At 52.3% G+C, this 56985-nt stretch carries 60 protein-coding genes (1 of these 60 only partly in view); 11 read left to right on the forward strand and 49 right to left on the reverse strand.

The features are described from left to right. Positions 1 to 1338, forward strand: a 1338-nt coding sequence (locus OGV85_RS06880; protein WP_286553333.1) for an ISNCY-like element ISKpn21 family transposase, incomplete at its 5' end; no start/stop codon positions are given. Between the two features lie 28 nt (positions 1339 to 1366). On the opposite strand, the gene OGV85_RS06885 is transcribed toward OGV85_RS06880, so the two are convergent. Next, positions 1367 to 1999, reverse strand: a complete 633-nt coding sequence (locus OGV85_RS06885; RefSeq protein ID WP_001567369.1) for a DUF6904 family protein — start codon at positions 1997 to 1999, stop codon at positions 1367 to 1369. A gap of 471 nt (positions 2000 to 2470) precedes the next feature. On the opposite strand from OGV85_RS06885, the gene acs reads away from it, so the two are divergent. From acs to actP, 3 genes are all read left to right on the forward strand, one after another. Then, positions 2471 to 4429: an acetate--CoA ligase gene (gene acs / locus OGV85_RS06890; RefSeq protein ID WP_061547504.1), complete on the forward strand. Its 1959-nt coding sequence runs from the start codon at positions 2471 to 2473 to the stop codon at positions 4427 to 4429. 237 nt (positions 4430 to 4666) lie between these two features. Further along, positions 4667 to 4981 carry a DUF485 domain-containing protein gene (locus tag OGV85_RS06895; protein WP_003031750.1) on the forward strand — a complete coding sequence of 105 codons (315 nt, stop codon included), beginning with the start codon at positions 4667 to 4669 and terminating at the stop codon, positions 4979 to 4981. Then, a complete protein-coding gene (gene actP, locus OGV85_RS06900; protein WP_003031747.1) occupies positions 4978 to 6627 on the forward strand; it encodes a cation/acetate symporter ActP in 1650 nt (549 codons plus the stop codon). Before OGV85_RS06895 ends, actP begins: the two co-directional genes overlap by 4 nt. A 45-nt stretch (positions 6628 to 6672) precedes the next feature. On the opposite strand, the gene OGV85_RS06905 is transcribed toward actP, so the two are convergent. Together OGV85_RS06905 and OGV85_RS06910 are read right to left on the reverse strand one after the other, a co-directional pair. Continuing rightward, positions 6673 to 7362, reverse strand: a complete 690-nt coding sequence (locus OGV85_RS06905; RefSeq protein ID WP_003031745.1) for an LrgB family protein — start codon at positions 7360 to 7362, stop codon at positions 6673 to 6675. After that, positions 7355 to 7765 (reverse strand): CidA/LrgA family protein, encoded by a 411-nt coding sequence (locus OGV85_RS06910; RefSeq protein WP_003031742.1) that lies wholly within the window; start codon positions 7763 to 7765, stop codon positions 7355 to 7357. Before OGV85_RS06910 ends, OGV85_RS06905 begins: the two co-directional genes overlap by 8 nt. Positions 7766 to 7866: 101 nt before the next feature. Here OGV85_RS06910 and OGV85_RS06915 point away from each other — a divergent pair, with 101 nt between their 5' ends. Beyond that, positions 7867 to 8757: a LysR family transcriptional regulator gene (locus OGV85_RS06915; protein ID WP_003844732.1), complete on the forward strand. Its 891-nt coding sequence runs from the start codon at positions 7867 to 7869 to the stop codon at positions 8755 to 8757. A gap of 70 nt (positions 8758 to 8827) precedes the next feature. Here the strand turns inward: OGV85_RS06915 and OGV85_RS06920 are convergent, their stop codons facing one another. From OGV85_RS06920 to soxR, 4 genes are all read right to left on the reverse strand, one after another. Next, a complete protein-coding gene (locus OGV85_RS06920; RefSeq protein ID WP_044715244.1) occupies positions 8828 to 9319 on the reverse strand; it encodes an REP-associated tyrosine transposase in 492 nt (163 codons plus the stop codon). Between the two features lie 224 nt (positions 9320 to 9543). Then, positions 9544 to 11190 (reverse strand): Na+/H+ antiporter, encoded by a 1647-nt coding sequence (locus OGV85_RS06925; RefSeq protein WP_003031737.1) that lies wholly within the window; start codon positions 11188 to 11190, stop codon positions 9544 to 9546. A gap of 157 nt (positions 11191 to 11347) precedes the next feature. Continuing rightward, the gene (gene ghxP, locus OGV85_RS06930; RefSeq protein WP_003031735.1) at positions 11348 to 12697 is read right to left on the reverse strand and encodes a guanine/hypoxanthine transporter GhxP; all 1350 of its coding nucleotides are present in this window, start codon (positions 12695 to 12697) and stop codon (positions 11348 to 11350) included. A gap of 599 nt (positions 12698 to 13296) precedes the next feature. Next, the gene (gene soxR, locus OGV85_RS06935; protein ID WP_003031733.1) at positions 13297 to 13755 is read right to left on the reverse strand and encodes a redox-sensitive transcriptional activator SoxR; all 459 of its coding nucleotides are present in this window, start codon (positions 13753 to 13755) and stop codon (positions 13297 to 13299) included. An 86-nt stretch (positions 13756 to 13841) separates the two neighbouring features. Here soxR and soxS point away from each other — a divergent pair, with 86 nt between their 5' ends. Continuing rightward, entirely contained in the window at positions 13842 to 14165 is a 324-nt protein-coding gene (gene soxS / locus OGV85_RS06940) for a superoxide response transcriptional regulator SoxS (RefSeq protein ID WP_003031731.1), read from the forward strand. Between the two features lie 2 nt (positions 14166 to 14167). On the opposite strand, the gene pdeC is transcribed toward soxS, so the two are convergent. After that, positions 14168 to 15754, reverse strand: coding sequence for a cyclic di-3',5'-guanosine monophosphate phosphodiesterase PdeC (gene pdeC / locus OGV85_RS06945; protein ID WP_061547503.1), 1587 nt, complete (start codon positions 15752 to 15754; stop codon positions 14168 to 14170). Between the two features lie 552 nt (positions 15755 to 16306). Between pdeC and OGV85_RS06950 the strand changes: the two genes are divergently transcribed. Next, on the forward strand, positions 16307 to 16588 hold the full coding sequence (locus tag OGV85_RS06950) for a YjcB family protein (RefSeq protein ID WP_044715249.1): 282 nt from the start codon (positions 16307 to 16309) through the stop codon (positions 16586 to 16588). 66 nt (positions 16589 to 16654) lie between these two features. Here the strand turns inward: OGV85_RS06950 and ssb1 are convergent, their stop codons facing one another. Then, positions 16655 to 17179, reverse strand: coding sequence for a single-stranded DNA-binding protein SSB1 (ssb1, locus tag OGV85_RS06955; protein WP_061547502.1), 525 nt, complete (start codon positions 17177 to 17179; stop codon positions 16655 to 16657). Between the two features lie 251 nt (positions 17180 to 17430). Here ssb1 and uvrA point away from each other — a divergent pair, with 251 nt between their 5' ends. Then, positions 17431 to 20253: an excinuclease ABC subunit UvrA gene (gene uvrA / locus OGV85_RS06960; protein ID WP_061547501.1), complete on the forward strand. Its 2823-nt coding sequence runs from the start codon at positions 17431 to 17433 to the stop codon at positions 20251 to 20253. 115 nt (positions 20254 to 20368) lie between these two features. On the opposite strand, the gene OGV85_RS06965 is transcribed toward uvrA, so the two are convergent. The 5 genes from OGV85_RS06965 to dnaB form a co-directional block, all read right to left on the reverse strand. Beyond that, positions 20369 to 20725 carry an MmcQ/YjbR family DNA-binding protein gene (locus OGV85_RS06965; RefSeq protein WP_003031719.1) on the reverse strand — a complete coding sequence of 119 codons (357 nt, stop codon included), beginning with the start codon at positions 20723 to 20725 and terminating at the stop codon, positions 20369 to 20371. A 127-nt stretch (positions 20726 to 20852) separates the two neighbouring features. Beyond that, on the reverse strand, positions 20853 to 21566 hold the full coding sequence (aphA, locus tag OGV85_RS06970; RefSeq protein WP_286553335.1) for an acid phosphatase AphA: 714 nt from the start codon (positions 21564 to 21566) through the stop codon (positions 20853 to 20855). Between the two features lie 248 nt (positions 21567 to 21814). Further along, positions 21815 to 23008, reverse strand: coding sequence for an aromatic amino acid transaminase (tyrB, locus tag OGV85_RS06975; protein WP_032938184.1), 1194 nt, complete (start codon positions 23006 to 23008; stop codon positions 21815 to 21817). Between the two features lie 128 nt (positions 23009 to 23136). Continuing rightward, positions 23137 to 24216 carry an alanine racemase gene (gene alr / locus OGV85_RS06980; RefSeq protein ID WP_003844721.1) on the reverse strand — a complete coding sequence of 360 codons (1080 nt, stop codon included), beginning with the start codon at positions 24214 to 24216 and terminating at the stop codon, positions 23137 to 23139. A 16-nt stretch (positions 24217 to 24232) separates the two neighbouring features. After that, positions 24233 to 25648, reverse strand: coding sequence for a replicative DNA helicase (dnaB, locus tag OGV85_RS06985; protein ID WP_003031715.1), 1416 nt, complete (start codon positions 25646 to 25648; stop codon positions 24233 to 24235). A gap of 64 nt (positions 25649 to 25712) precedes the next feature. On the opposite strand from dnaB, the gene OGV85_RS06990 reads away from it, so the two are divergent. Further along, positions 25713 to 26696, forward strand: a complete 984-nt coding sequence (locus OGV85_RS06990; protein WP_032950766.1) for a quinone oxidoreductase — start codon at positions 25713 to 25715, stop codon at positions 26694 to 26696. Positions 26697 to 26998: 302 nt separating this feature from the next. Here the strand turns inward: OGV85_RS06990 and pspG are convergent, their stop codons facing one another. Both pspG and dusA read right to left on the reverse strand, forming a co-directional pair. After that, on the reverse strand, positions 26999 to 27241 hold the full coding sequence (pspG, locus tag OGV85_RS06995; protein ID WP_003031713.1) for an envelope stress response protein PspG: 243 nt from the start codon (positions 27239 to 27241) through the stop codon (positions 26999 to 27001). Positions 27242 to 27374: 133 nt separating this feature from the next. After that, positions 27375 to 28412, reverse strand: a complete 1038-nt coding sequence (gene dusA / locus OGV85_RS07000; protein WP_286553337.1) for a tRNA dihydrouridine(20/20a) synthase DusA — start codon at positions 28410 to 28412, stop codon at positions 27375 to 27377. A gap of 87 nt (positions 28413 to 28499) precedes the next feature. On the opposite strand from dusA, the gene OGV85_RS07005 reads away from it, so the two are divergent. Further along, entirely contained in the window at positions 28500 to 29594 is a 1095-nt protein-coding gene (locus tag OGV85_RS07005) for a tyrosine-type recombinase/integrase (RefSeq protein WP_131445812.1), read from the forward strand. 32 nt (positions 29595 to 29626) lie between these two features. Here OGV85_RS07005 and OGV85_RS07010 read toward each other — a convergent pair whose 3' ends face one another. Continuing rightward, positions 29627 to 30016 carry a HumD family translesion DNA polymerase gene (locus OGV85_RS07010; protein ID WP_047357985.1) on the reverse strand — a complete coding sequence of 130 codons (390 nt, stop codon included), beginning with the start codon at positions 30014 to 30016 and terminating at the stop codon, positions 29627 to 29629. A gap of 78 nt (positions 30017 to 30094) precedes the next feature. Here OGV85_RS07010 and OGV85_RS07015 point away from each other — a divergent pair, with 78 nt between their 5' ends. Next, positions 30095 to 30337 carry a DinI family protein gene (locus OGV85_RS07015; RefSeq protein WP_286553340.1) on the forward strand — a complete coding sequence of 81 codons (243 nt, stop codon included), beginning with the start codon at positions 30095 to 30097 and terminating at the stop codon, positions 30335 to 30337. A gap of 144 nt (positions 30338 to 30481) precedes the next feature. Here the strand turns inward: OGV85_RS07015 and OGV85_RS07020 are convergent, their stop codons facing one another. The 32 genes from OGV85_RS07020 to OGV85_RS07175 all read right to left on the reverse strand — a co-directional run. Next, positions 30482 to 31672, reverse strand: a complete 1191-nt coding sequence (locus OGV85_RS07020; RefSeq protein ID WP_286553341.1) for a tail fiber domain-containing protein — start codon at positions 31670 to 31672, stop codon at positions 30482 to 30484. A gap of 61 nt (positions 31673 to 31733) precedes the next feature. Then, complete coding sequence (locus OGV85_RS07025) at positions 31734 to 35303, reverse strand: TipJ family phage tail tip protein (RefSeq protein ID WP_286553342.1); 3570 nt, start codon at positions 35301 to 35303, stop codon at positions 31734 to 31736. A 54-nt stretch (positions 35304 to 35357) separates the two neighbouring features. Next, on the reverse strand, positions 35358 to 35960 hold the full coding sequence (locus OGV85_RS07030; protein WP_032941793.1) for a tail assembly protein: 603 nt from the start codon (positions 35958 to 35960) through the stop codon (positions 35358 to 35360). Positions 35961 to 36011: 51 nt separating this feature from the next. Then, positions 36012 to 36347, reverse strand: coding sequence for a hypothetical protein (locus tag OGV85_RS07035; protein ID WP_008784485.1), 336 nt, complete (start codon positions 36345 to 36347; stop codon positions 36012 to 36014). A 30-nt stretch (positions 36348 to 36377) separates the two neighbouring features. Further along, the gene (locus tag OGV85_RS07040; RefSeq protein WP_127785563.1) at positions 36378 to 37088 is read right to left on the reverse strand and encodes a C40 family peptidase; all 711 of its coding nucleotides are present in this window, start codon (positions 37086 to 37088) and stop codon (positions 36378 to 36380) included. Position 37089: 1 nt separating this feature from the next. Then, positions 37090 to 37845, reverse strand: a complete 756-nt coding sequence (locus tag OGV85_RS07045; RefSeq protein ID WP_048216156.1) for a phage minor tail protein L — start codon at positions 37843 to 37845, stop codon at positions 37090 to 37092. Next, a complete protein-coding gene (locus tag OGV85_RS07050) occupies positions 37842 to 38189 on the reverse strand; it encodes a phage tail protein (RefSeq protein ID WP_048216155.1) in 348 nt (115 codons plus the stop codon). The genes OGV85_RS07045 and OGV85_RS07050 overlap by 4 nt, the downstream gene beginning before the upstream one ends. Positions 38190 to 38192: 3 nt before the next feature. Then, a complete protein-coding gene (locus OGV85_RS07055) occupies positions 38193 to 40709 on the reverse strand; it encodes a phage tail tape measure protein (RefSeq protein WP_127785561.1) in 2517 nt (838 codons plus the stop codon). Then, positions 40687 to 40965 (reverse strand): phage tail assembly protein T, encoded by a 279-nt coding sequence (locus tag OGV85_RS07060; RefSeq protein WP_003826206.1) that lies wholly within the window; start codon positions 40963 to 40965, stop codon positions 40687 to 40689. The genes OGV85_RS07055 and OGV85_RS07060 overlap by 23 nt, the downstream gene beginning before the upstream one ends. A 50-nt stretch (positions 40966 to 41015) precedes the next feature. Next, entirely contained in the window at positions 41016 to 41423 is a 408-nt protein-coding gene (gene gpG / locus OGV85_RS07065) for a phage tail assembly chaperone G (protein WP_131445818.1), read from the reverse strand. A gap of 36 nt (positions 41424 to 41459) precedes the next feature. Next, positions 41460 to 42197: a phage tail tube protein gene (locus OGV85_RS07070; protein ID WP_131445821.1), complete on the reverse strand. Its 738-nt coding sequence runs from the start codon at positions 42195 to 42197 to the stop codon at positions 41460 to 41462. A gap of 7 nt (positions 42198 to 42204) precedes the next feature. Next, positions 42205 to 42603 (reverse strand): phage minor tail U family protein, encoded by a 399-nt coding sequence (locus tag OGV85_RS07075; protein WP_032938647.1) that lies wholly within the window; start codon positions 42601 to 42603, stop codon positions 42205 to 42207. After that, positions 42600 to 43154, reverse strand: a complete 555-nt coding sequence (locus OGV85_RS07080) for a phage tail protein (protein WP_003826200.1) — start codon at positions 43152 to 43154, stop codon at positions 42600 to 42602. The genes OGV85_RS07075 and OGV85_RS07080 overlap by 4 nt, the downstream gene beginning before the upstream one ends. Positions 43155 to 43163: 9 nt before the next feature. Then, positions 43164 to 43517 (reverse strand): head-tail joining protein, encoded by a 354-nt coding sequence (locus OGV85_RS07085; RefSeq protein WP_048231663.1) that lies wholly within the window; start codon positions 43515 to 43517, stop codon positions 43164 to 43166. A gap of 11 nt (positions 43518 to 43528) precedes the next feature. Then, positions 43529 to 43933 carry a DNA-packaging protein FI gene (gene gpFI, locus OGV85_RS07090; RefSeq protein WP_048231661.1) on the reverse strand — a complete coding sequence of 135 codons (405 nt, stop codon included), beginning with the start codon at positions 43931 to 43933 and terminating at the stop codon, positions 43529 to 43531. A 45-nt stretch (positions 43934 to 43978) separates the two neighbouring features. Continuing rightward, positions 43979 to 45004 carry a major capsid protein gene (locus OGV85_RS07095; protein WP_003034798.1) on the reverse strand — a complete coding sequence of 342 codons (1026 nt, stop codon included), beginning with the start codon at positions 45002 to 45004 and terminating at the stop codon, positions 43979 to 43981. 67 nt (positions 45005 to 45071) lie between these two features. After that, positions 45072 to 45404, reverse strand: a complete 333-nt coding sequence (locus tag OGV85_RS07100) for a head decoration protein (RefSeq protein WP_003826193.1) — start codon at positions 45402 to 45404, stop codon at positions 45072 to 45074. A gap of 9 nt (positions 45405 to 45413) precedes the next feature. Then, positions 45414 to 46751, reverse strand: coding sequence for a S49 family peptidase (locus OGV85_RS07105; protein WP_131445824.1), 1338 nt, complete (start codon positions 46749 to 46751; stop codon positions 45414 to 45416). Next, a complete protein-coding gene (locus OGV85_RS07110; protein ID WP_003826190.1) occupies positions 46732 to 48324 on the reverse strand; it encodes a phage portal protein in 1593 nt (530 codons plus the stop codon). Before OGV85_RS07110 ends, OGV85_RS07105 begins: the two co-directional genes overlap by 20 nt. Further along, positions 48321 to 48527 (reverse strand): phage head-tail joining protein, encoded by a 207-nt coding sequence (locus OGV85_RS07115; RefSeq protein WP_003034782.1) that lies wholly within the window; start codon positions 48525 to 48527, stop codon positions 48321 to 48323. Before OGV85_RS07115 ends, OGV85_RS07110 begins: the two co-directional genes overlap by 4 nt. Beyond that, positions 48527 to 50449, reverse strand: a complete 1923-nt coding sequence (locus OGV85_RS07120) for a phage terminase large subunit family protein (protein WP_127785559.1) — start codon at positions 50447 to 50449, stop codon at positions 48527 to 48529. The genes OGV85_RS07115 and OGV85_RS07120 overlap by 1 nt, the downstream gene beginning before the upstream one ends. Beyond that, positions 50424 to 50969 (reverse strand): terminase small subunit, encoded by a 546-nt coding sequence (locus tag OGV85_RS07125; protein WP_000453624.1) that lies wholly within the window; start codon positions 50967 to 50969, stop codon positions 50424 to 50426. Before OGV85_RS07125 ends, OGV85_RS07120 begins: the two co-directional genes overlap by 26 nt. Positions 50970 to 51219: 250 nt before the next feature. Beyond that, complete coding sequence (locus tag OGV85_RS07130) at positions 51220 to 51948, reverse strand: Fur-regulated protein (protein ID WP_127785555.1); 729 nt, start codon at positions 51946 to 51948, stop codon at positions 51220 to 51222. A 14-nt stretch (positions 51949 to 51962) separates the two neighbouring features. Continuing rightward, a complete protein-coding gene (locus tag OGV85_RS07135; RefSeq protein WP_153752826.1) occupies positions 51963 to 52136 on the reverse strand; it encodes a hypothetical protein in 174 nt (57 codons plus the stop codon). A gap of 123 nt (positions 52137 to 52259) precedes the next feature. Beyond that, positions 52260 to 52799, reverse strand: a complete 540-nt coding sequence (locus OGV85_RS07140; RefSeq protein ID WP_127785553.1) for a DUF2514 domain-containing protein — start codon at positions 52797 to 52799, stop codon at positions 52260 to 52262. Continuing rightward, positions 52796 to 53413 (reverse strand): glycoside hydrolase family 19 protein, encoded by a 618-nt coding sequence (locus OGV85_RS07145; RefSeq protein ID WP_127785551.1) that lies wholly within the window; start codon positions 53411 to 53413, stop codon positions 52796 to 52798. Before OGV85_RS07145 ends, OGV85_RS07140 begins: the two co-directional genes overlap by 4 nt. After that, positions 53413 to 53694, reverse strand: coding sequence for a phage holin family protein (locus OGV85_RS07150; protein WP_127785549.1), 282 nt, complete (start codon positions 53692 to 53694; stop codon positions 53413 to 53415). Before OGV85_RS07150 ends, OGV85_RS07145 begins: the two co-directional genes overlap by 1 nt. Continuing rightward, positions 53681 to 54067 (reverse strand): phage holin family protein, encoded by a 387-nt coding sequence (locus tag OGV85_RS07155; RefSeq protein WP_001283171.1) that lies wholly within the window; start codon positions 54065 to 54067, stop codon positions 53681 to 53683. Before OGV85_RS07155 ends, OGV85_RS07150 begins: the two co-directional genes overlap by 14 nt. Before the next feature lie 541 nt (positions 54068 to 54608). Beyond that, complete coding sequence (locus tag OGV85_RS07160) at positions 54609 to 55298, reverse strand: bacteriophage antitermination protein Q (RefSeq protein ID WP_023196866.1); 690 nt, start codon at positions 55296 to 55298, stop codon at positions 54609 to 54611. 21 nt (positions 55299 to 55319) lie between these two features. Next, the gene (locus tag OGV85_RS07165) at positions 55320 to 56375 is read right to left on the reverse strand and encodes a DUF968 domain-containing protein (protein ID WP_127785545.1); all 1056 of its coding nucleotides are present in this window, start codon (positions 56373 to 56375) and stop codon (positions 55320 to 55322) included. Positions 56376 to 56385: 10 nt separating this feature from the next. Continuing rightward, a complete protein-coding gene (locus tag OGV85_RS07170; RefSeq protein ID WP_106107112.1) occupies positions 56386 to 56907 on the reverse strand; it encodes a hypothetical protein in 522 nt (173 codons plus the stop codon). Next, a protein-coding gene (locus tag OGV85_RS07175) for an antA/AntB antirepressor family protein (RefSeq protein ID WP_237430821.1) crosses the window boundary here: on the reverse strand, positions 56904 to 56985 show its end. 755 nt of this gene lie beyond the right edge of the window; 82 of the gene's 837 nt are visible here — the last part of the coding sequence; its start codon lies off the right edge, out of view; its stop codon occupies positions 56904 to 56906. Before OGV85_RS07175 ends, OGV85_RS07170 begins: the two co-directional genes overlap by 4 nt.

Genomic DNA, 56985 nt, shown 5'->3' on the forward strand with positions numbered 1-56985 from the left:
GTCATTGAACGTCGCATCACAACGCGCCGTGCGGCCGAGCACCTCGGTATCAGCGACAGGCAATGCCGCAGACTTCTTGCCCGTTACCGTGAAGGCGGACCGCTTGGTATGGCCAGCAGACGATGTGGCATGCGTGGTAACCGCCAGTTGCCACCCGGGCTCGCAGATCAGGCTCTGGAACTGATCAAGACGCGTTATGCTGATTTCGGTCCGACTCTGGCGCGTGAAAAGCTCGAAGAACTCCACGGACTGTTTCTTGGCAAAGAAACTGTCCGGCGCATCATGGTGCGGGCTGGCTTATGGGTTCCCCGTAAACAACGTGCCGCAAGGATCCCTCAACCACGGTACCGGCGTCCGTGTACTGGTGAGCTGATACAAATAGATGGCTGTGATCACGACTGGTTTGAAGGCCGTGGCCCGGCCTGCACCGCGCTGGTCTATGTTGATGATGCAACCAGCAAACTGATGGAACTGTTGTTTGTTAAATCGGAGTCCACGTTTTCTTACTTCGAAGCCACGCGGCGCTATATCGATAAGCATGGTAAACCGCTGGCACTGTACAGCGATAAAGCCGGTGTTTTTCGTGTTAACAATAAACACGCCACAGGCGGAGACGGGCATACTCAGTTTGGGCGAGCCATGCATGAACTGAACATCCAGACTATCTGTGCAGAAACCAGTCCCGCCAAAGGGCGTGTAGAACGAGCTCACCTCACTTTACAGGATCGTCTGGTCAAAGAGCTGCGGTTACAGGGCATTTGTTCAATGGAGGCTGCAAATGACTTCGCTGAGGCCTATATGGCTGACTATAACCGCCGTTTTGGCAAAGTACCGCGACATGATTTTGACGTACACCGTGCTGTAGAACATGATGAGGACCTGGGGCTTATTTTCACTGTTCGTGAAAAACGTAAAGTCTCAAAATCGTTGACGATACAATATGATAAAATGTTGTACCTGATTGAAGACAGCGAACTGAGTCGCCGTGCAATAGGTAAATATATCGATGTGTATCACTATCCTGATGGCAGAAAAGAGCTGCGCCTGAACGGTACGCTACTTCCCTACTCTACCTACGACCGACTGTCAGAAATCGACCAGGGCGCGATTGTCGATAACAAGCGTCTTGGCCGAACCCTGGAGTTTATCAGTCTGGTGCAGAGCAAGCGGGATAACACGCGCTCTCAGTCAATTCCCGCTGGAGATGGCCCTTCCCGACGACGGCCAAAGCAGGAAGGGAAGAAATCCCAGCGCTCACTGGATAATGATGACATGCTCGAAGCACTCAAACAGCTTCAGTCACGTTCAGAGGACATTTTTGGTAAAAGAGCCCGCTGATGGTACTCACTGGCCGGACAGTGGTTGCTCACCAGTTGATATTGTCCGGCCAGACCCATGATGTATTATTCATTTCGTTCAGCATCTTTATGTCCTGCTTTTCACGGGCATACTTACCCCATAATGAATGAAAAGAACGAACAATACTGATTAACTGCTTTTTTCTTTGCTCCGGAGATAGGCTGATAAAATAGCAGCACCTGCTGTCAATATTATCCTCAATGAAATTAAAATCAGAGTCTGATGCATATTTTACTGTTAGCATAATATCATTCGACGTTGTTCTCTCAGACTCTGTTAATGCTGATTCTATCAGGTATTCAAAGGCATACATGACAGACAGCTGGTTTTTGTCTGTCTGAATATAACCCATTGAGTTTCTGAGTATTGAGGACTGTACCAGGACCAGAGGCCATAAAAGCTCAACACCATAAAGCTTATATGTATCATGTTGATCATACTGATGTTGCTCAACACGACGATTACCTTCCCGTGCTTTACGAATATCATAGGCAAGGGATAACATAAATCCGTCTTTAACTTTAATCAGTGGGCTTTCATCCACGATGTAATGAATGAGTTCATGTAATTCATTCAGGGCTTCTGAATCTCCCCACAGTATAAAACCTGCATTGTTCGGCGTTAACTCGTATCGAAGCATGGGCTCAATCATCCTGTTGTTTCAGTCGGAGGAAAGTCTATCAGTAAAGAGAATGAGAGATCAAAGTGGTCATTTTAATTGAGCTGGATAACGGACATTTCAATTGAGCCTTGACACTGTCATGACATTGCTCCACCCTATTTGTAACAAGAAACCACACTGAAAATGTTGTCTTTAATCAATTGTAAGTGTATGTAAAATACCACTTTAGAGTTAGTAACACCCTTTGATTGCTCCCTCTTTTGTCTAATTCAGATACAGATCACCTTTTCAACAATCCTTTAGATAACTACATGTTATCGCGAGATTTAGTCAATTTTGCTAGCTCCCTTCAAAATTCAGTTTGTCGCTAATTTGCACAATTCGTTTATTGCGTGATCTGCCGCGCAAATACTAAACAAAACTCTCAAAGCCCCTACATTTAACGTTTATGAGACATATTATTAACATCCTACAAGGAGAACAAAAGCCATGAGCCAAATACATAAACACGCTATTCCCGCAAACATTGCGGATCGTTGCCTGATAAATCCGGAGCAGTACGCAGAGAAATACCAGCAATCCGTTAACGAACCCGACACATTTTGGGGCGAACAGGGAAAAATTCTTGATTGGATCAAGCCGTACAGCCAGGTGAAGAACACTTCCTTCGCACCAGGCAACGTGTCGATTAAATGGTACGAAGACGGCACCCTGAATCTGGCCGCAAACTGCCTTGACCGCCACCTGCAGGCAAACGGCGATCGTACCGCCATCATCTGGGAAGGCGATGACGCAACCCAAAGCAAAAACATTACCTATCGCGAGTTGCATCGCGATGTCTGCCGTTTCGCCAATACGCTACTGGATTTAGGCATTAAAAAAGGTGACGTGGTGGCCATTTATATGCCGATGGTGCCGGAAGCTGCGGTCGCCATGCTGGCCTGCGCCCGTATTGGCGCGGTGCATTCAGTCATCTTCGGTGGTTTCTCACCGGAAGCCGTCGCCGGACGTATTATCGACTCCAATTCACGCCTGGTGATCACCGCCGACGAAGGCGTACGCGCCGGGCGTGCTATCCCACTGAAAAAGAACGTGGATGATGCGCTGAAAAATCCAAATGTGAAAACCGTGGAGCATGTGGTCGTTCTCAAACGTACCGGTGGGAAAACGGAATGGCAGGAAGGTCGCGACCTGTGGTGGTCCGATCTTATCGAGAAGGCCAGCTCAGAACACCAGCCGGAAGAGATGAACGCCGAAGATCCGCTGTTTATCCTGTATACCTCTGGCTCAACCGGCAAGCCGAAAGGCGTGCTGCACACTACCGGCGGGTATCTGGTCTACGCTGCAACTACCTTTAAGTATGTGTTTGATTACCATCAGGGCGATATCTATTGGTGTACCGCTGACGTAGGCTGGGTAACCGGGCACAGCTACCTGCTGTACGGTCCGCTGGCCTGCGGCGCAACCACGCTGATGTTCGAAGGCGTGCCAAACTGGCCTACCCCGGCGCGTATGTCGCAGGTTGTGGACAAGCATCAGGTCAATATACTGTATACCGCACCGACCGCCATTCGCGCCCTGATGGCGGAAGGCGATAAAGCGATTGAAGGCACTGACCGTTCGTCACTGCATATCCTGGGTTCAGTTGGCGAGCCGATCAACCCGGAAGCATGGGAGTGGTACTGGAAGAAGATCGGCAACGAAAAATGCCCGGTCGTCGATACCTGGTGGCAGACTGAAACCGGTGGATTCATGATCACCCCGCTGCCGGGCGCCACCGAACTGAAAGCCGGTTCTGCAACCCGTCCATTCTTTGGCGTACAGCCTGCGATTGTCGATAACGAAGGTAATCCGCTGGAAGGCGCGACCGAAGGCAATCTGGTGATTACCGACTCGTGGCCGGGCCAGGCGAGAACGCTGTTTGGCGATCACGAACGCTTTGAGCAAACCTACTTCTCTACCTTCAAGAATATGTACTTCAGCGGCGACGGCGCGCGCCGTGACGAAGATGGCTATTACTGGATCACCGGACGTGTGGACGATGTGCTGAACGTCTCCGGCCACCGTCTGGGAACAGCTGAAATCGAATCGGCGCTGGTGTCGCATCCGAAGATTGCCGAAGCCGCGGTGGTAGGGATTCCGCATAATATTAAAGGCCAGGCGATCTACGCTTACGTCACGCTGAATCACGGTGAAGAGCCGTCACCTGAGTTGTACGCCGAGGTTCGCAACTGGGTGCGTAAAGAAATTGGCCCGCTGGCAACGCCAGACGTGCTGCACTGGACCGACTCACTGCCGAAAACCCGCTCCGGCAAAATCATGCGCCGTATTCTGCGTAAAATCGCGGCGGGCGATACCAGCAATCTGGGCGATACCTCGACTCTCGCCGATCCTGGCGTCGTGGAGAAACTGCTCGAAGAGAAGCAGGCCATCGCGATGCCATCATAACCATAACTGTGAAATGCCCGATGGCGCGCAGCTTATCGGGTCTACAAATCCTATCCCTACCCCTCCCCTGACCGGGAGGGAAATATAAAAACCCTCCCCCAAAGGATTTCGCGTTGCAGGAAGGCGGCAAGCGAGCACATCCCCAGGAGCATAGTTCACTATGTGACTGGGGTGGGCGAGTGCGGCCAACGCACCTGCGGCGTGAAAGACGAAGGGGGTATCTCTGGAGACTCTGTGATGAATGACCAAATTTATCAGCGGATAGAAGACAGTGCGCGTTTCAGGGAGTTAGTAGAAAAACGGCAACGGTTTGCCACCATTCTGTCCATCATCATGCTGGCAGTTTATATCAGCTTTATTTTACTGATTGCCTTTGCGCCTGGCTGGCTGGGTACGCCGCTCCACGCGGGAACCAGCGTCACCCGGGGTATTCCGATTGGGGTCGGTGTGATCCTTATCTCCTTCATTCTGACCGGGATTTATATCTGGCGGGCAAACGGTGAATTTGATCGCCTGAACAATGCGGTTCTGCACGAGGTTAAAGCATCATGAAGAGAGTCCTGACGGCGCTTGCCGCCACGCTGCCCTTCGCCGCAAACGCGGCGGATGCTATTAGCGGTGCAGTTCAACGCCAGCCAACCAACTGGCAGGCGATTGTTATGTTCCTGATTTTCGTCATCTTTACGCTCGGCATTACCTACTGGGCGTCTAAACGCGTACGTTCGCGTAATGACTACTACACCGCCGGCGGTAACATCACCGGTTTCCAGAACGGGCTGGCGATTGCGGGCGACTATATGTCGGCGGCATCGTTCCTTGGAATTTCCGCGCTGGTATTTACCTCCGGTTATGACGGGCTGATTTACTCACTCGGCTTCCTGGTCGGCTGGCCAATTATTCTGTTCCTGATTGCTGAGCGTTTGCGTAACCTCGGTCGTTACACCTTTGCTGACGTTGCTTCTTATCGTCTGAAGCAGGGTCCAATCCGTATTCTGTCGGCCTGTGGTTCCCTGGTGGTGGTCGCGCTGTATCTGATCGCCCAGATGGTCGGCGCAGGTAAACTGATTGAGCTGCTGTTTGGTCTGAACTATCACATCGCCGTCGTACTGGTTGGCGTACTGATGATGATGTACGTTCTGTTTGGCGGCATGCTAGCAACCACCTGGGTACAGATCATTAAAGCTGTTCTGCTGCTGTTCGGCGCCAGCTTTATGGCCTTCATGGTAATGAAGCACGTCGGCTTCAGCTTCAACAACCTGTTCACCGAAGCGATGGCAGTACACCCAAAAGGCTCCGCGATTATGAGCCCGGGCGGTCTGGTAAAAGATCCGATATCCGCCCTGTCGTTAGGTCTTGGATTGATGTTCGGTACAGCAGGTTTGCCGCATATTCTGATGCGTTTCTTCACGGTCAGCGATGCCCGCGAAGCGCGTAAGAGCGTATTCTATGCCACCGGCTTTATGGGTTATTTCTACATCCTGACCTTTATCATCGGCTTTGGCGCGATCATGCTGGTAGGTGCTAATCCAGAGTACAAAGATGCTGCAGGCGCACTGATCGGTGGTAACAACATGGCGGCGGTTCACCTGGCGAATGCGGTGGGCGGTAACCTGTTCCTCGGCTTCATCTCTGCAGTGGCGTTTGCCACCATCCTGGCGGTGGTTGCCGGGCTGACGCTGGCGGGCGCTTCGGCAGTTTCTCACGACCTGTACGCCAACGTATTCCGCAAAGGCGCAACCGAACGTGAAGAGCTGAAGGTGTCAAAAATCACCGTACTGGTACTGGGTGTGATAGCCATCCTGCTCGGCGTGCTGTTTGAGAACCAGAACATCGCCTTCATGGTGGGTCTGGCGTTCGCCATCGCGGCCAGCTGCAACTTCCCGATCATCCTGCTTTCCATGTACTGGTCGCGTCTGACCACCCGTGGCGCAATGCTGGGTGGCTGGTTAGGTCTGTTAACAGCGGTAGTATTGATGATTCTCGGCCCAACCATTTGGGTCCAGATCCTCGGTCACGAAAAAGCCATTTTCCCGTATGAATATCCAGCGCTGTTCTCCATCAGCATAGCGTTCCTCGGGATCTGGTTCTTCTCTGCTACCGACAACTCAGAAGAAGGCAACCGCGAACGCGAGCAGTTCCGTGCTCAGTTCATCCGCTCCCAGACCGGGTACGGCGTAGAACAAGGTCGCGCGCACTAACATCCCTTCTCCTCCGGCTTTCGGGCCGGAGGATTACATCCTTTCTTAGAACATCAGCCTCGCGACCAGTGGCGCAACCAATACCATCACCACGCCGGAAAGCATCATTACCAGACTGGCAACCACGCCCTCTTGCTGACCAAGCTCATAAGAGCGCGCCGTGCCTGCGCCATGCGATGCAGCGCCAAATCCTGCGCCTTTCGCCATTCCTTCACGAATGGAAAGGCGTAAAAACAGCACATCGCCGACCGCCATGCCGAATACGCCGGTCACCACCACGAACAAGGCCACCAGGTCCGGCTGCCCGCCCAATGGCTCTGCCGCTGCCAGCGCAAATGGCGTGGTGACGGAACGCACCGCCAGACTGCGTTGGATCTCATCAGGCAACATAAACAGGCGCGCCAGCCACACGGAACTGGTAACGGCCACCAGCGTTGCCGTTACCACGCCCGCCGTCAGCGACATCCAGTGACGCTTAATCACCGCAAGGTTGTCATACACCGGAACGGCAAAGGCGATGGTCGCCGGTCCTAACAGCCACAGCAACCAGTGCGATTCACCAATATAGTTTTGCCAGGAGATATGGCCGAAGACTAGCATCAGCACCAGCAGGGCCGGGGTGAGAACTAATGGCATCAGCGGTAATTTACGAAAACGGCGATACAAACGCTTATTAGCAAAGTAGATACCCAGCGTAATCACCAGACACAACACGCTTAGCTGGAAATTACTCACGGTTTAACCTGCTCATTTCATAGCGATACACTTTATCCACCACCCACGCCGTGGCGCCGAGCACCATCAGCGTACTGATCGCAATGACGGCAAATATACGCCAGCCATCAACCAGCAACAGCTGCGTGTAGTTCACAACGGCGACCACCGCCGGGACAAAAAACAGCAGCATTTCAGCCAGTAACCAGCGAGCACCTGCGCGAATCCAGTTCAGCGGGATAACCCGGCAGACAATTAACGCCAGCATCAGCACCATCCCTACCAGGTTGGCAGGAAGCGGCAGATGCAGCCAGGAGACAAGATATTGAGCAAATACAAAGAGACCTGCGTACAACAGAACCTGAACGGGGATCTGGAGTCGATGAATAACAGCAGGCGTCACGCGGCTTATCGCCACAGCCATGAGGGTATGTCCTTAAAAAATAGAGAGCGCCAGTATAGAGAGCCCCCGTCCAGGACTGAAATGAATTAAACTCATTGCAGGCATAGTCTTAAGGAATAATCATGGATATCAGAACGCTGCGATATTTTGTTGAGGTGGTTCGTCAGCAGAGCTTTACTCGCGCAGCGGAGAAGCTTTTTGTCACCCAGCCCACCATCAGCAAGATGTTGAAGAACCTTGAAGACGAGCTTAATTGCACATTGCTCATCCGCGACGGGCGGCGATTGTTGTTAACCGACACCGGACAGGTCGTTTTCGAACGCGGCCTGGCGATCCTCGCTGAGTTTCGCCAGCTTGAAGCCGAACTTAGCGACATTAATCACCTCAACAGGGGTGTGCTGCGCCTCGGTATCCCGCCGATGGTCGGTATGTTGATGGCCGGGCCCATCAGCCTGTTTCGCCAGCGCTATCCCGGCGTTGAGCTGAAGGTCTCTGAATTTGGCGGCTTAACCGTCCAGCAGGCGGTGATGAACGGCGATCTGGATGTTGCGATGACCGCGCTGCCGGTTGAAGAAGAGAGTGGTCTGGCGACCTTACCGCTTTTCAGTCATCCGCTCTGCGTGCTGGTCCCCCGCTCCGGTCAGTGGACAACATGCGAATCCATTTCCCCCGAGGCACTGGCGGAACATCCGCTACTGATCTACAACGAAGATTTCGCGTTGAGCCGCCAATTGCTTGAGCTGTTTAGCCAACACAACGTCAAGCCCCGCATCGCGGTGCGCAGCGGGCAGTGGGATTTTCTGGCTGCGATGGTACAAGCCGGAGTCGGGATTGCCATTTTACCGGAGCCGATTTGCCAGCGCCTGGATAAGCAAACGTTGCGCTGGATCCCTCTGGAGAGTGATTTACGCTGGCAATTGGGCATGATTTGGCGCGAAGGCGTGTATCTGTCGCACAGCGCCCAGGCGTGGCTCAAATGCTGTGAAGGGTTTTGGCTGCCGCAAGCGTCGTAAAATGCCGGATGCGGCGCAAACGCCTTATCCGGCCTACATCGGTTTTGTAGGCCTGATAAGCGTAGCGCCATCAGGCACGTTCACCCATATTAAAATCCATTATTTCACCTGCCCAATTGTGTGGGAACAAACCACGCCTCACATCGCGATGAAATGTTGAAAAAGGCCATGTCTGTACCTGTTTTACCCACCCGTGCTTCACTGGGTTAATGTAAATATAATCAACATGCTGTCGATAATCGTGCTCATCGCGGATGGTATGTTCCCAAAAGCGAGGTTGCCAGATATGTCGGGCAGACAACGATCGCGTGAAATGCTTCTTAATTTCCCGCCAGCGGGATGAAAAATCAGCGTCATTTTCAGGCAACGTCCAGATGCAATGCATATGCTCAGGTAATACGACCCACGCATTGATATAAAAAGGTTTCATTTTTTGTACCGCAGAAATAGCACAACGTAACCGATCAATTTTTGATATCAGAAGCTGGCTTCGACGGTCCTGCAGATTTACCGTAAAAAACCAGGTTCCTCCGTTGATGTAATTTCGTCGATAGTTGGACATGTTTCCCCCTTTCCTCAACCGTATGGAGAAAAGAGGGAACAGACAAGACAAACAGATCAGTTCAGGAAAGCGGCTCGCAAATTACACGATGAATATTTTATGTAGGCCTGATAAGCGCAGCGCCATCAGGCAGATCTTTCGCCGGATGCGGCGCAAACGCCTTATCCGGCCTACAACGTGCTACCCCATAGGCCTGATAAGCGTAGCGCATCAGGCTCTCTCGTTTATTGATTCTCGATCAACAGCGCTTCCAGCAAGTCCAGATCGTGCAGCAGCTTTTGCAGCGTTTCATTGCTGATTTCCCGCGTCGCGCGCAGGTGATAAAGCTCTGCGCGTTCTGAACGCAACGCTGCCAGGCGGAAACGTCGCTCGAGGTTTTCTTCCTGCATCGAGCTTTCCACATCGTTGCGTCCGTCGGCGCGACGACGCAGGTTACCAATCACGCGGGAACTCACCTCGGTGAGTAACTGATTATCGATGTTCTCTTCGGTGTCCGCGGCCAGTCGCTCCTCCATTTTCTGGATCGCGACAATCGCCACTTCTGCCGTAGCAGCGCGAGCAATACGTTCCTCTTTCTGCTGCTGCGAGTGGTCTGCCACTTCCAGATGTTGTAGCAGAATCGGCAACATCACCACGCCAACAAACAGCGAGAACAGAATCACGCCTGCGGCAAGGAAGATCAGCTCATATCGCGCCGGGAATCCGCTACCATCCGGTAACAACAGTGGAATGGAGAGCACACCGGCGAGGGTAATTGCTCCGCGTACACCGGCAAAGGAGGCAATCAGGATTTCACGCGTCGTCCAGGATCCGAATTCCATCGGTTTTTTCTTCAGGAAGCGCAGACTGAATTTTTTCATCGTCCACAGCCAGCCAAAACGTACCAGCATCAGCGCCACGTAAATCAGCACGATATCGGTAAACAGCATCCAGATTTCAACGTTCGGATCGACCTCGGCCGCCGCCAAAGAAGACTCCAGAATCCCCGGTAACTGTAGCCCTAACAGCAAGAAGACCATGCCGTTAAACACAAACTCCAGCATTGCCCAGGTACTGTTAGCACGTAAACGCATCGCCAGCGGTGCGCGGCGCATCACCCCGGAACGGGTGATCGTCATCCCGGCAGCGACCGCCGCGAGGATACCAGAAACGCCGATGTGTTCCGCAATCAGGTAAGACGCAAACGGCAGCAGGAACAGCAGGACGATTTGCGTTGCCGGCTCGTCACCGCCCCAGCGGCTGAGGAAGCGCAGGGAGCGCCCGTACAGCCAACTGACGACAAAACCAGCCAGGATGCCGCCAATCGCCACTTTGAAGAACTCAAGCGTTGCGCCACCAACGGTGAATACCATCGTCCCCATCGCCACGGCGACGGCAAACTTCAGAGAGACCAGACCGGAGGCGTCGTTCATCAACGCTTCGCCCTGCAGGATGCCCATGATTTTCTTCGGTATGCGCCCCTCCCCCACAATGCCGGAAAGGGCAACAGCATCGGTTGGCGAAAGGACGGCGGCCAGCGCAAAGGCTGGGATAAGTGGTATCCCCGGCACCAGCCAGTAAATCATAAATCCAATGCCGACCACCGTGACCAGCACCAGCGCCAGCGCAAGGCCGAAGATCTCTCGCCCATGCTCGAGAAACTCACGCGTTGGCGTCTTCCAGCCATCGGCAAAGAGCAGCGGCGGGATGAACAGCACCAAAAACAGCTCAGGATCGAATTCCACATGCAAACCAAACGTCGGCCACGCCAGCAAGGCGCCGATGGCGATCTGCATTAGGGGTAAAGGGAGTTGGAAGGGCAATACGCGAGTAAATACCCCCGACAGCGAGACCACAAGGGTCATGATGAGTATGGTGAAAAAGATTTCCATGCGTTCCCTGTTTGCGATGTTTCTTATGATTGGTGATGAGAGGCGTCGTGCCTCAATTCTATCTAATTGAGAGTAACGCAAAAGACAACGAGTGTGTTCTGAAAATAAAAACGGGCGGCCAAAGCCACCCGTTTTGAGGATCTTTATCGAACAAAAATCAGATAGCCCAGCCGCCCGCGTAGAAGGCCACCAGCGCGATAGCGATAACCACCGTGCCGATGTTCAGCTTGCGCCATTCGCCAGAGACAAGACGGCCAATCACCAGGGTAGCAAAGCCAATCATAATGCCGGTAACGATGTTACAGGTCAGCACGATAAATACGGCCGTTACCAGACCCGCCATTGCGTCGACAAAGTCAGCAAAGTCGATTTTCGCAACGTTGCTCAGCATCAACAGGCCCACATACATCAGTGCAGGCGCCGTTGCGTATACCGGTACAAGATACGAGAGCGGAGAGAGGAACAGGATCAGCAGGAACAGGACACCAACGGTGATCGCCGTCAGGCCAGTTTTACCGCCTGCCGCCGTACCCGCTGCGGATTCAATGTATACCGCCGCAGGAGCAGCGCCCACCAGACCAGAGAACACGCTGCTCAGGGAGTCGGTGGTCAGCGCTTTGCCGCCGTCGATAATCTGTCCGTCTTTATCCAGCAAATTCGCCTGTCCGGCTACGGCACGAATGGTGCCGGTCGCATCGAAGACGGCGGTCATAACAAGCGCCAGCACGCTCGGCAGAACGATAGGATTCAGTGCGCCCATAATATCCAGGCTGCCGATCAGCGAGTTGCCGTTTTCGTCGCTCAGAGACGGCATGGCAAAAATACCGGAGAAATGCACGGCCGGGTCGAAAATCAGGCCAACAATGGAAATACCGATAATAGTCAGCAGGATGCCGCCCGGTACTTTCAGTTTTTCGAGGCCAATAATCACCGCCAGACCAACCAGCGACATAATCACCGGGAAGGTATCGAAGTCGCCCAGCGCAACCGGCAGACCGTCCAGCGGATTCTTAATCACCAGACCAACGCCGTTTGCCGCAATCAGCAGCAGGAACAGGCCGATACCGATTCCCGTACCGTGCGCAACGCCCTGCGGCAGATTGCGCAGGATCCAGCTACGAATACCCGTCGCGGAAATGATGGTAAACAGGACGCCCATCAGGAACACCGCGCCCAGCGCAACGGGCACGCTGATATGTTGCCCCAATACCAGGCTGAATGCGGTAAACGCCGTCAGAGAAATGGCGCAACCAATCGCCAGCGGCAGATTTGCCCACAGGCCCATGACAATAGAACCGACGCCCGCGACCAGGCAGGTTGCCACAAATACAGCGGCAGGCGGGAATCCGGCTTTACCCAGCATCCCTGGAACCACAATAACGGAGTAAACCATGGCGAGGAACGTCGTTAATCCGGCAACGACTTCCTGACGAACGGTACTGCCGCGAAGCGAAATTTTAAACCAGGCGTCGAGTGAACCGCCGGTACGCGCTGAAGGCGTAGACATAGAAAACATCCCCTGAGAGTTTATTTTTTCGTCATTATGCGTGCTGGACAATCCACTGCCTGCTAAACGTTTTCTCCATGTGCCAGGTTTGCGTCATTAGGGGTGTCGCAAAAAAGCAAACGTTTAGCTCCGCGCATAAAAAACGGGTGGTAAAAAAAAGCAAACGATTATCCAGCGATCATACGCCGGTTTTCAACTGAACTTTGCCGCTTTTTACTCATTTCTTCTTATAACGCACAATAAACAACCAGTCGATGCGCAAACGTTATCGTCAATGCGCAATCTGGTAACAAATTTCGCCAGATTGTCGCAACAATCGTTCTTATTTTTCGCGCAAACTCGCGCAAGAAAACCGGTGAAGATGCGGTAATTTTTTTGGCTAAAAAATCATCATTTGACTGGCAAATGGAGGGAGGTAGCTTACACTTACATTATCAACACAGGCCGGAACCTCCCCTAATGTGCTCGACTGAGGGGTGTTGATGTCGGGGGAAACCCTCCCGTGAACCAGCGGGATAGAGTGAAAGACAAAGACCGGAACCAAACTAAAGCGCCCTCTGTGGCGCTTTAGTTTTATACCCGTCATATATTTAAACCAATCAATCATCTTCCAGCAGACGCGCCCCGGTTCCTTGCTCGCCCAGCTGATCGCCTGGGTTACGCAACGGGCAATCGCTGCGCGACAAGCAGCCGCAACCAATACATCCATCCAGCTCATCACGTAGCGACACCAAAGTATGAATGCGTCGGTCCAGCTCTTCACGCCATTGCGAAGAGAGCTGTTTCCACTCTTTAGCGCTAAGTGAATGTCCTTCAGGTAATACGCCCAGCGCGTCGCCAATCGTTGCCAGCGGGATCCCAATACGTTGAGCAATCTTGATAATCGCCACGTAACGCAACACATCACGTTTGTAGCGACGCTGATTACCGCTGTTGCGCATGCTGCTGATTAACCCTTTGCTTTCATAGAAATGCAGGGTCGAAACTGCCACGCCGCTACGCTTTGCAACTTCACCTGGCGTGAGCAGCGCTTTTATTCGGGGTAATTTCTTTTCCATAAATCGCTTTACCTCAAGTTAACTTGAGGAATTATACTCGCCCACAGACAAAACGACGAATCGAATACTGAGAAAGAGGCAGCCCTATGTCCCATCAGCAGATTATTCAGACCCTTATTGAATGGATTGATGAACATATCGATCAGCCGCTGAACATTGAGGCGGTTGCGAAAAAATCAGGTTACTCGAAGTGGTATTTACAGAGAATGTTCCGCACGGTGACGCGCCAGACGCTGGGTGACTACATCCGCCAGCGACGACTTCTGCTGGCGGCGGTTGAACTGAGGACGACTGAGCGACCTATTTTCGATATCGCGATGGATCTTGGTTATGTATCGCAACAAACCTTTTCGCGCGTGTTTCGCCGCGAGTTTGATCGTACCCCCAGCGATTACCGCCACCGCCTGTAAGCTTATTGCCCGCTCTGCGTCAGTATGGCGGGCGACCGTTGTATCCAGTGCATGAACTCCTGCGGCGGCAGCGCCTTCGCAAAATACCAGCCCTGACAATACTGTACGCCGCGTTCACGCAGCCACTCGATTTGCTCCGTCGTTTCTACCCCTTCCGCGATCGTTTTCAGATGTAAGCTTTGCGCCATCTCAATGATATGTTCGGCAATCATGTGGCTGGTGCTGTTAGTGGACAGGGTGCTAATAAACGATTTGTCGATCTTCAGGATATCGACATTCAGCGCGGACAAATTATGTAGATTGGAGTATCCCGTGCCAAAATCATCAAACGCCACTTCATAACCCGCCTGGCGGAACGCCTGGATTACCGGCGTCATTTTTTCTACATCAACAAATCCACGCTCCGTTACCTCGACTTTAATTTGCTGGGCCGCCACGGAGTACTCACGGTTCTTATCTGTAATCAGGGCAATGAGTCGGGATGAATGAAAATCAGAAGCAGAAAGGTTTATCGAGATATAAAGCTGTGGATGTGCCGAAAGGTAATACCCCAAATCGTTGAATACCTCTTCAACCACGTAATCCGTGATCCGCTCGATCATTCCCTCTTTTTCAGCCAGCGGAATAAACTCGGTCGGACTCATCACCTCACCTTTACAGCCAGGCCAGCGCAGCAGAGCCTCGGCCCCAACGCACTGACCGTTTTTGATATCAATGATCGGCTGGTAGTGCAGACGCAACTGACGATTTTTGATTGCGCGTTTTAATAAACGGCGGGGAGACAGGTATTCCTGACGCGTACGCCACCACATCAATAACATCAGGATGCTGCAGATAATCCCGAAGGGAATGGTTAACGCCGCCTCGTGATAGAAAATCTGACTTACGCGGTTGTGTGAGGTCGACACAATGATCGCAATTGGGCGTTTTTCTGAATGCACGATGGTGTAAAAGCGATCGTCTTGTTGAAAGGTCGAGGCTTCACCGCGTACGAGAGGCGCGAATTGCGCAATATTTGCCGCTTCGCTGGCAGAGAAAAACGTATCTGTTACTGTGTCATATACGCCCCAGGACAGATCCGGATCATCTGACATGACTTCGCTGTAGGATAATGGATTTATGACTGCGACGTAGTTCCCACGTTGCATGTACGTCATTCTGTAGCCAGCGAAAAAAGGGGTATCGCGGTAGTAATAGATGGCGATATCCGGCGTACGTTTATAGTCGGCTGTCGGCATAATATAAGTAACAGTCGGCGCCATAGACGTAGAGCACAAAAAATGATCGCCCTGCGCATAAATTAGCTCACTGATATATAAACGACCGCGAATAATATTCAGCATACTTTTCTGATGTGCCGGGGTACACATCTTACCCTGATACAACTGGGCCATATCACGCGCCAAATCGGCTTGTAGGATTACCAATTCTGTTTTATTTAACACCAGTTGAGCAAAAGAGCGGAGTTGGTTATGGGTTTCGGTCATCGCCCGGATATGTGCAAACCAAATCGCCAGCACCACGGGGAACAATACCACCATGAATGTTCCCAGGAACTTCAGCATCTTGCGTCGCGCACTGTGATTCATGTCAGCCCTATTTCCCTGTTTCGTATATGCCAGAACCCATCAAGGCAGGATGCTATAAACACCGACTGATTAAGTTGCATGAATCTATCAGTATTAGCAACAGACTTCTCTATGTAAAAGTCTGATAATAGTTGATGATGATATTATTTTTCCGTAAGGCAAACTTAAAGTTATGCTTATTTCATAACGTTATTATCCCCACGGAGTAATTTTTTATGAGCATTATCCTGGCTGCGTTTAAGAAATTCATTAAAGTTTTTTAACGTTTAATTTAGGATAAATATAACAAGCAGACTAAATACATGTTTAAAACATTGTTATTTATTATCAACCCTTCATTAAATTAAACCACACACTCAGAGTGGTTTTAGGCCTACAAAAATAGCGTCCAATAGTGGTGAACAAACGAGCACTTGTGATATAGTTCACAAAAATCATGTAACAGAAACAATGTTTCATTCATGTTATTGCCCGTCGATAGCCAGAGTACTACACCCTCGGTGAACACCCCCGCGCTGTCCTGGGCATCCAGACTTTCTGAGGACGTTTTTCATGGCAACAATAACAACTGGCGTGGTTCTTCTGCGGTGGCAACTACTCAGCGCGGTACTGATGTTTTTAGCCAGTACGCTCAATATCCGTTTTCGTAAATCAGATTATATTGGCCTGGCCGTCATTAGCAGCGGTTTGGGGCTGGTGTTTGCCTGCTGGTTTGCGACTGGATTGCTCGGCATAACCCTGGTGGATATGTCCACTATCTGGCAGAACATTGAAACCGTGATGGTTGATGTGATGAGCCACACACCGCCAGACTGGCCGATGGTGTTGAACTGATAACAAAATTGCATATGGCTACCCCGGTCTTGAGGTAGCCATAATTTTCAGCGAAAAGCAGAAGGATTAGAACGGAATATCGTCGTCGAAATCCATCGGCGGTTCGTTAGACGGCGCTGCCGGAGCGGACTGCTGCGGACGAGAGTGCGCACCGCCGCTGAACTGATTGCCGCCCTGCGGCTGCTGAGGCTGACCCCAACCACCCTGCTGCTGGCCACCACCTGCCGGAGTACCACCGCCCTGACGACCGCCCAGCATTTGCATGGTGCCGCCAACGTTAACAACAACTTCAGTGGTGTACTTTTCTACGCCGGACTGATCGGTCCATTTGCGGGTACGCAGCTGACCTTCGATATAGACCTGGGAACCTTTACGCAGATATTCACTGGCCACTTCCGCCAGTTTGCCAAACAGCACAACGCGGTGCCATTCAGTCTGCTCTTTCATTTCACCGGTCGCTTTATCACGCCAGGATTCGGAAGTAGCCAGCGTAATGTTGGCAACTGCGCCACCATTCGGCATATAGCGTACTTCCGGGTCCTGGCCCAGATTACCGACGAGAATCACCTTGTTTACGCCTCTGCTGGCCATGATCGTGTCTCCTGAAAAACGTTACTGAATAAGTGTAAGCGCGGGATTGTAGCATTTCCAATAGCGCTTTTACTACGTTGCGAAGTTGATTCCAGTAAACAACCCCCGCCAGACATTGTTGCACAGGAACATGCGTTTTGCATTCCAATACTGTATATCCATTCAGGTCAGGTTGTGTCATAATTAACCGTTTGTGATCGCCGGTAGCACCATGCAGCCAGGCAAAAAAGCGTTTAATCCGGGAAAGATGAATGGATAAGATCGAAGTTCGGGGCGCCCGCACCCATAATCTCAAAAACATCAACCTCGTCATCCCGCGCGACAAGCTGATTGTCGTCACCGGGCTTTCGGGCTCAGGCAAATCTTCGCTCGCTTTCGACACCTTATATGCCGAAGGGCAGCGTCGTTACGTTGAATCCCTTTCCGCGTACGCGCGTCAATTTCTGTCGCTGATGGAAAAACCGGATGTCGACCACATTGAGGGGCTCTCTCCTGCCATCTCAATTGAACAAAAATCGACGTCCCATAACCCGCGATCCACGGTAGGTACAATTACCGAAATTCACGACTATCTGCGTCTGCTGTTTGCCCGCGTTGGCGAGCCGCGCTGTCCGGATCACGACGTTCCCCTGGCAGCGCAGACCGTTAGCCAGATGGTGGACAACGTCCTGTCGCAGCCGGAAGGCAAACGTCTGATGCTGCTGGCGCCGGTAATTAAGGAGCGTAAAGGCGAGCACACCAAAACGCTGGAAAACCTGGCGGGCCAGGGCTATATCCGCGCCCGTATCGACGGCGAAGTGTGTGACCTTTCCGATCCGCCTAAGCTTGAGCTGCAAAAGAAACACACTATTGAAGTGGTGATTGACCGCTTTAAAGTTCGTGACGATCTCACCCAACGACTGGCTGAATCCTTTGAAACCGCGCTGGAACTGTCCGGTGGTACGGCGGTGGTCGCCGATATGGACGACCCGAAAGCGGAAGAGCTGCTGTTCTCAGCCAACTTCGCCTGCCCTATCTGCGGCTATAGCATGCGCGAACTGGAACCTCGGCTGTTCTCGTTTAACAACCCAGCGGGCGCCTGTCCAACCTGTGACGGTCTCGGCGTGCAGCAGTATTTCGATCCTGACCGGGTGATTCAAAACCCGGAACTGTCGCTGGCCGGTGGTGCTATTCGTGGTTGGGATCGCCGTAACTTCTATTATTTCCAGATGCTTAAGTCTCTGGCGGAACACTATAAATTTGACGTCGAAGCCCCGTGGGCCAGCCTGAATCCTACCGTGCATAAAGTGGTGCTGTACGGTTCTGGTAAAGAGAATATCGAATTCAAATACATGAACGATCGCGGCGATACGTCCGTACGTCGTCACCCGTTTGAAGGTGTGCTGCACAATATGGAGCGCCGTTATAAAGAGACGGAATCCAGTGCGGTACGCGAAGAATTAGCCAAATTCATCAGTAACCGACCGTGCGCCAGCTGTGAAGGGACACGTTTACGTCGCGAGGCCCGCCACGTATTTGTTGAAAATACGCCGCTGCCTGCAATTTCTGACATGAGCATCGGTCATGCAATGGATTTCTTCAACAATCTGAAGCTTGCGGGTCAGCGGGCGAAGATTGCCGAGAAAATTCTTAAAGAGATTGGCGATCGTCTGAAGTTCCTGGTCAACGTCGGCCTCAACTATCTGACGCTATCGCGGTCGGCGGAAACGCTATCCGGCGGTGAGGCCCAGCGTATTCGTTTGGCAAGCCAGATCGGCGCGGGTCTGGTCGGTGTTATGTACGTGCTGGATGAACCATCTATCGGTTTGCATCAGCGCGATAACGAGCGTTTGCTGGGTACGCTTATCCACCTGCGTAATCTGGGTAATACCGTCATTGTAGTCGAGCACGATGAAGATGCGATTCGCGCCGCTGACCACGTTATCGATATCGGCCCCGGCGCGGGTGTTCACGGCGGTCAGGTCGTCGCCGAAGGGACGCTCGACGACATCATGGCAGTGCCTGAGTCGCTGACCGGCCAGTACATGAGCGGTAAACGCAAGATTGAAGTGCCTAAACAGCGCGTTGCGGCTGACCCAGAGAAAGTGCTGAAGCTCACCGGCGCACGCGGCAACAACCTGAAAGATGTCACCCTGACGCTGCCGGTAGGTTTATTTACCTGCATTACCGGTGTTTCCGGTTCGGGTAAATCGACACTGATTAACGATACTCTGTTCCCGATTGCGCAGACGGCGCTGAACGGTGCGACGCTGGCTGAACCTGCGCCGTATCGCGACGTTCAGGGCCTGGAACATTTCGACAAAGTGATCGACATTGACCAAAGCCCGATTGGCCGTACGCCGCGTTCTAACCCGGCAACCTACACCGGCGTGTTTACGCCAGTGCGCGAACTGTTTGCCGGCGTGCCGGAGTCACGTGCACGCGGTTATACCCCGGGGCGTTTCAGCTTTAACGTCCGCGGCGGACGCTGTGAAGCCTGTCAGGGCGACGGCGTGATCAAAGTCGAAATGCACTTCCTGCCGGATATCTACGTGCCGTGCGATCAATGTAAAGGCAAGCGCTATAACCGCGAAACGCTGGAAATTAAGTACAAAGGCAAAACTATCCACGAAGTGTTGGATATGACGATTGAAGAAGCACGCGAGTTCTTCGATGCCGTTCCGGCGCTGGCGCGTAAGCTGCAAACACTAATGGACGTTGGCCTGACGTACATCCGACTGGGTCAGTCCGCTACCACACTCTCGGGCGGCGAGGCGCAGCGCGTGAAGCTGGCGCGCGAACTGTCAAAACGCGGTACCGGGCAAACGCTGTATATTCTCGATGAGCCGACCACCGGTCTGCATTTTGCGGATATTCAGCAACTGTTGGACGTGCTGCATCAGCTCCGGGATCAGGGCAACACCATCGTGGTGATTGAGCACAATCTGGACGTGATTAAGACCGCTGACTGGATTGTCGATCTCGGTCCGGAAGGTGGCAGCGGCGGCGGCGAAATTCTTGTCTCCGGCACACCAGAAACGGTCGCTGAGTGTGAAGCCTCACACACGGCACGTTTCCTCAAACCACTGTTGTAATTACGCAACACTTATCAGGCCCACAGAACACGCATAAAGCTTGTAGGCCTGATAAGGCGCTTGCGCAGCATCAGGCAACGGTTGTGCCTGATGGCGCTACGCTTAACAAGACCGTTCAGGGCTGCGTCAGTATCCGCCGTTTATCAGCAGGCAGCGTGTTCACAGCCTGCTGATAAGAAGCGTCGACCAGATAATAAATCTGTGAATCCGGCAGCGAGCCGTCCAGATACACCGTACTCCAGTGCGCCTTATTGAGATGCCTGCTTGGCCGAACATCGCTATGCTGCTGGCGCAACAACTCTGCCAGTTCTGGGCTGGTTTTCAGAGACACCGCCGGGCGTTCTTCCACCTCTTTTACCATGGCAAAAAGCACATCTTCGACTTTGATTTGCGTGGCCTTCCAGTCACTGTGAACACTCTGCTCCGCGCCCATTTTTGCCATGCAGTATTGCAGCAACTCCGAATTAGTCATCGTTATTCCCCTTACCAGCATATTGCCTAATGAGAACATCATTTATTCAGTGTGCAGCAAGTCCGCAAAAGGTAAAAGCCAGCAATGTAAATTTGTTTAAAAAAACAGCAATCCGCAGCCAGTGTCCTCAATATTCCGAGTTGACGATCACCTCTTCACCAAACGCACCGGCCTGTGGCAGCGGCTTATAAGTGGAGTTAGAGGCGCGCAAAATGCGAATACCACGAATACCCACGTCGCGAGCGGCAGTGATGTCATTATCGGTGTCACCGTAAAACATGCGGATATTTTTATCCTGCAACCACTGCGTTTTGGTGTTCTGGCCCGGCTTATCGCCGGCAAAAATGACCGAATTCATATTGCCAGCCGGGATGTGAAAGTTATCAGACAACGTTTTCGACACCGTTTCAGTCTTCGTCTGGCTACGCCCGGTCACGAAAAAGATGCTGTCACCACGACGCACGTGCATATCAATTAGCTGGCGCGCGACTTCTTTTGGAATACTGAACTCGTCCCAGCCGTTATTCATTTTTTCCCAGAAGGCCGGATTCTTCAGGTAATCCTCACTATCCGGAGAATACGTTTTTTTACCGCGCCAGAAGCCTGGGCTGGAAAAGAGGACTGTGTCATCAATATCAAACCCGACCGCCATCGGCGGACGTCCGGTCAGGCTGTTTTCAATTTGTGCCACGGAGACCCAGTGAATGGGAGCCTGCTCAGCGAGCTTTGCAACATTGGTGCCTGGATTGAGCTGAGAGGGAGAAGAAACGAGTGCCTGGGCTGGCTGATTTAGCGTGAACAATAAACAAACGGCACTCAGTGCCAACGTAAACTTGCGCATATTTTTCCCTAAGTAGTCAGTTAGTTATCATTTTTTTATTAACAACTGGTCAAAAAACTATCTGACCTTACCCCTTAGGGGGAGGGAAAGGAAGGATTTTCTCTGGTTTTGCCCTGGAAAAGGAGCACGATCACACAGGAAAGCGTGCCTGATGGCACGACGCTTATCAGACCTACAAACGAAAATCCATATAACTTTGTAGGCCGGATAAGGCATTTACGCCGCCATCCGGCAACATACAAAGCCGGTTACATAACGGCGGCAAATGCCTTTGCCACGCGCTGCACGTTACCGTGATTCAACCCAGCTACGCACATGCGACCGCTGGCGATCAGGTACACACCGAACTCATCGCGCAGGCGATCAACCTGGGCTGCGCTAAGCCCGGTATAGCTGAACATACCGCGCTGTTGCAGCAGGTAGTCAAAGTTACGGCCCGGGATCTCTGCATTCAATACGTTAACCAGCTCCTGACGCATCGCCAGAATGCGGGTACGCATCTCTTCGACTTCCGCCAGCCAGCTGGCTTTCAGCGCGTCATCACCCAGTACCGCGGCAACTACCTGCGCACCAAAGTTTGGCGGGCTGGAGTAGTTACGACGCACCGTCGCTTTTAGCTGCCCCAGAACGCGGCTGGCGGTATCAGCATCTTCACATACTACAGACAGTCCGCCGACACGCTCGCCGTACAAGGAGAAAATCTTCGAGAATGAGTTACTGACCAGAGCGGGCAATCCGGCGCTGGCAATGGCGCGAATCGCATAGGCGTCGTCTTCTATTCCACCACCGAAGCCCTGGTAAGCAATGTCCAGGAACGGAATCAAATCGCGTGCTTTCAGGATCTCAATAACGCTATCCCACTGCGCAGGAGTTAAATCCGCGCCCGTCGGGTTATGGCAGCACGGATGCAGCAGCACGATGCTGCGCGCCGGTAAAGTATTCAGCGTTGCCAGCAGGTCGTTGAAACGCACGCCGTTAGTCGTGTCGTCATACCATGGGTAAGTGCTTACTTCGAATCCAGCCCCCTCAAAAATCGCGATATGGTTTTCCCAGGTCGGATCGCTGACCCATACGCCAGAATCAGGGAAATAGCGTTTCAGGAAGTCTGCGCCAACCTTTAACGCACCGGAGCCGCCCAGCGTCTGAATAGTTGCGACGCGCTGCTGCTGGAGAACCGGATGATCTGCGCCAAACAGCAGCGGCGCAATAGTATGACGATACGTGTTCAGACCTTCCATCGGCAGATACAGCGAAGCACCATGCGGTTTGGCATTAAGTCGAGCTTCCGCTTCCGCCACCGCTTTAAGCTGAGGAATAATTCCGTCTTCGTTGTAATACAGGCCGATGCTGAGGTTCACTTTGTCGCTACGTGAATCTTCTTTGAAGCGCTCCATGAGCGATAAAATCGGGTCGCCGGCGTAGGCGTCAACTTTCTGAAACACGTGTGGTTCTCCAGGTTTACAGGCAAGGGTTAAGAACACAATAAACCGGAAGCGGGAGAAGATCGAGAGGATGTTGAGGGTAATATTGCCGGAAGGCGGCGTAACCGCCTGTCCAGCACATCATTCTGCTAATCGATATACTTCATCGCCACCCTTGAGGTCAGGCGCGTAATAAGTTCGTAAGCACTTACTTTCGTCATTTCAGCAATGCGTTCAACGGGCAGTCCCTCCCCCCACAGAATCACCGAATCGCCGGCTTTATCCTGCGCTTCGGGGCCTAAATCGACGCAGATCATATCCATCGCAACGCGACCGACGATCGGCACTTCACGGCCATTGACCAGTACCGGCGTCCCAGACGGCGCCGCGCGCGGATAACCATCACCATAGCCCATTGCCACCACACCCAGACGCGTGTCGCGCTCGCTCAACCAGGTACCACCATAACCAACCGGCTCGCCCGCTTTGTGCTCACGCACCGCAATCAGGCTGGAGGTCAACGACATCACCGGCTGACAGCCAAAATCGGCGCCGATAGAGTGGTTTTCCAGTGGCGACACACCATACAGAATCAGTCCCGGACGCGCCCAGTCGAAGTGAGACTGTGGCCACAGCAGAATACCGCCCGATGCGGCAATCGAACGCTGCCCAGGTTTGCCCTCGCAAAAGCTGTTGAAGATATCGAGCTGTTTTTCGGTCGCGCCGCATTCAGGTTCGTCTGCGCGCGCAAAATGGCTGACGATATTGACCGGCTGGCGCACATTTTCACATTGAGTTAGGCGCTGATAAAACGCCTCGGCCTGCTCAGGGCGTACGCCCAGGCGGTGCATACCGGTGTCGAGCTTCATCCAGACGGTAACGGGTTCAACCAGATTAGCGGCTTCCAGGGCTTCGAGCTGCTCCTGGTTATGGACGGCTGTATGCAGACGCTGCGCGGAAATAGTCGGCAGATCGGAGGCATCAAAAAATCCCTCCAGCAGCAGGATGGGCTGCGTGATCCCTCCCGCTCGCAACCGCAGGGCTTCTTCAAGACGAGCGACACCAAAAGCGTCCGCATCGGGGAGCGTTCGCGCGGTCTCTAACAGACCATGGCCGTAGGCGTTCGCTTTCACGACCGCAACCAGTTTACTGGCAGGAGCCAGTTCACGCAGACGTTGCAGGTTGTGTCGCAGAGCGCGGCGGTTAATGACTACAGTTGCCGCTTGCATTTGTATTCCTTAGAAATTACTCATCATCATATTGAGGACCGGCATAGTTGTCGAAGCGGGACCACTGTCCGTTAAACGTCAGGCGCACCGTACCGATCGGACCGTTACGCTGCTTACCAATAATAATTTCGGCGATGCCTTTTAAGTCACTGTTTTCGTGATAAACCTCATCACGATAGATAAACATGATTAAGTCGGCATCCTGTTCGATGGAGCCGGATTCACGCAGATCCGAGTTAACCGGACGCTTGTCGGCGCGTTGTTCCAGAGAGCGGTTAAGCTGCGACAGCGCCACCACCGGCACATGCAATTCTTTCGCTAACGCTTTCAGCGAGCGGGAGATTTCTGCAATTTCCAGCGTACGGTTGTCGGAGAGCGACGGCACGCGCATCAGCTGCAGGTAGTCGATCATGATAAGTCCGATACCGCCATGTTCACGGGCGATACGACGGGCACGCGAGCGCACTTCCGTTGGCGTCAGGCCGGAGGAGTCATCAATATAGATGTTTCGTTTCTCCAGCAAAATACCCATTGTTCCGGAAATTCGTGCCCAGTCTTCATCATCCAGTTGACCGGTACGGATTTTGGTTTGGTCTACGCGTGAGAGCGAGGCCAGGGTACGCATCATGATCTGTTCCGAGGGCATTTCAAGACTAAAGATAAGAACCGGCTTATCCTGCAACATCGCTGCATTTTCGACGAGGTTCATCGCAAATGTCGTTTTACCCATCGACGGACGCGCGGCAACGATAATTAAGTCTGACGGCTGCAAACCAGCCGTCTTTTTATTGAGGTCGTCATAACCGGTGTTCACCCCGGTGACACCGTCGTGCGGCTGCTGGAACAACTGCTCGATACGCGCGACGGTGGCGTCGAGCACATCAGTAATATTTTTCGGCCCTTCGTCTTTATTTGCGCGGCTTTCCGCGATTTTAAAGACACGGGATTCAGCAAGATCCAACAGATCTTCACTGGAACGGCCTTGCGGATCAAACCCGGCTTCCGCGATTTCGTTCGCAACCGAAATCATGTCACGAACAACGGCACGTTCGCGGACGATATCCGCATAAGCGCTAATATTCGCTGCACTTGGCGTATTTTTAGATAACTCAGCCAGGTAAGCAAAACCGCCGACGCTGTCCAGTTGTCCCTGAACCTCCAGCGACTCTGCCAGCGTGATCAGATCGATGGGTTTCCCCATCTCCTGCAGGCGATGCATTTCCGTGAAGATATGCCGGTGCGGCCGGGTATAAAAATCTTCCGCCACCACACGCTCGGCGACATCGTCCCAGCGTTCGTTATCCAGCATTAAACCGCCCAACACCGACTGTTCCGCTTCAATCGAGTGCGGCGGTACTTTCAGCCCGGCGACCTGGGGATCGCGCTCACGAGCATCAGTCTGTTGTTTGTTGAAGGGTTTATTTCCTGCCATAGTGAATGGAGTTACCGAGATAATGATTGGGTCGAAAGATTACCACATTTCTTTTGGAGGAAGCATGGCAACACGTATTGAATTTCACAAGCATGGTGGCCCTGATGTACTCAAGGCGGTGGAGTTTACACCCGTAGACCCGGCGGAAAATGAAATCCAGGTCGAGAACAAAGCTATTGGGATCAACTATATCGACACCTACATCCGCAGTGGTCTTTATCCGCCGCCATCTCTGCCCAGCGGCCTGGGTACCGAAGCTGCCGGCGTAGTCAGCAAAGTCGGCAGCAAAGTGACACACATTAAAGCTGGCGATCGCGTGGTGTATGCCCAGTCTGCCCTTGGCGCCTACAGCTCAGTGCATAACGTTCCGGCCGATAAAGCCGCCATCCTACCCAACGCTATCTCATTTGAACAAGCCGCAGCCTCATTCCTGAAAGGGTTGACCGTTTTTTATCTGCTGCGTAAAACCTATGAAATTCAGCCTGATGAGACGTTTTTGTTCCATGCGGCTGCGGGCGGCGTCGGGATGATTGCCTGCCAGTGGGCAAAAGCATTGGGTGCGAAGCTGATTGGTACCGTCGGCAGTGCGCAAAAAGCGCAAATTGCGCTGCAGGCCGGCGCATGGCAGGTCATTAACTATCGTGAAGAAAGCATAGTTGAGCGAGTGAAAGAGATAACCGGCGGAAAAAAAGTACGAGTGGTGTATGACTCAGTGGGGAAAGATACCTGGGAAGCCTCGCTGGATTGTTTACAGCGCCGGGGACTAATGGTCAGCTTTGGTAATGCTTCCGGGCCGGTGACTGGCGTGAATTTAGGTATTCTGAACCAGAAAGGTTCGCTGTACGTGACCCGTCCTTCACTCCAGGGGTATATCACCAATCACCGCGAATTAACCGAAGCCAGCAATGAGCTATTCTCGCTAATTGCCAGCGGAGTAATCAAAGTGGATGTCGCGCCTGGTCAAACGTTCGCACTGCACGATGCACAGCGTGCTCATGAAGTACTGGAAAGCCGGGCAACGCAGGGATCGAGTTTGCTAATCCCATAATGCTTCGACTTCCCCTAAATAATTCAAATTGCAGGAAGGCGGCAATTGAGTGAATCCCCAGGAGCTTACTGGAGTAAGTGACTGGGGTGAATGAAAGCAGCCAACACACCTGCGGTTTGAATTATGACGGGGGAAGTAAAGAATTAGGGCTTCCCGTGGGAAGCCCTTTCTTTTTTTAGTTCGGCTGTATGTAGGGTACAGCTCGATGAATTCGTTAACCTGGCAATAGTGACAGATTTGATAATCAATTCCTATTTGGTTCTAAAGGCAATGTTGCAGGTTGTGACGCACCGCTCAATACCTTAGTAAAATCGACGGTTATTGCGCTGATACTGTGGGACTTTTGGCGCTTTTATCGCCTTGATAACCCACACCACGGCAACAGCCAGTAGCAGCCAGGGCAACAGTTTAATCATCAAGGCAAATAGTCCGCCCAGAAACATCACTGCGGTGGCTACGACCAATGCGGCCAGAACGCCCAGCAAAGATACGCCGGTGACCATCAGCATGATAAAAAATCCAATCACAAAAAGTAGTTCCAGCATGGCTCTCTCCCGAAATGAAATTCTCTCCATTGCTTTACAAGAAACATGCCAAAAATAATGCATTGATTTATAAAGAAAACGCCCCACGACAAAGCGCAGGGCGTGGTGAAATTAACTAACTTTTGGTGAAAACTTAACGCTTGTCTGCCACTAGTTTCAGCGCGTGCTCTAGTACGTTAATATCTGCCCCGGCTTTATGCGCATTTTCGCTCAGATAGCGACGCCACTGACGAGCCCCAGGGATCCCCTGAAACAGACCCAACATATGGCGCGTCACATGTCCCAAATAGGTTCCCTTACTCAGTTCACGCTCAATGTACGGGTACATGGCGCGCACCACGGTAACCGGATCGGTATCTTCGCTGGTAGCTGCAAAAATCTCGCGGTCAACGGACGCCAGAATTCCTGGGTTTTGATAAGCTTCGCGCCCCACCATCACGCCATCCATATGTTGCAGATGAATTTTCGCTTCTTCCAACGATTTAATGCCGCCGTTGATCGACATCGTCAGATGCGGGAAATCACGCTTTAGCTGATAAACACGGTCATAATCCAGCGGTGGAATTTCGCGGTTTTCTTTCGGGCTTAACCCGGACAGCCAGGCCTTGCGGGCGTGAATGATAAACATCTCACATTCGCCGTTGCCAGATACCGTGTTAATGAAATCGCAGAGGAATTCGTAACTGTCCTGGTCATCAATGCCGATACGCGTTTTCACCGTTACCGGAATCGACACCACGTCGCGCATTGCTTTGACGCAATCGGCGACCAGTTGCGCATTCCCCATCAGGCAAGCGCCAAACATGCCATTCTGCACGCGGTCGGAAGGACAACCCACGTTGAGATTGATTTCGTCATAACCCCGCTGTTCAGCGAGCTTTGCGCACTGCGCCAGCGCCGCCGGATCGCTCCCGCCCAGTTGCAATGCGACCGGATGCTCTTCTTCGCTATACGCCAGATAATCGCCTTTACCATGAATGATCGCGCCGGTGGTTACCATCTCCGTATAGAGCAACGTCTGGCTGGACAGTAAGCGCAAAAAGTAGCGGCAGTGTCTGTCCGTCCAGTCGAGCATAGGAGCAACACTAAACCGACCATTCCAGTGATTGTCAGTATTTTCAGGCATTGTGCTGGTTTGGCTGGTTTTTATCATTTCAAGATTACCGTGCATTTTTTGACATTTAAGTATATTTTTCTCTTATCAGGTTCCCACTCAGGACCCCATACGTATGGGAACCTGAAATGACGAGACAGAGTAATGGCATACTATAACATAGAGAAACGACTAAAATCTGATGGCACTCCACGCTACCGCTGTACTGTGCTAATTAAGGAAAAAGGCGTTATCACATTCAGAGAAAGTAAAACCTTCCCAAAACAGGCGCATGCTAAAACATGGGGATCCCAGAGGGTTATGGAACTGGATCTTTATGGTCTCCCATCATCTGATGATGCAACCGGAATAACAGTCCGTGATTTGTTGCAAAAATACATCAATGATCCAAACGCTGGTGGCAAAGCGGGGCGGACAAAAAGCTATGTTCTTAATATGCTAGTTGACTGCGACATTGCAGCTATCCCCCTGCTGTCTTTAACCGCAAATGACGTCATAGAGCACTGTCGATTGCGAAATAATGCAGGCGCCGGGCCAGCGACCGTAAGCCACGACGTCAGCTATCTTGGAAGCGTGCTTGATTGTGCAAAGCCAGTGTATGGCATCAACTATACTAGCAATCCGGCAAAAGAGGCACGCCCTCACCTCCTCAAATTGGGGCTAATTGGAAAATCAAATCGCCGTAGTCGTCGACCAGCATCTGAAGAATTAGACATGCTGATCGAAGGCCTGAAGCAACGTTCACAAAGGCGGGGATCAAAAATCCCATTCGTCGATATTCTGATGTTTTCGGTTTTATCGTGCATGCGCATTGGCGAGGTTTGTCGTCTGCGATGGGATGATATCGATGAAAAACAAAAATCAGTGCTGGTGAGAGACAGGAAGGATCCACGTAAAAAAGAAGGGAACCACATGAATGTAGCTTTACTCGGAGAAGCCTGGGATATTGTCCAGCGCCAGCCGCGTAAGTCAGAGCTAATATTCCCTTATATAAGCAGTTCCGTAACGGCAGGATTCCAAAGGGTAAGAAGTGTTCTTGGAATTGAGGATCTAAGATATCATGACCTTAGAAGGGAAGGCGCAAGCAGACTTTTTGAAGCTGGATTCAGTATAGAGGAAGTGGCCCAAGTTACTGGCCACAGGTCGCTGAATGTACTGTGGCAAGTTTACACAGAGCTATTCCCTAAATCACTTCATGTAAGGCTTGAACAATTGCAAAAGTCCAGAAAAAATGACTAAACAAAAGCCCGTATAAACGGGCTTTTGTTTCATTACATAACTGGGCAATCATCAAACTCCGCATTCCTGGCATCATTAATGATGTACGTGATCACCCCGAATATAGCGGGTGCAGAACTGTAACCGTCATCATCTGCTGGCAGCGCCTCCCTTCTCCCGTTCTCCAGATTAACCAGGTGGGGCTGAGGATGAGTCCGATATCGCTTGATCCTGAATTCCCCGTCTATCGCACATATCAGCAGCGAGCCATCACAGGGAGATAGTGACGCATCAACAACAAGCAGCGCCCCCTGGATTATCCCTTCCCTGAAATGTGAACGCGATGCCCGCATAAAATAAGTCGCTGCTGGCTGGCTGATTAGCTGCTGATCGAGGGATATTCGTGTTTCAACATAATCTGCCGCAGGTGAAGGAAAGCCCATGTTTACGCCCTCTCTTGAATACCGGATAAAAACACAGTATAAATACTGTATATCCATCCAGTAAAGGAGCAATGAGCAATGTTCGTGGAACTCGTTTATGACAAAAGGAATTTTGATGGTCTGCCCGGTGCAAAAGATATCATTCTGGGCGAGTTAACCAAGAGGGTTCACCGGATCTTCCCCGATGCTGATGTTCGGGTAAAACCGATGATGACACTGCCAGCAATCAACACTGACGCCAGCAAGCATGAGAAGGAACAGATAAGCCGTACTGTTCAGGAAATGTTTGAAGAGTCTGATATGTGGCTGGTTACCGATTAAAGATTTTTCAGTATCAGAATAAATTCATTATGGCTATCCCGCCAGCCTGCAAGTAAGATCAAAAGGCGGGATAACATAATGATTTAAACGCATTGTAGATATCAGTATCATTTGACAATTAGTACGATATTGTACCGACGGCACTTATCTTTCCAGCGCCTTTATCCTTCTGCTTAAAGCCTGGATGGCAGCAAGAGCATCAACCAGAAGTACATTACCGTCCAGCGTTTTGAATTCCGGAGAGTCCCCGACAGAACGGGTATGTACATACTCAGGATCTATTAACTCTAAATCCTGTGCTATTAAGCCATGTCGCATTACATCAGGCTTCATAGTATTATAGGTAAACTCATGGAATTCCATTTCATCAATATTTTCTAACGATTTTTCAATATCATACTTGCCGTGTATAGTCTTTACCCTTGCATCAGACGTCGCATTTTTAGAATAATTAAATGAACCTCCGCTACTGGTTAAAGGGGATGCCCACATCCCGTATATATCTCCAAGAATATTGGTATGCATCCTCATATAATTACCATTATCGGCAGTGATACCAACAACATTCTCTCCAAAGCCAATAGTCCCTAATGCCGGGATAAATTGAGCGAGATACGTGGTGGTGGGGTAACCATCTGGCCTGCTATTATTTATCTCATATCCTATAAGCACAGTATCATATCTATTTACTTTAGGGGCGCAGGTATAGGCAGATGGCGGATTTGGATTCTGTGTTTCGCCCCAGCTCAACGCGGTAGTTGTGGCGTTTATATTTGCAAAAACAACACCATCATCTTTGCCTAATCCAATTCCTTTTCTGGCATCAGGTGCTGTCTTACCTCCTGTCCCCCCCTGGTCCACGCTGAGTGCGGTGGTTAAGCCAGTCAGACTGGTGATATCACTGTTAGCGCCTGCACCAGCTTTCCCGTTAAGTGTTGTTGCTATTCCACCCCAGGCGGGCCCAGTGTAAGAAGTTCCATCCGGCAGTTTTACCGTGATGTTTCCCGTGCCACTGAATACCTGCTGCCAGTTCTGTTTGTCGTAGTTCAGTCCGCGCAGGGCTTCAGCGCTTTGTGCCACCAGTGCCGCGGTGACCATATTCAGCGCCACACGGGGAACAGCTGACCAGGCCGCGCCAGATTGTGTTGGCCCGGTGAAATTGCTTACCAGCGTCAACGCGGTACCGCTTTCCACTGATTTAACCGGGAGCGTATAGGGAACGCCGCCGACAGTGACAACAATAAAATCTCCGGCCGCCAGTTCTGTGGTGAATGACGTACCGTTACCGCTTACAACGGCAGATTTATTGGTGAGTGTAATTGTTCCTGCGGACATAGAATCTCCTGAACGTGCATAAAAAAACCCCGCCGAAGCGAGGTTTAATGATTTCGAAAATTTACTCTCTAAAACTACCACTTCCTCTGACAATGCTAATCATTGGGGAAGAGACACCGTATGTAATGGTTCTGATTGCCCCTGCAGGAATATAATATGTTAATGTTAATTCAACGGTTACATTCGGAGTTGTAACTCCTTTTACTGAAAACCTTACTGGTACAGTACCGCCATCACTTCTGCGGGTTGTCTTTTTTGTGCCATTAATATTTATAGTTACATCAATATATGAACCACTACCCGACACCATGCCTGATAGCAGGATAATATCAAATATAACCGTTTTTGATAGCGAGTCAGTTGCGCTATCTGTGAAATAGTAGTTCCGGGATATTGAGCCAGTTAACGCTACAGAGCCGCTACTCTGTTTTGTTTCTTCCTTAATATCGTTGAATACATTTGCATTTATAATATCTCCGATAAAACTTTTAGCCCTTACTCTTCCTGTAAACTCTCCATCACTTGCATATACAGTACCTCTGACTGTTACATTATTGAATTCACTATTTCCATTTTTATTGATATGCCATCCTACCGAGCCAGGTGTATAAACATTCGACTGTATGTACTGCCCAATCTTGGCGTTATCTATGCTGCCATCCTGAATAAACGCATCGCTGATAAACACCTGACCATTCACTACAGCAAAAGGTGAATATTGCGTATCACCGCTGCCACTCATCAGGACGAACTGGTTAGCGTTAAACCCGACGCGGGTGACTACCGGCTTACCCGCTTCCGCCAGCACCGCAATCGACATCCCGGCACCATAAAAAATATCGTTGATGCGTACTCCGACTTTCAGGGTATGGATGGCTGTAGCACTTGTAGCGTCAACGGTGGCAGTGAGCTTATCCTCAAGCGAGGCAGTTACATCTTTAATCTGCGCCTGCACCTGGGTGGACATTTCAGCCATGGCCTTATTAACATCTGCAATAGTCGTTTTGACCACCAGAATATCCGCGCGCACTTCGCCATATTGCGCCCACTGATGTTCCACGGTTCCATGGTTGGCCAGCGCATTCTGCAATGCGGCTTCCAGGTTGGTATCAATGTCGCTTGTCAGGCGGTTACCGTCGGCAGACGTCAGGAAGTCATCAGCAATATCGCCCAGGTAGTCGTCAGCATTCGCATTAGATTCACCACGAACCCAGTCGGTCCAGCCTGATTCATTACCCGTTCTGTCTACCAGCTGCGCGCGGTACCAGAACTCCTGTCCCGCTTTTAATCCCAGTTGGGTGTATTCGGCAGACGGATAAGGCACATCCGACAACAAAAGGGGATTTGAGAAATCACTGTTCGCGGTGTACTGAATTTCCGTTTTCAGCGTGTCCCCGGTATTAGCCGGGAATCCCCAGTTCAGGCGAATCCCCCAGTTGATCGGCGTTGTCGCAAAGCCGACAGGTTTCGGTGGATTTACCACCTTGCCCGTCAGCGTTTTCTCTTCGGAGTAGCCCCAGCCAGAGGAAATTTCAGCGGCATTAATTGCACGCACACGCACGAGGTAGCGCCCGGCATAAATACCCGGAACATCGAATGACGTGGTGGAGCTGCGCGGCACGTTAACCCAGTTCCCGTCGTTGCGGCGCCATTGCGCTTCATAGGCGATAGCGTTCTGCGCCTGGTCCCAGCTCACACGCATGGTTTCGACGCTGATATTCTGCTGCACCACTGAAAACGAGCTGATCACAATGTTAGCCGGCGGCGACTGGTTACCAGGCGGGATTACACTCACGGGCCGCTGGTCAATGATGGCTCCGGTATCGATACGGGCATATTTATCCGGGTCATGCCATGCGCCGGTAATAGCGAAAGTGCCATCATCATTATCGGAGACGCTGACAACTCGATACTGCTGGGCGTAGAGTTCATCTGACTCAACCACCCATACAGCTTCGGCCTGTGGTGTCTCACTGTATGCCGTGGTGACTGTGACTGATTCCCCATTAATCGCCTGAATAGTCCTGCTCTGTGACGCACCGGAGGGAAGATTGATAATAAGGCGATCGCCTGCTGCTGCATCAGCTACGCGGTCAAGTTTTATCACGCGACCGTTAACAGCACTGATGCGGCCACCCATAACTTTGCCGGACAGAAGCTCGTCTGACACGGCGATGATGTATCCCGGCTGCGGAATGTTTCCGTCCAGGCCAACATCAAACGAAACAACACGATCTTTATTGTTGGTGAGAATACCCCAGCGCCCCTTTCGGTTCGCTTCTGATTGACGGGTACAACCGATGGCTGTCATTTCCAGCTGATTAAATCCGTACCGGGCCACCAGAGGCTGCTCAAATACTGGCTCCATCGCATCCGCATAAGCGTTACCCGGATCAGACCAGGAAACCAGCGCGGTGGTATACCGCGTTTTTGTCGTGCTGCTGGAATAGGTAAAGCGTCCGTCGATAACGTTAGCGCGGGTGTAAGCGTAATCCACATCTCTCGGCATATCGGCAAGCGCAACAATCTGATCACCGCCCCAGTACGTCATACCCCGGAATATAGCCGCGAAGTCACGCAGCACAGTGTAAGCGTCATTCCTGTCCTGAACATAGACGTTACAGGTATAGCGTGGCTCTGTCCCGCTTCCACCCTTTCCATCCGGTACCGGCTGATCGCAATACTGCGATACCTGGTACAACGTCCATTTATCGATGTTGGCTGCACTCAGGCGATTACCCAGACCAAAGCGATCGGTAATAACCAGATCGTAAAATATCCACGCCGGGTTATCGGTCCAGGCCCACTTAAACGCGCCCTGCCATGTACCACTATAAGTCCGCGTATCGGGGTCATAGTTATCAGGCACGCGGATCACCCGGCCACGTGGTTCACAGGATATCTGTGGAATCGAACCGTTGAACTGACTTGAATCGAATTCTATGTACAGCAGCGCGGTGTTCGGATAGCGCAGCTTGGCATCAATCACTTCCGTGAAGCTTTGCAGCGTCATCGTGTCGCCGATCTTGGCGCTGTTTGCGTCAGCGGTAATCTTACGCAGTCGGATTGTCCAGGTGCTGCCAGCCTGCGGTAAATCAATACGGTGGCTGCGCTCATAACCAGACGTCGTTTTGCCGGTTGCGCTGGTATTAAGCATGGTTTGCCAGGTCCCACCATCAGTTTGCAGGTCTATTGCATAATTGATGGAATACCCAACCAGATCGCCGTTGTCCTCCTGCTTAAACAGTGAAGGCCATTTCAGTCGCAGGCGAACGGCTGATAGTTGGGTGTTGGTAAATGTACGCGTCCAGGCTGTTGCGCTTGATACTTCAGTTCCAACGTTGATTTCGTTTTCGGTACCGGGAATGCCCTGAATGTAATTTTGTGCCTGAGTTCCCGCGCGAAACTCCCACGTCACGCCGCTAAAGTTTTGGGAGCCATCGGCGTTTTCCAGCGCCGTGCCGTCCAGGTAGATATTTTTTCCGGTTAATTGTCCTGCAAATTCCCCTTCCCCAAGCGCAACGAGGATTTTGGCCTTCGCTACAGATTGCAGATCATCAGGCTGTTCGGTAGGGGTTCGTGAACTGGAACTGCCGCCCTTGCGGCCTTTAATCGGGGTTGCTGTAGCCATATTGCGCCCATAAAAAAAGCCACCATAAGGTAGCCTGAAAGGAAGATTATTTTGTTATTGCTGGTCTTCGACGTATATACCAGCAGAGATGATCGCCCCACCAATACGCCTGCGTCCGTATAGAAGCGGAACTGGATTACCCTGAGCAGCAGTGTTAGTTACACCACCGAATGCATACGATGCCCGATTTTCGGCATCCTGTTTGCTGGCAAGTCCTGCTGGCTGTGGCGAAAGCATTTGAACAACACCACCAAGCATCATTGCAGCGCCTATTTTCATAGCGGCAGGGCCCCAAGCTGCACCGCCCCATGCTTGGCCGATAGTAGCCCCCAAAGCACCAACAACAACAAGTACAGCCCCTAAAACTGTTTGAAGTAGGCCTGCCTTTTTACTGCCAATTACAACAGGGATAATTCTTATCACCTCTCCTGTAACTGGAAAACCTAAATCATCTTTTCCAATATTTCTTTTCCCTTTAAATACAGCATACGTTAGACCACGATTTTTACTAGTATTTAAATATTGTTCAAATCCACAAATTGTTTTTGATAATGCATTGATAGCCTCTGCTGTTGTTCGTATTAGTCTGTCATGGGTTCTACCAAATACTTTACCTAACGCGCCACCCAGTTCAATTCTAGTCATTATTTCTTGCATATTTACTCCAATAAAAAAGCCACTAACGTGGCTTTGACAAACAGAAATAAATTAAATGCATGATCGCGCTATTTTACCCCACGGGTCACCGATACCTTTATTTGCAGCATAGACTTTCACATCGGCCCCTCCCTCAGTGTCATCTTGAATAATAGCCATCGAAAGAACACCAAATAAATCATCAGCGGCTGATATTCTATATCCAGTTTCAGTTTCTATACTTGTAGCCTGTGGATGCAGTTCTTGCCACTTAGGGGACATGCATTTGTTGAGTTGTGCAGCACTCTTTGAGGTATGACCAGAATAAATAGGCTGTCCTTCCTGTAAGGAAGATGCACTACAACCAAATAAACCCAGTAATGAAATCAATAATATGTTTTTTTTCATATCCCTATCCCCTTTTGATAATGCAAAAGATTAGCACAGAGACTTATGCCGTAGAACCTTCATCGTCCGTTCCTGCCAGTAGCCACCGTAAGGCACACGCTGACTCAAATGGCCATAAAGATGGTGGAGTAGCATATTGCCTTCCAGCAGGATCCCTGCATGGTTCCACTTATTAGCCTGGACCTGCATGATAACCATATCACCTGGCTGCGGTACGCCACTGAATTCACGGAATCCGCATTCATACCAGCAATCATGGTAAAAGTTTTCGGGGTAACTGTCCTCCCACCAAGGATAATCCACGCGGTAATCCGTCAGCTCAATGCCATGCGTTTGCCGGAAATAGCTCATCACCAGCCCCCAGCAATCGAAGTGACCGAGCACAAACGGGCGCTCCAGTAGCGGCAGCTCGCCCCGCGGATGAATGGTACGCAGATCCCCCTCCGGCCAGCTGACGATGTGCCACGGAAGTAACGTAGCGTCACACTGTGCCTTATCCAGTTCGCTCGCCTGCGTCGTGGCATCCGGGTGGCTGTGGACAATGGCAATCACTGTTCCCCAGTCTTCGGCAGTGGCGTAATCCTCCGGTGACAGGTGGAAATGCTCTGTCGGATCGGTTGCCAGATTACGGCAGGGAATGTACCGCTGCACCCTGCTTTTTTGCACCACCACGCCGCAGCATTCGCGCGGATATTCAGCAGCAGCATGCGCCATAATGGCATCGATAATTTTCTGACGCATATCAGCTCCTGATCAGGGATGTGCCAGGGAAACCACCGAACGGCAACTCGTTCCCCTCGCCATGCCTCAACTTGCACGCAGTGAGCGTACCGGGGCATTCATCGAGTGACGGATCGTTAACCGGGTTGTTGTGCTTGTCGAAATAACGCGTTCCGGCATAGTCACATCCATCACCTGAGCGGTATTTGTTACGGATACACCAGGTACAAAGCGAATGTAGCTGGCGCGTCGGGATCATCAGCCCCTGCAGGTCCATTGGACTGGATAACGTAAACGCCACCACCTCATTGGTTTCAGTGCTCTTGGCGTCAATGTAAAACACCTTCAGCTTTTCCTGCTGCGGATCCGCTGACGGGTTGCCCTCCGGATAGTTTTTCGCATCCAGATACTGCGCCAGCGTGTCATGAATCGTGACCTTTGCCTGCAGCAGGTCATCATAAGCAAGACACAGCGCCGTAATGGAACTGTCCAGGTTAGCGACCGACAGCGTCGGCTGCGCGCTGGTCCCGTCGGTCGCCGTCTCAATACCCTCGATCTGGCAGGGCCAGGCTTTATATTCCTGCCCCTGCCACCAGATCGATTTCGCCGGTAGCTTATTTTCATCTCCACCAGCAGCGGCAATTTCATCGGGAGTGTGAGCAATATTGTGGGCGTGGAAGCGGAGAACGTCGGAAACACCAAATGCGGTGCCATCGACATCAAAAAGCCGGACAACATTGCCCGGCTCAAGTTTCTGATAATCACTGTTTAAGCTCATGGTGCAAACGCCTGTTCAAAGGTGGCTGATACGGTTTCCACCGTTTTACTTTTGGTGACGCGCTGCAGGCTGTCTGCCTCAACTCGCCACAGCGCCAGATCACCGCCTGGTGGGGTAAACGAAAATGATTTCGTCTTATGGCGCCGCAGAAAAGCATAGATATCCTTGACGGTTCCCGGTTCGCCGGTAAATGAAAACTCATAGCTGAGCGTTTCATCATTCATCCCGGCACCTGATACTTGCTTATAGCCATCACCAAACTGTGCCGTGCGGACGGTATCCTTACTTTTCAGGGTCGGCTGGCTGGATGCTTTAATCCGCCACGCAAAATGCTCGATCGCCATTGCTTACCTCTGTTTTGTTGCATTCCAGATAATGCCTCCGGGCCGGACCTCTCTGGTGATACCTTCCCTGATGGAACTGTTGATCACCTGCTGATAGGCTTTCCCCAGCGCATCACCGTTTCCTTTCTGCTGACCGGAATCCCCCTGGCCTGTTGTAACCGAAACCGGTGCATACACGCTGACACCAAAAGGAGAAGCAACGCCAGCGCCACTCCCCCCGACCAGGCCACCAGTCGCATAACCGCGCATCATGCGATAAAGGTTGCCGACACCGATTCGGTTAGTGGCTTCCTGCGTAAAGACAAACTCGCCACGGTGCACCACACCTGCTGGCTCATACTTGCCGCCGGATCCGGTATAACCACCGCCAGCAAAACCCAGCGCTGACGTGGCAGAACTGACCAGGCCAGCCATGGCCTGCTTCATCAGGATCTGCGTCAGCATCGACAACGTGGAACGGGTGAAATCTGCCCAGTTTGCTTTCCCTGTCGTCAGCATATCGGCCATATTCTGGCTGATACCATCGAATGTGGCTGAAGCAGCAGACTTCATCGAGCCATAGGCATCAGCTGCTGAATCGGCATAGTCAGCCCACGCTGATTTCGCCCCGGCCTGCCAGTTGCCGCGGAGCTCGTCCTGTGCGGCATAATATTTCTTCAGTGCATCCAGTTCATTCTGATAACCCTGATCGGTGTCCGTACCGCCGGCATTCATCCAGCCCTGCCGCAGCTGTGCCTCTTCGTTTTGCCGCTGCGCGCCGCGACTGCTCATGCTGCCCCCGGCCACAAGCGCCCGGGTTTTCTCACCAATCTGGGTAACGTACTTCTGCGAGCTGTCCTGCAGGCGGTTTAACCGTTCCTGGGCAACAATCTGATCGCCCAGCCGGGCATTCACTTCGGCCCGCGCCAGTACCTCGTCTTTGTTCGCCAGCACCGATTTTTCATCGGCGGTCAGCGCGCGCTTTTTGGCGGCCTCTTCCAGCACCGAAAAGCGGGATTGTTGTTTCCACAATTCCTGCCGCTGCTGGCTGATGGTATCCGTGATGCTCTTGTGCTCCTGCAGAGTGCGTAACTGCGCCTCCAGCTCCAGCGTCTGCGCGCTGGCAGTATCGACACTTTTTACACCTGCAGGTGTTTTTACCGCTGAAGGGGCTTTGGGTTTCTTCAGCGAGTCGTCGTATTCTTTTTTCGCAGCTTCCAGATTGATGTTGTAGTCAGCCTGGAGGATCCGTCCGTCTTTAAGCGCCTTGTTCAGTTCATTCTGACGGGCCGTGTACTTCTCCAGCGCAGTCTGCGTCTTTGCATAATTCGACTGCGCCTGCGCGGCATACTTCTGGCGGTCAGATTCAATCACCGCCTCGCGGGCGGCGTTATCCTCAGTGGCCTTTGCCACGCTGGCCTGCTGCTGCGCCATTTCCAGTGCAAGGCGGGCAGACTCCCGATCGTTCCAGTAGCTGGCACGCGCATCATCATTGACATAACCATCACCTTTACGCAGATTCCAGATTTCATCCGCCCGCTTAAAGGCCGCTTCCGCTTTGGCAACCATCTCCTGCGTGGTGTCAGGCCGCCCGATATCGAGCGCCGCATCCCACATCGATTTAAAGGCACGCTTCAGGCTGTCGGCAGCAGACTCAATCGACCCCATATTGTCGCGCAGGCTCTTTGTCTGCTCACGAAAACCGTTCGTCGCCGCATCATTAGCTGCCTGCAGCGCCCCTGCTTCATCACCGGCGCGTTGCAGTTGCGCCACATAAGCAATCTGTTCCGCGGTAACGTTGTGGAACTGCTGCGCCATGGCAATCAGACCAGAGGTCGGATCGTTCGTCAGTTTGCCGAATGCCGCCGCCACCTTATCGACCGGCACGCCCGACGCATCGGTAAATTTCGCTACCGCCTGACTCATCTCATCGAACCGGGCACCGGCACGCACTCCGGCGTTAACCAGCTCCGTCAGCGCGCTGCTGGTCTGGTTAAACGTGAGTCCCGCCTGCTCGCCGGATTTCGCCAGCACCAGCATGCGGTTTGAGGTCAGCCCGGCAGTATTACCGGACAGAACCAGCGTTTTGTTGAAATCAGACAGCGTGGACGAGCCCTGATACCAGGCGTAAACCACCGCGCCAGTGGCGGCAGCCAGCGCGCCAACGCCTACCATCACCGGCGATATGGTGCCCAGCAGCGCCCGAAAGGTCGGAATAATACCGCCGAAGGAGTCTTTCACCTGACCGCCCTGCTGCAGCAGGATAAGCCACGGACTCTGCCCTCCGGCCAGCTGAGTGGCAATATCCGTAAACTGCGCAGGCAGCATACGCATCGCCGCGTTGTACTGTCCTACAGAAATGCCGGCCTTCTTCGCGGCGCTCTCCTGGCGGGTAAATGACTGCTGCACCTTCAGCGCCGAGTCATTCGCTGCGTCACCCGTCTGCTTAAACTGCCTTTTTACGTACTCCATCTGCTCGTTGAACTTTGACGAGTTAACATCAAGATTAACGACCAGGTCACCCACTGCCGTCTGGGCCATAGCGAACACCTCCTGAAATGCCCTCGGCCTTTGCCATCAGCACAGCGTCACCGGGTTCATCGTCGGCAATATCCTCCGCTGAAGGTGAAAGCAGGCTGAAGCTGGCAGGGGTTGATGTGGTTTTGGGGTCAAGCGCGGTGATAACGATATGCATCAGCGAGGAAAAATGTGCATCCAGTTGCACATCATTAAAAAAATTGTCCTGGTAGAACATTCGCCAGTCGGCGTATTCCGTTGACGACATACCAGCAAGCATGGCGCGCCAGTCCGGGCGGCGAAATTCACGCGCCAGTTTCAGGACGAATGTCAGCTCGCTGGCGAGGACTTTTCCAGACTGACCGGCTCAGTCACAGCGATATCCTCTGGATCATTCGCTTCCTGCAGCGGCACCATGCCGGACAGCAGCTTCACGCTGTACTCTGCAGCGGAAATAATCTCCAGTGGCCATGTCATCAGCACCTCATTCTGGATCTGTTCAACGTCTTCTTTCGGCGTTTTGTGCGTCCCTTTCAGGGGGTGGTCATGCCATAAAGACATGGCCACCAGCAGTGCGCCGGATTTAATCGTCATATCCATCGCCGTCTGCATGTCGGCATCAGAGATACTTTCCAGCGACTTCAGGTGTTCAAGATGCTCAATACGCTGTAGCGCCGACAGTTCGTAGAGCGTGACTGTATTACCGTTACGTTCGAACGGTTCACTTTTTAAAAACATGCATTACTCCAGAAAGCGGGGCCACAGCCCCGGAAGTCAGGAAACGGTGACTTTACAGGTCGCGACAAAAAGCCCGTCGTTGGTCATCACGATAATGTCGGCGGTTCCGGCGGCAATGCCGGTTACCGTCAGCACTGTACCAGCGACAGTCACCGTGGCTTTACCTGCATCCGTGGTGGTGGCCCGGAAAGATGGATCGCTTGCGCTGGCTGGCGCCACGGTGACATTCAGCGTGGTGGTGGCAGCAACCGCAACGGTGGTGGTCGATTTATCCAGGCTGACGCCGGTTACGTCAATCACTGCAGCAGCGCTGTCTTCAGCAAGACCTGGTTTGCCGTTGTTGCTGATTTTGACAGAACGGGTAATGGTGTCTTTTGCCGTCACCGTTTTACCCAGGCTGCTTACCCAGCCACGGAACACATCGATGGCGCCATTCGGGTATTTGATTTTGTACGCCAGCACGGTACCGTCATCAAACCAGCGAACCAGATCCTGCTGCCCGCTCTCGGCAGGTTTCCAGGCCAGCGTAAAACTGGCCTCCCCCGCCGATTTCTGGCCCTGTGAAGTGGACGTCCAGTCAGCATCCGCATCATCCAGATAGGTGTCGTCGTTTGATTCGGCAGTCAGTTCACCGGGCTGCAGGTCTTTAATCTTTGCCAGGCGCGTCCAGTCAACATCCGATAATGGGTTGGCGAAGGGGTTACCCGATCCGGAATAAATCCAGAGCGTGGTGGTGGCACCCTTTACCGGCGCCAGTGGGTTTGGTGTAGTCATTACGTCCTCACATTTCGTAAGTAATGGAATATTTCAGATCAGCCGAACTCCAGAGCCCAAGATCGTCATCGCGCTGGTAGTCATATCCCTGCTGCACCATGTTATTGATCAGCAGGGAAAGACCTGGCACATTGCCAAGCACCGGATAAATACGTGACTCCATCCAGTCATCGAGCTCGGAATCGGGTACCTGCGCTGGTAAAAAGATTTCGATATGCAGCGTGGCCTGCCAGATATCAGCATCCAGTTCTTCGCCGGTATACCCGGCATCCGTCAGGAAGACAGCGACCGCCGGAAAATCCCCCTCCTCCAGTACCGCTGGACGTCCGTCAAAATAGAGCGCGCCTTTACCAATATGGCTCTCCAGCGCATCAATAATGGCCTTTCTAATATCAGTGTGTTTCATCGTTTCAGAATCAGCCTGAGTTGGTTTTTAAGGGATGCCCTAAGTTCTTTAGGCATATCCGATTCCATGAGCTTCGGCAGCTCATCTTTAAATGCGGTCGTCAGTGGCGCTGCCAGTGGAATGCTGACCACTTCGATCGGATAGCGGGGTCTGGATGTCCGTCGCATCACATGCCAGCGACCATTTTCCAGTTGTTGAATAAAGGCCCCGGGGAAACGAAAAGGGCCAATACGCAACACACTATTGGCCCCTTTTTTGTCCCGTTTTCTGCGGGATAACCGTACGCTGGCGGTACCGAGCTTTATCGCGGGCAGGTTGCCCCGGTTCACGCGGATCATTGCCATCGGCTTTTTCGCCGTGGCGCGTTTTATCCTCGCGCGTTGTTTTACCAGCTTGCGTGGCACCCGCGTATCTTTCGAGACAACGGCAACGCTTCGGCTGACTGCCCGAGTGGCGACACGGTTAACAGCCTGCGCCGAGGCCCGCGGAACCGCCGTATTGCTGATGCTGTTCAGGTTTGCTATAGCCTGTTCAAGCCCTTTTAAAGACATAGTTTTCCCTTAACGGCGCCGGGTCGCTGCGGGAGGAGAACCCGTACCAAGCCAGATATGGCAGGAGCCACAGTCATCAGGACCAATACGATCAACCCAGAAAGGTTTTCCGTTAATATCCAGCGTGTCCAGCCGCGCCAGCTGCCCAATCGTTGCTGATTTCACAAACAACGACGGGCTGGTCCCCTCGACACGGATGCCGGGTGTGGCGTAACCGATATTTTCCGGATCATCGAAAACACCACTCAACGTGACGCCAGAAATCGCGCCGGACGTTACCGTTGCAGAAGTCCCCATAACCTGCCGGATAGTGTCATCGGCCTGTGTTATTGCAGCATCAAAAAGGTTATCGAAATCAGCCACACAGCCCCCTGCTAGTACTCGCGGACCAGTCCGAGTGCAACCAGGCTGTCCGCATCCGCTTGTGTCACGCGGATCACGGTACCCGCTTCCACAATAGATACCCGTTCATCGCGGGTCGCGTGCAGCGCCTCAATGTGCAGCGTGGCCAGCGTTTCGACGGCCATCAGCGCGCTATCTGTTCTGCCGCTTAACACAGTATCCACTGGCGGCACGGGTTCTGCGGCGCCGGTGGATGCACTACCATCACTTACGCCACCATTTTCAACACTATCGGTATCAGTGCCGTCATTCAGTTCTTCCTCCAGCTCTGCAATGCGCATAGAGAGCTCCTGAATGGTGCCACTGGTATTCACTTCCCGACCAAGCTGCGCGCCAAGCTCATTAAGCCGCGCAATCAACTTTTCTTTTTCTGTCATAAGAACAACTCCGGAACAGGGCCCCGCAGGGCCACAGAATGGACATCAGGCGAGTTTGACAGACACGAACGCATCCGGGTCAGCCAGCAGCATCAGTGGTGCAGACTGGATCATGGTGAACTCACGCGCCGGATCGCCTGTCTGTACCCAGTTTTTCGGATAACGCGTGGAAGCGTTAATGCCTTCACGCTGGGCATCAACATCCTGAATGCAGCCGTAGGTGCGCAAACCGCGCGCCTGGGTATTACCCAGCACCATGCTCAAATCCGGCAGGTAGTTCTTTTTGGTGTCGTCTTCAATGTATTGCCCGGAGTAAACGACAATGGCCACATCGCCATACATTCCCTTATAGGAGACCGCTTCACCCAGATCCTTCAGCGCCGTTTCCAGTTCAGAGTTAGAACCGCGACGGGTGTCGAGCTTCTCTTTTACCGCTTTGAATGAACGGAACAACGCCCAGCCCTTCGGATCAAAGACGATAATATTGACCACGCCGCTGGCGTTCAGCGCATAGGTTTCAATATCGTCAGTGGGATCATAGGTTTCTTTGTCGCGGGTGCTCCATGCCGCAGCACCTGCCTGGATGATGTTGTTTCCGGCACTGCGTCCCATATCCACCTCAACCGGTTCAAACGCTTCGCCGGTCATGGTGTATTTACCGTTGAGAACAGCAGCCACAGCCTGTTTCTCTTCCACCTGAGCAATCGCCAGTTCTTCATCCTTCATGTTCTGCAGGATAATGCGACGGCGGCGGTAGGCCGGGTCAGCCAGATTTTGCGGGTCTTCATCCGGCAGGCGGCGCAGCGTCATCTGCGGGTTTACCTCGTGCTTGGGCTTGACGTAACCCGGCGTAAACTCTGACGTTGCGCCGCCGCGGGAGCGGATAACCTTGCCGGAAATAACAGGCGAGACGTACAGCGCCATGTTGACCATGCCCGGAATTTGCGACAGATACACCTTCTCAGTGCTGAAAGGGTAGCTTTCACGGAAGAAGATACGCAGGAAAAGCGGATCGAACTTGAATTTCTTCTCATTGACCGCCAGCAGTTGGGCCGTTGTGTAAATTGACATAGATGTTTCCCGTAAAAAAAGCCGCGATGGAGGCTTCTGTGGATGATGGTTAGTGTTAAGTCGGATGTCAGACGATACTGATGGCTGTACCTGCGAATGCGTTGCGTTTGATGTGTTCATCCGTCACCGCATCCGGCCAGAGTACATCTTCAATACGGAAAGAGCCGGACTTATAGAATGCCAGCTCAGTGCTGCTCTGGTCGGCAGACACCGCCAGAACGCCACAGGCAGCCCCCGCATGCTGGCCATCCCAGACGGTCAGCTTGCCGGAAGTGGCATCCAGCATCAGGGGCGTCATCGCCGGTACTGCTTTCGTCAGTTCACCAGGTGCAAAACCGGTATGCGCCGGATCACTGTTCCCGAGGGGCTGATTGTGCGTAAATTGTTCAGTGTTAGACATGTTGACCTCTTAAACAGGCGTATTTAACAAATCGTCACCCGCTTCGGCAGAAGCGCTACCTGCCGTTACGGTGCCGGGTGCGGTTTCCATCAGACGATCCAGCGCGGTATCCGTACGCGCCTGAGCACTCAGAGGAGCCGCGGAAAGGATGCGCTGGGCACTTTCCACCGTCATCCCGGGCGTTTCCGCCAGCGCGCGCGCCTGTGATTCACGCCCTTTCGCCTCTTCACAGTTCAGGATCCCCATAATGCGACCGTTTTCGGCTGCGACCGCCGCTGCCACCTGGCTGCTGATATCAACAGTTGCGCCCGCTGCAGGGTCAGTAACGACCGCAGCAGGCACGTCAACGGTGGCCACGGTCTGGTCAGCAGATGCTGCTGGTTGAGTGGTATCTGCGGATGCAGTAGTACCTTTCATGCTTCCTCCTCGGGAAATCATCGTTCGTTTGTTAATTGCATCGCGCATAACGTTCAGCGCATCCATGTTGTTGACCAGCTGCTCCGCCAGGCCGTTGTCAACTGATTCCTGGCCTGAAAACACAGCTGCTTCAGTATCAAGAACGGCCTGAACCGACATGCCGGTATAACCCGCCACCTTTTCAGCGAACATCTGCCGGGTAGCGTCGATACGCGCCTGAAAATCTGCGCGTACCTCTTTGGGTAATTTCTCGTAGGGGTTCCCGTCCACCTTGTGATCGCCGCTGTAAATCAACGTGACCTCAACGCCGCTGGTTTTAAGGGCGGCGCCGTAATTGCTGTGGGCCATCATGACCCCGATGGATCCCGTTCTGGCCGTCTGGGTCACAAGCCGACGTGATGCCGCACTGGCAATCAGCTGGCCAGCGCTGCAGTTCATATCGTTGGCTAACGCCCAGATGGGTTTGATATCCCGCATGCGGGCGATGATGTCCGCACAGTCAAAGGCACCCGCCACCATTCCACCTGGCGTATCCATATCCAGAAGAATGCCGTCTACACCCGGATCGCTGATTGCCTGCTGGAGGCGGGCGATGATGCCGTTGTACCCCGTCATCCCCGAATACGGCTGGAGTGAGCGGGTTTTACTGACCAGCGTCCCGGAAACAGGCAGCACCGCGATACCATCAGTGACCTGGTAGCTTCGCGCCGGCTTTGGCCCCATTTCCTCATCATCACCAAAGAGTGCCAGCGGTTCAGCCATCTGCTCTGCGCCAAGCGTAACGCCCGACACGGTGTCGGTCAGACGGGTGATACCTAACTGACCAGCGAGCGCGCAAAAGAAAACCCGCGCATAGGCGGGTTCAAGTAAAAGCGGCTCATTGAAGGCCATACTGGCAATGTGCGGGAGATTACGCAGCTCTGGCGTCATCGGTCCCCTCCTCATTCGATTTTTTCAGTCCAGACTCAAAGGCCGAAGCCGCCCACGCTGGCGGTTTAAGTCCCGCTGCGCGGCGCTCCATCGTTTCGCGAACCTGCTGGGCAAAGATTTCCTGATAATCTTCCCCGCGTTTGGCGCATTCCTTCTCATAGGTGCTCAGCCCCGCCTCAATGAGCATGACAGCCTCCTGCACCTCCTTCAGACCGTCAATGGCCATTCTCCCGGAGCCGATCCAGTCTGCATTTCCCCAGGCGCTTCTCGCCTCCTGAAAACTGAATCGGGCTTTAGACGGTAGTGTCACCACCCGGCGAACAATGGCCTCTTCCAGCCAGCATAAAAACATCTGACAGGCCTGGCGGGAGGCAACAAATTTGCGACGCCCCATAAAGTACGCCCAGGACTCGTTAGCACTGGCGCGGGCGGTGGAATAACTCATCTGCGAATAGTTGCGAGAGAGTTGCTCATACGATACACCCAGCCCTGCAGCAATGTAGCGCAGCAGAGATTGTTCAAACGTCGAATAGCCGTTATCAGTATCCTGCGCTGACTGAAGATTCAGGGAGTCGCCCGGCATCAGATGCGGCACCTTCGCGCCGCCGAGACGAACCGGCGCCGCGGTATAGTACGAGGCCATCTCCCCCAGCCAGCCAGTCATCTTGCTTTGCTGCTCTTTACTGTCTGAGCCGAGAATAAAGTCCATCGCAGTTTGCGTATCCAGCTCACTTTCAATCGTAGCGGCATACATCGCCTTAACAATCGCACTCTGGAGCTGCGTATTTTGCAGTGTATCGAGCATTTTCATTTGCTCCATGACGCTGTAAAACACGTTAGCACCGCGTGTCTGCCCATCTTCCAGGGGTTCAAATACGTGGATAAAGGAAGGCCGGCCGCCGGGCAGTTCACGCGGGATGTAGGTCCACTTCTGCGCCATCCACCCCGGATAGCCATCCTCGCTGACGTAATATCCCAGCGCGGCACCACTGTCATTTGTTCTGACACCTGCCCGACAGTTTCGCGTGTCTCCGGCATTATTGGGGTTGCTGATGCGTTTTGGGCTCACCATCTTGAACTGTGTGCGGAAAAGACGCGTGGAATCACTGTCCCAGGTGGCCTGTGCACATAACTCACCGTTAAACGCATGCATGGAAACACCCTCGCGGATCATCATGGTGAATGTACGCTTACGTTCCGCATCAATGCAGCAGCAATCGTCCTCCGCAAATTCTTTCCAGGCCGCCTCAACTTCACGAGAGAACGCCCGGGCCTCTTCCTCTCCAATGCCCAGAAAACGCCAGCTGGGGCGATAACTGAGCCGGAAAAATGACCCGACAATGTGATCCTGATGGAGCTGTACCGCGTTTGCCGCATAACCGTTATTGCGGACCAGATCGTCAGCGCGCGCGTTACCACGGGAAAAATTAGGCAATAACGCAGCATCTGCGCTTTCACTCGGTGGATTCCAGGCGCGGAGCTGACCGCCAAAGCCACCAGCACCGCCATGATATCCGGCATAATCCCGCAGAGCGGTTTTACCGTCCGGTCCTAACAAAGCAGGTGTTTTCATGCGTAAAATCCTGCCGGTCCCCGGCGTCGTGGAGTGGTGCCAACCTGTGACTCAAGTTCGGCAATGTATTTCTTCAGGTCACTGACTGAAGTCGCAGTGAACTCAACCCGCCGGCCGTCTTTTTGCACCGTTGCCACCCGCTTTCCCATCATGAGGTCATGCAACGCAGCACGGGCGGCATCCAGATCAGTCTGTGTCGCCATTATTCATCTCCAGATAATGCCCGGGCATAATCAGCCAGGGTTTTGTTATTGGTCCGCCCCCCCTCTTCCTCCAGCAGGCTCGCGAGCAGTGAATCAAGATTCAGTTGCCATCGCGAAATACTGATCCGCAGGGCCGCCAGCGCATACACGAAGCAGTCCAGCGCCTCATTTCGTCGCTTTTTGCTGTCCCAGACGATTTTCTTACGCCCGTCCACCCATTTTTCAACCTGCTCCTCAGCAGTAAGCTGCTGTGCCTCAGCCAGATCATAAATTTCGGGGTTATTAGGGAAATGCACGGCACCGGCAAGAGGATCACTCCCTTCCGGCTGAAGTGTGAAGCGGTTATAAATCTGCTCCTTTGCGGTATCAGTACCCACTTCCGTAAGATAAACGCCGTTCTTGTTGCGTTTACGCGGCATATTCGCGACGGGCTTGCCGTAAACGGAAGCCCCTTTAATCGGGATCACGCGAAACAGGCCATGCATTTTTGAGCGATTGTAGACAATGGTGGGGTCAATACCGCCGATATCCCAGCAGATACGGGATACCGACATTTCCACGCCATTCTTTCGGGGGTAGGTTTTGTTAATCGCCTCGTCCACCCTGACGAGGGTCGCTTCATCATCATGACGGCCCATAATGATTTGCCGGTCAATCAGCCAGCTTTCCTCTCCGGGTCCCCATCCCCAGACGCGCATTTCATATCGATCCAGCTGTGAGTCAATCCCGGCTGTCAGATAAGCAACACGATCCGGTACGGATGCCCCAAAAAACTCTTTGCGTTCGGCCATGAGCTCCGCGTCAGGCCGTTCACCAATTTTAGGCTCCCATGTTTCGCCCAGAGTGGTGTTCACGAAGGTTTTACGCTTTCCGGTATCCCCTTTCGTTTTTAGCCAGTCTTTAACGATCTGTACCCAGGTGGTAAACGGGCTGTATGCCGTCCAGATGTGAAACGTCACGCTGTCTGGCGGGTCGATTTCGGTGCCTGTTGATGAAAACCAGGATAAACCATCACGCGTCCAGATCCCGGTGGTGTCACAGATGTAACGAGCTTCACTGAAATCCAGCTCCTGCTGCTTAATGACGCAGGCATTATGTTCACACAGGTAAAAGACGCTGGAGGGATCGCCAGGTGTCCATTTGAACCCGAACGGGGTTTCTTTGTCGCCGAACTTCAGGTACTGCTCTTCACCACAGTGCGGACAGGAAACATGAAAACGCATGAAATGCCCGGACTCGCTGGCAGCACGCTCAATCTGGCAGGTCCCCTTTGTTTTTGGCGTTGAGCCGCGAATAGATTTGGGCCAGACAGACCCCTCAATACGTTTATCACCCAGGAACGTCGGGGATCCCTCTTTCTCAATATCTTCATCGAATGCCGCCAGTTCATCGTAACCGGCGACATCGACCGATTTCTCACGATAGTTTTTCGCCGCTTTACCACCCAGACACCAGAACCCGCGACCGTTGGAGAAGCGTTTCATACTGAGCGTATTGTCCCGGTGCTTTTTTCCATACCAGGGGGCCAGCGCCAGAAGTGACGGAATATCGCGAATCGTCGGCTCAACATGCGACTTCATAAAGTTTTCGGCGTCACCATCAGTAGGCAGCCAGATAAGGGAATTTCGCTGCTTGTGCTGAATAAAATACGCATAAACACCCAGCAACATTTTTGAATAGCCAACACGGGCAGACTTAACAACGTTGACCTCACGTATGTAATCGTTACCCATCGCATTCATGATCGCGCGTTGAAACGGCAACGTTTCCCAGCGCCCTTCCTGGTAGGCCGACTCTTTGGGGAGATAGTAATTATCGTCTGCCCATTCAACCGCCGTTTGCGGCTCAGGTCGGTACAGCGAAAGTAGACCCGCGCGCGCAGAGTGCTGCAGCCCCTTAACCTGACTGTTCGATATATTCACTCAGCAACCCCGGTATTATTTCATCCAGCGCAGCTGCTTTGTTCATGGCTTTAATGATGTCCTTCTTGAGGAAATCAATATGTCGGTTTTCCAGCTCCGGGAAGCGCCGCTGAACCGACAGAGGAACTCCATCAAGAATGCTGGCTACTTCTCCGGCCATCCGCGACAGCACGAACGTGCAGAATGCGGTTTCCACCACCTCAGCGGAATCTTTTGCATTTTTTAGTTCCTGGGCATCTGCCTGCGCTCGTGTGAGGCGGTGACGCTCATAGTCAATCGTACCAGGCTGAAGGTCGGATTCCGATGCAAGACGAAGGTCTTCCACCTCCTTGCGTAATTTCTCATTCTCAATCGCCGCGTCGCGTGCGGAATACCATTCGATAGCCGCGGAAGATTCATAGAGGACCTCATTACCTTTTCCACCGCCACGTGCTACAGGCATTCCCTGATCCTGCCAGTTCTGAATGGTTCGCACGCTGACCCCAAATATTTCAGAAAGACGCTTTTTGTTGACCTCCATAGCTCACTCCATACACAAAAACAGAGAAAGGAAACACCCTCTGGCTATTTAGCCGTTTTTAAGGCTTATCATTTCCTTTCTTTTCAGGGGGTGTTTACAGTTAAAACAATGAATTAGCGAGAAGAAGAACGGAAACGGCAAATGCCTGAAAATTTTCATAAATAGCGAGAATCTGCGAGGTCGCCGCCCCGTAACAGGCCGGATCGCCGGAAAGGACCCGCAAACGATACTGATTATCATTTGCATATCATCATCGACGGCACTGCCGCCAGATAACACCACCGGGTAAACATTCCATCATGATGGCCGTGCGGACATGGGAAGCCTGTTCATCCATCGCTTTCTTGTCTGCTGCCACTTGCTTTGCGACATCACGCGCCGCACATTCAGCAGCGTTTTTCAGCGCGTTTTCGATTAACGCTTCAGTGTTGGCATCAATACCAGGTTTAACTTCGAACTTATCGGTACTGATGGTTACCTTGTTCTGCGCTGGCTCATCACGCATGATATCAAAGCTGATGTTGTAGATATTGGTCACCGGCTGAGGTGTTTCGATTGCCGCTGCATGGATAGCACCACTGGCGATAGTGGCGTCCTTGATGAATGGCACTCCATTGCGAATAAGTTCGAAGGAGACAGTGTCACGAATACGCTGGTCCAGCTCGTCGATTGCCTTCTGTGCAACTGAGGTATCAATCTCAACGCCAAGCGTCATCGAAGCGCAATATTGCTGCTTACCAAAACGCGTATTGACCAGGTGCTCAATGGCAAATTTCTGCCCTTCTGATGTCAGAAAGGTAAAGTGATTTTCTTTCTGGTATTCAGTTGCTGTGTGTCTGGTTTCAGCAAAACCAAGCTCGCGCAATTCGGCTGTACCAGATTTAGAAGGCAGATCACCAGACAACAACGCGCCACGGAAAAACAGCGCATAAAGCACATCATTAGCAGCGCCAGATAGCGTAATAATTTTCTCAGCCATTATTAGATCCTTTTTTAAGCGCAGCCCAATTGTTTGAAGGTAGAAGGACGACCACTGCGTAAGGCATGTTTATCATCACCGAGCACACCGATAACAATGCGTGCTCTTCCCTTTTTATCGCTGACGATCATTCCGTCATTGCGAATAAACACCCTCAATCCTGACTTTGATTTTTTGCCAAATTGCATAGCTATTTCCTTTTAGACGTGAGCCTGTCGCACGGCAAAGCCGCCGAAAGTTTACGGTTTGCCCAGGCTCACAGCTGAAAGACTTTCTTTGATGTGCGCGTGCGATGCGCATAAAAAACCCCGCTATCGCGAGGCTATAGGATTGTTATTTGACTCTCTCACCGAATCGTAAATGCGTTCACAAGTCATCCCGGCGGCATAGCGTTCGTCAGCGATTCCAGCATAACGTTTAGCTTCTGCTGCAATATCTCCGAGCATGTCGGCGAGCATTCTGGCGTCGGCTCCGGCTGTTTTGCTTCTGACGGCAGCGGCAAGATCTGCGGTGTGCTTTGCGGCGTCCAGGCTGGTAGCGAGTTTTTTGGCTTGTTGCTGCAGCTTGCTAACAGTGGCAGACAGGCCAGCAGCAGTGGCAGCAGATTTAGCGGCTTGTGCTTGTGCATCTTTTACAGCCTCATCACGGGCAATTATGCGCCCTTGTTCAATCCAGCGGGCGGCAGTTTGCGCGTTCGCTTCCTGTGAAGATTCCATGCTATTACGGTCAGCCCACTTCTTTTGCCAGCCCCTCTCACTCCATATGTTCCCGGCAAAAAATGCACCAGCCAACATCAGCAAAACAATGATTGTTTTCCACCGCGCCTTAACGAAAGCAAAGACCGCTGTCATACCAGCAACGCCGCCCGCGCTTTGTTATAACGACTATTTCTGTCAGCCAGTCCATTCTGGCCACCGTTGATAATCTGCGTTACACGGACAACATCACCTGAATACATCAAGCAACCACGTAATGTGAAATACCATGCAGCAGAACGAGCTGCATGCTTCTCCTGTGTCAGCAACTCTGGTGTGCTGATCAGATCAAGCTTCAGCGCCGCACCGCATTTGGCGTAGTTCTCGCGGCCGGTGATTTGAATCAGGCCACGACCGCGATATTTCCAGCCGTCACCCTGGCTGTTATTCCCCATGCGGTCACCATAAACCAGATTGGCTATTTGCGGCTGGTGGGCCACCTGCTTACCATCTACACGCCCCAGCATTTCACACTGATACGGCGTCAGGCGTTTACCAAAGGTTTTCTTCAGCCCGCCTACCGAGTAGTTGAAGCTCTCGACCAGCGAGGTAAAACCAGCAGATTCATGCCCAACTTGTGCAATGAACATGGCCTGATCGTTAACTGCTGTGATTCCAAACTCTTTCATTGCAGCATCAATGTGCGGAAACCAGCGTGCAGAAAGCCCGGCGCTGATACCAGCCGCCTGCTGAAATTGTGATTGGTTCATTATTGCCTCAGATGATCAACCAGGCGTGCCACGTTGCCTCTGACGGCAACCAGCACAGACAGGAAAATAATGTTGGCCCCGATAGTGACCCACGATGAATAAGGGTAGATGCCGCACAGATATGCCAGCGGAACTGCGCTGTAGATGACCGTAAGCAGCCAAGCCAGGCGAGATATCCATGGTCGATGTCGCGAATCGCCACGACGATAAAACATCAGGGTCAGCACTACCCCAGCGCAAAGCAATGCATTTAAAGTTGCCGATGGATCATTTTGTACCACCTGAACCTCCCCGGCGCGTTATCAGCGCCACCAGCGAGCCAACATCCTGATTATTCAGGAACGTCAGGATTTTCACGGCTAAAGCAGAAACGATTACGGCGCCAATGGCATCCAGAGGCTTATCACTGTAGCCGGTAGCCTGAGCCAGCTTTGAACCCACCAACCCGGAACAAAGGATCCCCGCGATATACGAAACCAGAAAATATGCCAGTCGGCGCGCCGCACTTAGATCCGCTGCGGTTGCAATGTAAAATACAGCCCCGGCAAATGCGCCAAACACCACACCATAATCGGTTCCGGACAGAAATCCATAGACGCTGGCTCCCGTCAGGACACCACCAGCCAGCCCAGTACCGGAAATCGGATCGGACATTTAGCCCCCTCTTAATTGCTGTGATTCCTCTCAGAAATGAGGGGATGTGGAATCAGGCAACCGGGCTCTTTTGTTCAAATAAAAGTAAGGATGATTCCCGGTGCCTGAAAATGGTGATCACCACATCCACAGGGGCGTGATGATCGTTATGTTTTGCTCAATTTTTCCACCTCTTCGGTGGTCTGAATAAATCTGTCAGCTTCCAGTTCTACTGTGCAATCTCGCCAGCCGTTGCTGGTTTATCGCTTAGTTCATTGAAAACAGCCTTTGCCGTTTCTGTCATATCTTCCTGATTTAGCATGTCTTTTACCTAAAATTAGTTGCGTGACATACAGATAACTCTGGTTGGCGACACCAGCAAGAGAAGAATTCCATTCTGCGACCACCAGCGCCTTTATGCGCCGCGAATGGCTAAATTGCCATAAAAAAACCCGCTCATTGGCGGGTTTATAAAACTTTAGCAACATATCAAATATGCTTCAAATATGGCTTATTTTGTTGCATTTTGCAAGCGCGTTTGAAGGAGATAGTGAAATTTACTTCACATTTCTGCCACTTTGAGGGCTTCTTCTTCCTCATAGTATTCAAGAGCCATTGCCAACGCAGATTCATCAAGCTGGGTAAAAGCGGCCTTTAACCCAGCCCAGTGCCCTGAATAGACACGCAACCATGTCGAACGGTCAACGCTAACCATACGGGCCAGCGCCGCACCAGCGTAGTCTTTATAGGTTTCATTATTTCTGGTTGCGGCAATTTCCTGCCCTGCCAGCCATACCAGGCCTATCAGTTTCTTAACTACGCGCTCCTGAAGCGAGTTTTCACCCAGGCATTTCTGATAAGTTTTCCAGACGTATTCACACATCATCACCTGGTGCTTATAGCTAAGGTCAAAACCGTAGCAGTACCGCAACCAGGCCTGCTGGTATCCACTCAGCGCGGACACTGCCCTACGCCACGGCGCGGACTCAAATTCCGCATCTTTTATCGGCGGCATTGGCCTGCGGCGGCTGCGTGTTTCCAGCACATACAGTGGCGCGGAAAGAGAGTTAACAAAGCGTGGCCCCTTCTCTCCTTCAAGTTCGACGAGATGAATTCCACGGCGCGGGGTGGCATTTTTGTCTGCTGGTGGGTGTTCACTGAAAGCCTCAAGCTGCCCTTTTGTTCCCCCGGAGAGGTCAGGTAGCGCGCGGCGCAATTCTATTCTTACAAAATTCAGGTCTTGTTGATTCATGCTTCTTTGCGCTCCATACACTTAAGCTTTCGCAATTACGCCGATCGCCAGCGCCCGATCCATAAAACGCAGTAGCAGCTCAAGCTGCGTACCATGCTTCTGCTCGAATGCCGGTACATCGGCGTGTAACTCGTCGTGGCACTCTCTGCACAGAGGGATCACGAAGAGGTCATGGGCTTTTGTTGCTGTACCACCCATACCGTGCCCTACGATATGGTGCGGATCATCTGCTGGCCGTCGGCAACACTCACAGGGTTGTGTTTTAACCCAGCGGGTGTACGTCTCATTTATCCAGCGGCGACGTTTTGGCCTGAGCATGAAAGATTCCGGAGACTCCGGATCGACGGTTAACGTCAGTATTGGCTTTTGGGTTTCCACATCCAGGCTATCTGACCGCCTGGCTGGTAACGTATCAATCGGCCTGGCTTTTTCCTGCATAATGCTGGTGGCCGCCGGCATAGGTACGATGTCACTTTCCCGGTAAACAGATAATAATGGTTCGTCTGGCAAACGTAGTGCCCGTTGCGCCATTCCTTCAGTGACGGCATCAGCTACACCTGACTGAACAGCCCACCAGCAAAGCTCGGCTAAAGACAGGGAGCGCTCTTTGTTGTAGCCAAGCCCAACCAGAACGGTATCAACAATCCATTCGGCAACATTGCTCAGGGCAAGCGCCTGCAGCCTTTCCGTTGACTGCCCGCGCAATTTGTTATCGCAGTGCCAGCACACCACCAACGCGCCAGGCGGATGCCATAGTGTCGTTAGCTCGGCATGATGGTAGTCAGAAACAGAGTACTGGCACTTTTTAACGCGCTGACGAAGCCAGTACTCAAGCCCGGACATACCACCAGCAGCAGTAATTACCCGTTCATCGGTGAAGAAAGTGTGAAGGCTGGCATCTTCCAGTAGCGGTTGCCGTGCATCGGGGATCCGACCAGAAGGAAGCCTGGCCATGTTTTCTGGCTCCCGTTCAACGAGCACGCGACCTGATGCAAACAGGTGCATTAGCTCCCGTCCAGGCTTGAACAGCACCACGCCAAGGCGTGGCACCATTTCAGGGGTAAGTAAGGCTCTCAATGCCTACCCCTTATACCGTCAGATCTTTGAATTTCTGCACCGCTTTCCCCATATCCGCCATTGCATCCACAAACTCATCAAACTTACGGCTTGCCATTCCATAAGCCTGTAGGATTTCAAGCTTCAGAGGATCGAGTTGTTTTTTGATTTCAGCGCGGTCGCCTGCCTTTTTTTCAGCTTCTTCAGCGGCGCGAATGAGGGCTTCAGCCTGCTTACGTAATTCTTCAGGGGTCACGGTTGGCTTATTCATAGTGGCTTCCTTCAATGGCTTCGACGACGCAATAACCGGCGCCACGGATTTATGACCAAACTTAGGGTGATGCAGGGTTGTTGTCCTGCCGTCATCAGTGACGCAGAGCAGGCTGTTTTCGCGGATGATATCGATCAGATTTTCTTTATCCTTCCGGCTCAACGAGCTATATGCTGATACTTTGTGCGTCAGATGGGTGAGCGTTGCCCCATCGGGTTGTTTCTCAACAAAACGTTTAACCCTGGACAATACTGGCTGAAGGTGCGGAGGGGTCACTCTCACTGGAGACCCCCAGCTAAATCTTTATCGTGGGTAAAACTACCGTTCCAGGTGACCTTCATCGGAAGCTTTCCCTTCAGG

It is taken from the genome of Citrobacter sp. Cf132, from assembly GCF_030333885.1.
GTDB lineage: Bacteria > Pseudomonadota > Gammaproteobacteria > Enterobacterales > Enterobacteriaceae > Citrobacter > Citrobacter freundii.

Excerpts from the sequence above, each read along its gene's own strand:
- acs (WP_061547504.1), top strand. The coding sequence starts at position 2,471 with ATGAGCCAAATACATAAACACGCTATTCCCGCAAACATTGCGGATCGT.
- OGV85_RS06950 (WP_044715249.1), top strand. The coding sequence starts at position 16,307 with ATGGCAACAATAACAACTGGCGTGGTTCTTCTGCGGTGGCAACTACTC.
- actP (WP_003031747.1), top strand. The coding sequence starts at position 4,978 with ATGAAGAGAGTCCTGACGGCGCTTGCCGCCACGCTGCCCTTCGCCGCA.
- OGV85_RS07100 (WP_003826193.1), bottom strand. The coding sequence starts at position 45,404 with ATGTCTAACACTGAACAATTTACGCACAATCAGCCCCTCGGGAACAGT.
- OGV85_RS06920 (WP_044715244.1), bottom strand. The coding sequence starts at position 9,319 with ATGTCCAACTATCGACGAAATTACATCAACGGAGGAACCTGGTTTTTT.
- uvrA (WP_061547501.1), top strand. The coding sequence starts at position 17,431 with ATGGATAAGATCGAAGTTCGGGGCGCCCGCACCCATAATCTCAAAAAC.
- OGV85_RS07015 (WP_286553340.1), top strand. The coding sequence starts at position 30,095 with ATGTTCGTGGAACTCGTTTATGACAAAAGGAATTTTGATGGTCTGCCC.
- OGV85_RS07145 (WP_127785551.1), bottom strand. The coding sequence starts at position 53,413 with ATGAACCAATCACAATTTCAGCAGGCGGCTGGTATCAGCGCCGGGCTT.
- OGV85_RS06885 (WP_001567369.1), bottom strand. The coding sequence starts at position 1,999 with ATGCTTCGATACGAGTTAACGCCGAACAATGCAGGTTTTATACTGTGG.
- OGV85_RS07105 (WP_131445824.1), bottom strand. The coding sequence starts at position 46,751 with ATGACGCCAGAGCTGCGTAATCTCCCGCACATTGCCAGTATGGCCTTC.
- soxR (WP_003031733.1), bottom strand. The coding sequence starts at position 13,755 with ATGGAAAAGAAATTACCCCGAATAAAAGCGCTGCTCACGCCAGGTGAA.
- ssb1 (WP_061547502.1), bottom strand. The coding sequence starts at position 17,179 with ATGGCCAGCAGAGGCGTAAACAAGGTGATTCTCGTCGGTAATCTGGGC.
- OGV85_RS07115 (WP_003034782.1), bottom strand. The coding sequence starts at position 48,527 with ATGGCGACACAGACTGATCTGGATGCCGCCCGTGCTGCGTTGCATGAC.
- soxS (WP_003031731.1), top strand. The coding sequence starts at position 13,842 with ATGTCCCATCAGCAGATTATTCAGACCCTTATTGAATGGATTGATGAA.
- OGV85_RS07040 (WP_127785563.1), bottom strand. The coding sequence starts at position 37,088 with ATGCGTCAGAAAATTATCGATGCCATTATGGCGCATGCTGCTGCTGAA.
- OGV85_RS07045 (WP_048216156.1), bottom strand. The coding sequence starts at position 37,845 with ATGAGCTTAAACAGTGATTATCAGAAACTTGAGCCGGGCAATGTTGTC.
- pspG (WP_003031713.1), bottom strand. The coding sequence starts at position 27,241 with ATGCTGGAACTACTTTTTGTGATTGGATTTTTTATCATGCTGATGGTC.
- OGV85_RS07140 (WP_127785553.1), bottom strand. The coding sequence starts at position 52,799 with ATGACAGCGGTCTTTGCTTTCGTTAAGGCGCGGTGGAAAACAATCATT.
- OGV85_RS06895 (WP_003031750.1), top strand. The coding sequence starts at position 4,667 with ATGAATGACCAAATTTATCAGCGGATAGAAGACAGTGCGCGTTTCAGG.
- OGV85_RS07135 (WP_153752826.1), bottom strand. The coding sequence starts at position 52,136 with ATGCAATTTGGCAAAAAATCAAAGTCAGGATTGAGGGTGTTTATTCGC.
- OGV85_RS07155 (WP_001283171.1), bottom strand. The coding sequence starts at position 54,067 with ATGTCCGATCCGATTTCCGGTACTGGGCTGGCTGGTGGTGTCCTGACG.
- pdeC (WP_061547503.1), bottom strand. The coding sequence starts at position 15,754 with ATGAATCACAGTGCGCGACGCAAGATGCTGAAGTTCCTGGGAACATTC.
- OGV85_RS06915 (WP_003844732.1), top strand. The coding sequence starts at position 7,867 with ATGGATATCAGAACGCTGCGATATTTTGTTGAGGTGGTTCGTCAGCAG.
- aphA (WP_286553335.1), bottom strand. The coding sequence starts at position 21,566 with ATGCGCAAGTTTACGTTGGCACTGAGTGCCGTTTGTTTATTGTTCACG.
- OGV85_RS07125 (WP_000453624.1), bottom strand. The coding sequence starts at position 50,969 with ATGGAGGTCAACAAAAAGCGTCTTTCTGAAATATTTGGGGTCAGCGTG.
- OGV85_RS07080 (WP_003826200.1), bottom strand. The coding sequence starts at position 43,154 with ATGTCTTTAAAAGGGCTTGAACAGGCTATAGCAAACCTGAACAGCATC.
- OGV85_RS06990 (WP_032950766.1), top strand. The coding sequence starts at position 25,713 with ATGGCAACACGTATTGAATTTCACAAGCATGGTGGCCCTGATGTACTC.
- OGV85_RS07060 (WP_003826206.1), bottom strand. The coding sequence starts at position 40,965 with ATGCTTGCTGGTATGTCGTCAACGGAATACGCCGACTGGCGAATGTTC.
- OGV85_RS06965 (WP_003031719.1), bottom strand. The coding sequence starts at position 20,725 with ATGACTAATTCGGAGTTGCTGCAATACTGCATGGCAAAAATGGGCGCG.
- OGV85_RS07075 (WP_032938647.1), bottom strand. The coding sequence starts at position 42,603 with ATGAAACACACTGATATTAGAAAGGCCATTATTGATGCGCTGGAGAGC.
- dusA (WP_286553337.1), bottom strand. The coding sequence starts at position 28,412 with ATGCACGGTAATCTTGAAATGATAAAAACCAGCCAAACCAGCACAATG.
- OGV85_RS06925 (WP_003031737.1), bottom strand. The coding sequence starts at position 11,190 with ATGGAAATCTTTTTCACCATACTCATCATGACCCTTGTGGTCTCGCTG.
- OGV85_RS07005 (WP_131445812.1), top strand. The coding sequence starts at position 28,500 with ATGGCATACTATAACATAGAGAAACGACTAAAATCTGATGGCACTCCA.
- OGV85_RS07070 (WP_131445821.1), bottom strand. The coding sequence starts at position 42,197 with ATGACTACACCAAACCCACTGGCGCCGGTAAAGGGTGCCACCACCACG.
- OGV85_RS06910 (WP_003031742.1), bottom strand. The coding sequence starts at position 7,765 with ATGGCTGTGGCGATAAGCCGCGTGACGCCTGCTGTTATTCATCGACTC.
- OGV85_RS07160 (WP_023196866.1), bottom strand. The coding sequence starts at position 55,298 with ATGAATCAACAAGACCTGAATTTTGTAAGAATAGAATTGCGCCGCGCG.
- OGV85_RS07035 (WP_008784485.1), bottom strand. The coding sequence starts at position 36,347 with ATGAAAAAAAACATATTATTGATTTCATTACTGGGTTTATTTGGTTGT.
- OGV85_RS07030 (WP_032941793.1), bottom strand. The coding sequence starts at position 35,960 with ATGCAAGAAATAATGACTAGAATTGAACTGGGTGGCGCGTTAGGTAAA.
- OGV85_RS07010 (WP_047357985.1), bottom strand. The coding sequence starts at position 30,016 with ATGGGCTTTCCTTCACCTGCGGCAGATTATGTTGAAACACGAATATCC.
- OGV85_RS07095 (WP_003034798.1), bottom strand. The coding sequence starts at position 45,004 with ATGTCAATTTACACAACGGCCCAACTGCTGGCGGTCAATGAGAAGAAA.
- gpFI (WP_048231661.1), bottom strand. The coding sequence starts at position 43,933 with ATGACAGAAAAAGAAAAGTTGATTGCGCGGCTTAATGAGCTTGGCGCG.
- dnaB (WP_003031715.1), bottom strand. The coding sequence starts at position 25,648 with ATGGCAGGAAATAAACCCTTCAACAAACAACAGACTGATGCTCGTGAG.
- OGV85_RS07130 (WP_127785555.1), bottom strand. The coding sequence starts at position 51,948 with ATGGCTGAGAAAATTATTACGCTATCTGGCGCTGCTAATGATGTGCTT.
- OGV85_RS07025 (WP_286553342.1), bottom strand. The coding sequence starts at position 35,303 with ATGGCTACAGCAACCCCGATTAAAGGCCGCAAGGGCGGCAGTTCCAGT.
- OGV85_RS07020 (WP_286553341.1), bottom strand. The coding sequence starts at position 31,672 with ATGTCCGCAGGAACAATTACACTCACCAATAAATCTGCCGTTGTAAGC.
- OGV85_RS07110 (WP_003826190.1), bottom strand. The coding sequence starts at position 48,324 with ATGAAAACACCTGCTTTGTTAGGACCGGACGGTAAAACCGCTCTGCGG.
- OGV85_RS07055 (WP_127785561.1), bottom strand. The coding sequence starts at position 40,709 with ATGGCCCAGACGGCAGTGGGTGACCTGGTCGTTAATCTTGATGTTAAC.
- OGV85_RS07050 (WP_048216155.1), bottom strand. The coding sequence starts at position 38,189 with ATGGCGATCGAGCATTTTGCGTGGCGGATTAAAGCATCCAGCCAGCCG.
- ghxP (WP_003031735.1), bottom strand. The coding sequence starts at position 12,697 with ATGTCTACGCCTTCAGCGCGTACCGGCGGTTCACTCGACGCCTGGTTT.
- alr (WP_003844721.1), bottom strand. The coding sequence starts at position 24,216 with ATGCAAGCGGCAACTGTAGTCATTAACCGCCGCGCTCTGCGACACAAC.
- gpG (WP_131445818.1), bottom strand. The coding sequence starts at position 41,423 with ATGTTTTTAAAAAGTGAACCGTTCGAACGTAACGGTAATACAGTCACG.